This window comes from Rhizobium sp. 9140 (assembly GCF_900067135.1).
Lineage (GTDB): Bacteria > Pseudomonadota > Alphaproteobacteria > Rhizobiales > Rhizobiaceae > Ferranicluibacter.
Genome location: NZ_FJUR01000001.1, coordinates 1596604 through 1652835, shown reverse-complemented (window position 1 = coordinate 1652835; position 56232 = coordinate 1596604). Strand labels below are relative to the sequence as shown.

Sequence of the window (56232 nt, the reverse complement as noted above, 5' to 3'; positions counted from 1 at the left end):
TTTCGCGTCGGACACCAGCGGGATCGCGCCATGCTTGGCCGCGTCGTAGCCGGTGAGGTTGATGGAGACGAGCTTGCGGTTCGCCTTGCCGAAGATGGCCCAGCTTCCCGTCGTGAAATCCTGAAAGCGCGTTCCGACACCCAGAATGAGGTCGGCCTTTGCCGCGATCGCGTTGCCGCAATCCGTGCCTGTTACCCCCGGCGAACCGAAGTTCAGCGTCTCCTCCCAGTCGATCGCCCCCTTGCCCGCCTGCGTTTCGACGACGGGGATGTTGTGCTTTCGGGCAAAGGCCAAAAGGTCTGCGTCGGCACCCGAATAGAGCACGCCGCCGCCGGCGACGATGACGGGGGTCTGCGCAGCCTTCAGCGCCGCAACGACATCCTCAACCTCCCGCATGTCGGGCTCCGGGCGCCGGATGCGCCATGTCTTCGTGTCGAAGAAGGACAGGGGATAGTCGTAGGCCTCCGCCTGAACATCCTGGCAGAAGGCCAGCGTGACGGGACCGCAGGTGGCGGGGTCCGTCATCACCTGAAGGGCGCGCGGCAGTGCGGTCAGAAGATGCTCGGGCCGGGTAATCCGGTCAAAATAGCGGCTGACCGGGCGGAAGCAATCCGTGACGCTCATCGTGCCGTCGTCGAAATCCTCGATCTGCTGGAGGACCGGATCCGGCCGGCGATTTGCGAAGACGTCGCCTGGAATGAAGAGGACCGGCAGGCGGTTCACATGGGCGAGCGCTGCGGCCGTGACGAGATTGGTCGAGCCGGGACCGATGGAGGACGTTACCGCCATGGCTTTCCGGCGGCGCTTCGTCTTGGCATAGGCGATGGCCGCATGCGCCATCGTCTGCTCGTTCTGTCCGCGCCATGTCGGCAGCTTCGCACCGATGCCATGCAAGGCCTCGCCAATGCCGGCGACGTTGCCATGGCCGAAGATCGCCCAGACGCCTTCGATGAAGCGGTCTCCCTCTTCGGTCATCTGCACGGAAAGCCAGCGGAACATGGCTTGCGCCGCGGTCAGTCGAACGGTGTCGGTCATGTCAAAGTCCTCCCTGCGACGAAACCGCCGCATCATTGTCCTGCGCCGCCGCCCGCGCCGTGTCCCAGAGGACGCAAAGGCGGCGGTAGCGGGCCTGCATATCTGCAACGGCATCCGCATCCGTGGTCGCACCGACAAGCCAGTCTCGGGCCGCCTGGGCGAAGATCGTTCGTCCCACCGCAAAGCCCTTCACCAGCGGGAAGCTGGCGGCGACATTGAAGCTGGCCGCCAATTCGTCCTCCGGCGCATCAAGCCCAAGGACCACGATGCCGCGTGTGTTCGGATCGTTGTCGGTGATGGCGGTGCAGGCCTTCTCCCAGGCAACGCGGCTCGCCATCGGCTCCAGCTTCCACCAGTCGGGATAGACGCCGATCTCGTAGAAGCGGCGGATCAGCGTGGCGTTGGTGTCATCATTCACAGGGCTGACTTTCGACGGAATGATCTCCAGCAAAAACTCCAGCCGGTTGCGCCGCGCGGCCGCAAAAAGTCGCCTGACCGTTTCCTCCTGCGCATCCCTCAGGTCGGTCGCATCATCGGGATGGCAGAAGCACAGGACCTTCACGACATTGTCGAGCGGCCATTCATCCAGGCCGCCGAAGTCGGGACCGATCTCCGGCTCGAGCGTCAGCGGACGCGATCCCGGCCACTCCACCGGACGGCCGATCCAGAGGCCGGTGCCGGAAGCCGCGTGCAGAGCGCGCTTGCCGAGGCGATTGTCGCAGAGAATGCCGTATCCCGGCTGACCGTTCTGCACGCCGAGCGCGGCTTGGAGGCAGAGCGCCTTGAAGTGGCCGATCTTCTCGGGCGTGGCTCCCGGCATGGCTTCCAGCTGCATGCGGTGATCGAAGGCGAAGACACGCATGATCGACCAGTCCTGGTGCCGGTTCGTCGCCCAGTGGATCTGCTCGAGCTCAGGATCCTGACGCAGCGCCTTGGTCTTCACCCCTCGATCGAGGAAGAACGTAAGCTCCGCCAGCGAGGGATAGGCCGGCGTGCAGCCGTGGCGGCTGACGGCAAAGGCGCCGCAGGCATTGGCATATTGAAGGGCACGCGGCCAAGCGGCATCCTCGAGCCAGCCCTTGATGAGGCCGGACATGAACCCGTCGCCCGCACCCAGCACGTTGAAGACCTCGATGGGATAGCCGGGCCCGGTTTCTCCGTCGTTAAGATCGTCGGGAATATTGCCCGTGAAGGCGACGGCTCCTGCCGCACCGCGTTTGCAGACGAGCGTCGCGCGCGAGACGGCGCGCACCGCACGCAACGCCGCGATGGTGTCCGTGGAGCCGCCCGCGATGTGGAATTCCTCTTCCGTCCCCACGATGAGGTCGAAGAGATGAAGCGTCGATTGCAGCTTGGATGTGACGGCCGCACTTTCGACGAACCGGCTTTCGCCGTCGCCATGGCCGGCAAGGCCCCAGAGATTGGGACGGTAGTCGATATCGAGCGCGGTCCGGGCTCCGTGCTTGCGGGCAAGCTCCAGCGCCTTCAGAACGGCCTTTTCGGTGTCGGGGTGGCTCAGATGCGTGCCGGTGGCAACGACGGAGCGTGAACGGGCAATGAGCTCTTCGTCAATGTCGTCCTCGCTCAAGGCCATGTCGGCGCAGTTCTCGCGATAGAAGATCAGCGGGAATGTCTCCTCGTCACGGATGCCGAGAAGCACGAGCGCCGTCAGCCGCTCGGGATCGGTTTTCACGCCGGTGACATCGACGCCTTCGCGCGCCAGTTCCTCGCGGATGAAGCGCCCCATATGCTCGTTGCCCACCCGCGTGATCAGGGCGGACCGGAGGCCGAGTCGGGCTGTTCCCGCAGCCATATTGGTCGGCGAGCCGCCGATATATTTGCGGAAGGAGCCCATATCCTCCAGACGTCCGCCGATCTGAGCACCGTAGAGATCGACGGATGATCGACCGATCGTGATGACATCCAGTGACTTGTTCATTTCATCCTCCGGCATGGGCCGCGGTTCCAGGGATCGACCGTGCCTGCACCTGCGCGCAGACACGGCCGCTCGTTGCGTCAGAGATGGGCCGAGACGTAGGCGATGCTCTCGCGGACGGCCGCTTCCGGATCGGTCAACGCGTGGACCTCTTCGGCAAAGGGCTCGAAGCTGAAGGGGCCATCGAAGCCGGCGGCGATCAGCGCCTTGATCTGCGCCACGTTCTCCAGACGGTCTGCATCATCCACCAGCACGCGGTGCGCATCGAGCATGTCGTCCACCGCAACCGCCGGATCGACCACGCCCGAGATGTGGACAAGGCCCGTGCGGCTCGGGAAAAACTCGGTTTCCCCCGCAAGGTGATGATGGAAGGTGTCGTGGACCAGTCTGTAGACATCGCTGCCGTCAGCCGCATCGATGGCGCTGAGGGCTTCCGCCTTCGTTCTCAAGGAGGAGATCGGGAATCCCAGGGGCTCGACGAGGCCTGTCAGACCGCGCTCCTGAAGGATCGGCTTCATGGCTGAGAGAGCTGCCACGAGATCATCGAAAGATACCTTTGTCCCGTCATTCAGCGGGCACATGACCAGCGCCTTGGCGCCGCTCGCCGCAGCGTAATCCGCCAGAGCCACAGCCTTTGCCGGGAGATCTCCCGACCAGACGTTGAAGGGATAAAGCGCGTTGATCGAAACGATCTCGACGCCGGCCTTCTCCGCCGCCGCCTTGACGTCTGCGGGGTCCATCGTGTGGACGACATCCGGGGTGTCGTTGCGGATTTCGACCTCCGTCAGCCCGAGACGGCGGGCGGTTGAAAAGAAATCCTCGAGAGACAGGTTCGGGGCCGTGATGTGGTTGATGGCAAAACGCATGGGAGACCTCAGTTATACAGCGCCGGACGGGCGGGAAGGTTGATGGCGATCGCGGCACCTTCGGCATCCTGCGCGCTGACGCAGGCATCCGATGTGATTGCGGCGACATAGCCGTCCCATGAACTGGGGCCGGAGGCGGTGCCCCTGGCCGCGGCATGGATGAAATCCTGCAGTTCGACGTCGTAGCTGGCGATGAAACGGTCCTTCCAGTCGGTCAGGATCTCGCTCTGCTGGCGCGCACCGAGACGCATGGGAATGGCCATGGGGTCGGGCAAGTTGGCGATACCGTCCTCGCCGACGACCTGGCACTGGATGTCGTAGCCGTAGTGGCAGTTCACGAAGATCTCGACGTCGATGATCGTGCCCTTGGCGGTTTCCAGAATGACGATCTGGGGATCGCGCAGCTTGGCATGGCTGCGGGCGGAGGCCCGCGGAAAGAGAACGCGGGCGGAGACGTAGTCGTCGTCGAGCAGCCAGCGCAGCACGTCGATCTCGTGGATCATCGTGTCGTGGATCGCCATCGGGGTGACGTATTGCTCGGGCACGGCGGGGTTGCGGTGCGCGGCATGCACCATGATCGGCGCGCCGATCTGGCTGTCGACCACCTTCTTCAGGGCGACGTAGCCCGCATCGTAGCGGCGCATGAAGCCGACCTGCACGAGGCGTTTCCCATGAGCGACCTCCGCATCGACGATGCGCTTGCCGCCATCCGCCGTCGTGGCCAACGGCTTCTCGCAGAAACACGGCTTGCCGGCAGCGATTGCTGCGAGGACATATTGTTCGTGCGTCGCGCCCCAGGAGGTCACGAGAACGGCATCGACATCCGGCGAGGCGATCAGCGCCTCGCCCGTGTCGAAAATGGCGGCATCCGGTGCGATGTCTGCCTTGACCGCTTCGGCCGAGGCCCGGTTGACGTCGCTCAGAGCGACGATCCTTGCGCCGCCAAGGACGTGGTTGATGCGGCGCGCATGATCGCGCCCGATGGCACCCGTGCCGATAACACCAATTCTAACAGTCATTTCAGGCCTCATTCCAGTATTTGGCGACGTAGCGCCGGGTTTCGTTGAGCATGAAGCGCGCGCTCTCATCGACACGGTCTTCCCAGGCGAACACGCAGTTCGAGAGAACACCGTCGAATTTCATGTCTGCGAGCGTTGCGAAGAACGTGTCGAAATCGATCTCGCCCTGGCCGAAGTTGGTGTGCTGATGGACGCGCACCTTGGAACCCGGAGGGTTGACGATGTAGCGAAGCTCCGACGACTTGTTGTGGTCGTAGGTGTCGGCCAGCCGGACATGCACCAGATGCCCCTCCGTCGCACGAAGATTGGCAACCATGTCGGGACCGTAGAAGAACGTGTGCGGCGCGATGAACGACGCTTTGACGGACGGCGAGTTGATCGTCTTGATGATATCGACGGCCGGTGCGATCTGTTCGATCCAGTCTTCCGGGTGCGCTTCCAGAGACAGGACAAGGCCTTCCTTCTCGAGGAGAGGCACGAGAATATCCATGGCGCGGAAGAACTGGGCCTCGCAGGTCTCGGGACGATGAAGGCCCGAGCGATCGTTTAGGCTGCGGTCCGGCGATCCGCCACGCCCGAACTCCGAGACGAGCATCGGACCATCCATCTCGACCGCAATCTCGATGACGCGCTTCCAGTTGTCGATCGCGTTGTCCCACTCGTCCTGGTAAGGGCTCGCCCAGCGATACATCGGCTGGAGTGTCGCAAGGCCGACACCGTGATCCTTGAGCGCCTTCTTGAAGCTGGCGACGCGCTCCGGATAGACCTTGGGCCTCGTCCACCAGGAGAGAAAATCCGGACGCGGCGACAGTTCCACGTAGTCGTAGCCGAGATCGGCAACTTTCCGGCAGGTGTCCTCCAACGACAGGTGCCGGAACATGTGTGGGTCGAGGGTGTGTTTCATGAGGGATTATCTCCTTCTCGCTGGTCTTTTCTGCGCATGCGTCAAGGCTCTCGGACCTCGTGTCGATTCTGCATCGATGACGCCGTTCTGCGGATGGAATGGACGTTCAGGGCTGGATGGTCATCTCGCGTCCAGATGGTCAGGCCTTTTTCACGCGCTTTCGCTGGCGATAGACGTCGGCCACGACGGCGGCGACGATGATGATGCCCTTGAGCATTTCCTGATAATAGGCATCGAGCCGCAGGAACGTGAACCCGGAGATGATGACCCCGAAGATGACCATGCCGATCATGGTGCCGAGGATGGAGCCGCGACCGCCCGAAAGGGAGACACCGCCGATGACGGCCATGGCAATCGCATCGAGCTCATAGCTCGTGCCCATGCCGGCCTGGGCGGTCAGGCCGCGCGAGGCGACGACGATGCCGGCGAGTGCCGAGAGGAGACCCGCGACCGCATAGACCTTGACCGTGTGGCGCTCGACATCGATGCCCGAGACGCGCGCCGCCTGCTTGTTCGCGCCGATGGCATAGGTGAACTTGCCATAACGGGTGTAGCGCAGGACCACATGCATGATGGCGGCGACGATGAGGAAAATCAGGACCGGTGCGAGTCCCTTGCCGATCGCCGCAAAGCTGTCTGTGGGAAAGCTGATCGGCTGACCTTTGGTGTACCACTTCGCAAAGCCGCGTGCGGTGACCATCATACCGAGCGTCGCGATGAACGGCGGGATGCGCGAGTAAGCGATGAGAAGCCCGTTGATCGCGCCGCAGACGACGCCGACCAGAAGCCCGGCAATAACGGGCACGATGACCGGAAGATCCGTCAGGCCGGGATAGAGCGCACGCTCGAAGGTGCCGACCTGGGCCAGACTCATGGAGATCATCGCCGTTGCCCCGACGATCGAACCGGAGCTGAGGTCGATGCCGTCCGAGATGATGACCTGCGTGACACCGATCGCGATGATGCCGATGACCGAGACCTGCAGGATCATGATCGAGAGCCGCTGCGTATTGCCGAGGAAGCTCTGCCCCTGCAGCATCCAGCCGAGAATTTCGAACGTCAGCGAGATCCCGACGAGCACGAGAAGGATCGTCAGTTCCGGGGGAACGCGACGCCGCGTCTGCTGCAATTTGGGAACCGGTTGCGTGATGGTGTTCATGTTCGCTGTCTCCTCCCGCGATGCGCGACTAGCGCGCAGCGAGGTCCATGATCTTGACTTGAGTGGCGTCGGCGCGGTCGAGGACGCCGGACACGCGACCTTCATGCATGACGACGATGCGGTCGCTCATCCCCAGCACCTCCGGCAGTTCCGACGAGATCATCAGCACCGCGACGCCCTCCGCCGCGAGACCGGTGATGAGCCGATGGATTTCCGACTTGGCGCCGACGTCGATGCCACGGGTGGGTTCGTCGAGGATAAGAATGCGCGGCTTGGTCAGGAGCCAGCGGGCGATCAGCAGCTTCTGCTGGTTGCCGCCCGAGAGGTTCTCGACGGTCTCGTAAAGGTTCGGGGTCTTCACCCTCAATTGCCGCGCCATGTCCTCGGAAAGCTTGGTCACGGTGGACTGATCGACAAAACCGCCCTTGACGTGCGACCGCGTGATCAGCGCCGACTGGATATTTTCCAGGCAATTGAGGCTCAGGAAGCAGCCCGTCTCCTTGCGATCCTCGGTGAGGAAGGCAAAGCCCTGCGCCATGGCAGCGCTCGGGCTTCCGATGGTCACCGCCGTGCCGTTGACCAGGATCTCGCCGGATGTGGCAGGCGTGACCCCGAAGATCGCTTCGGCGACGTTCGACCGTTTCGACCCCACAAGCCCCGCAAGCCCCAGGATCTCCCCGCGCCGGAGCGAGAACGATATGTCGTGGAAGACGCCGGGAATCGTAAGATTGCGGACCTCGAGGATGACCTCGCCGATCGGGCACTCGATCTTCGGGAACATGTCGGTGATATCGCGCCCGACCATCATGCGGATGATGTCGTCGCGGTTGACGTCCTTCGACAGATGAGAGCCGACATATTTGCCGTCGCGGAATACGGTGAACTCGTCGGCGATCTCGAACAGCTCGTTCATCTTGTGCGTGATGTAGACGATGCCGATCCCGCGTTCGCGCAGGTCGCGGATGATCGAGAACAGGCCTTCGACCTCGCGATCCGTCAAAGCCGATGTCGGCTCGTCCATGATGAGGATGGAGCTGTCATAGCTCACGGCACGGGCGATCTCGACCATCTGCTTCTGGGCGACGGTCAGCTCCGACACCTGCGCGCGCGGATCGAGCTTGATGCGCAGACGGTCGAAAAGATCGGCCGTCATCTCCGCCATCCGACCATGATCGATGAGACCGAACCGGTTTTTCGGCTCACGCCGGATCCAGATGTTTTCGGCGACCGTCATCCAGTTCATCAGGGCCAGCTCCTGATGGATCATCGCGATGCCCTGCTCAAGCGCATCGAGCGGCGACTTTAACGTGACGAGCTCCCCCCGAAGGCGGATTTCGCCGGCATCCGGCTGATAGATTCCGGCGATGATTTTCATCAATGTCGATTTGCCGGCCCCGTTTTCCCCCATCAGGGCGTGAACGGTGCCGCGGCGAACGCGCAGCTGGACGTTATCGAGCGCGACGACACCCGGAAACTCCTTGCGGATACCCTCGATAGAGAGAAGTCCGTGGCGTTCGGTCTCTTCGATGACGTGCTTGATCGCTTCGGCAGTGCGGGGACTGACCATAAGGAAACCCTCCAGGATAGGATCGGGGAAGGCGTCGCCGCCTCCCCCTCTGTCGCAAAGAGGATCAGTTCTTCGCCTGATAGTCCTTGAGGTTTGCAGGCGTCACGAGCTCGAAGGGGACGTAGCCCTTCTTCTCCACGGTCTCGCCGCGTGCGATCTTCAGCGCGGCATCCACGGCACCACGGCCCTGACCGGCCGCGTTCTGGAAGACCGAGACATCGAGCTCGCCGGCCGCGATGGAGGCCAAAGCATCCTGGGTCGCATCGATCCCGGCGACGATGACATCGTCCATGGCGCGCCCGGACGACTTCAGGGCCTGGATCGCACCGATGGCCATCTCGTCGTTGTTGGCGATCACGGCATCAAACTGGACGCCGGCCGAAAGCCAGTTGGTCATGAGGTCGGAGCCCTGCGTGCGCGACCAGTTGGCGGTCTGCTCCTCGACGATCTTGATGAAGCTGCAATCCGGTGTCGCAAGCACGTCCTTGATGTCCTGCGTGCGCATGCGCGCCGCCTGGTTCGACAGTTCGCCCATCATCACGACGGCTTTCGCCTCGGTCTTGCCGGCAGCCTTCAACATGCGGCAGACTTCCTTCGTCTGCAGCGTGCCGGATTCCTTTTCGTCGGAGGCGACGAAGGCCTGCTTTTCGGGAAGGTCATCGACGTTGACGGGCTGGCGGTTGACATAGACGAGCGGGATGCCGGCGGCAGCCGCAGCCTGCGACAGTGCGACGGTCGCATCGGTGTCGACCGGGTTGACGATGATCGCATCGACGCCGGAGGCCACAAAGTTCTGCACCTGGCTCAGCTGCTTGCCGACATCGTTCTGCGCGTCCTCGATCTGCAGCGTGACGTCCTTCAGATCCTTCGAGTAGTCCGTCATGCCGTTGCGAAGAACGGTCAGGAAGTTGTCGTCGAAAAGCGCCATCGAGACGCCGATGGTCTCGGCCGAGGCCGTTGTCGCGAGCATCGATGCCAGCGCTGTCGCCAAGAGATATTTCTTCATTGGGTTCTCCTCCACTTTATCCGTGTTGCCGCCGTTGCGCGGCTGTTTATGGGCATGCGTGTCCGACGCCGCTGGCGAAGCAGTGGCGGGAAACAAGGATCTTGTTGCGTAAGCGGTGAGCTCCTACCTCGTCACCGCAGGGGGACAATTCCGCAGTCGGCCCGGCGGGTCAACACGTCATGAGAGGGTCAAGCCGTCATTCCTGATAGAAACGTTCCCTGCAACCTGACATTTTTCTATCATTCGCTCATAGACTTTCAGGAACCCAGAGAAGTGCTGGAAAGAAGCGCTGCCCGGGGCTTTCGGCCATGCCGTGCTCGATCGTATGCACCATCGTTGCAATCAGGTCGGCACACAGTTCGACCAGTGGCGTCTGAAAAACGCCCGAGATCCGGCGCTCGAGCAGCGCCTGGCGGGACTCCGGGGTGAGTTCGTTGACGAGGCAGGCGATCTCCTCCGAGCGCTTGCTCTCCTTCAGCGCCTCGATGGCGCCCTCCATGCCGCCGCCCATGCAGTAGACGCCGACGAGATCGGGATGGTGCGACAGCGTATCCATCAGAAGTTCATAGGTCAGCCGCCGGGTTTCGAGATTGATATGCGCATCGAGAACCTGAAACTGCGGCGCGAACTCGCGCATGTAAGCGCGAAAGCCCATCTCACGGAGCGAATGTCCGTGAAACCGGTGGCCGCCGAGAAACAGGACCACCTTTCCCGGTGCGGGCGAGAGTTTGGAGATCATCCAGGCCGCACTTCGTCCGACCTTCATATTGTTGGTGCCGAGATAGGCCTCGCGCACGCCTTGAGCCAGATCGGTCAAGAGGGCAAACGTCGGGATGCCCTTGGCCTTCAGTGTCGAGACTGCCGCCGTCACGTCATAGTGATCAGGCCCCGTCACCGCGATGGCCGAAACCTTGCCGGCCATGCCGTGCATCAGTTCCGACAGTTCGCTCGGCTCGCCCGAAACAGCATAAGTGATCGTCAGGCTGACATGACGATCCTTCACGGCCGCCGCAGCCGCATTCAACTGTTCGGCAAAAGCCTGATAGAATGCCTGTCGCTCCTTCCGCAGAATAATACCGAACCTGTAGGACGGAAGATCGGCCATCATGCGCTGACGGATGATCTTGGCGCCGTGAAAACCCAGCTTCTCTGCCGCTTCATACACCTTTCGCGAGGTCTCCTCGCGAACGGGAAGACGACCGTTCAAAACCCGATCGACAGTGGCAACACTCAATCCCGCCGCCTGTGCGACATCGGCGATGGTAGGACGCTTCATGGAGATACCCGTATCTATAGATATCACCAGAATGACAGCTTTACGGCAGCAATCCAATCATTGTTGATAGGCCATCGCGAGTGCAGTGAGCTTTTCCTTGCCCGGGCGGCCAAAGCCATTGGTCTTGTAGAAGTTCAACGTGTTCCTGACGTGCTGAACTGCTGCCATGCTAAACCCTTTGTGAAGGGTGATCAGGATTTCGAATCCATCTCTGTCAGACAGTCCTGTGAGACAATGCGTCCCATTCGATTCCCAGCTAAGCATAAGCGCTTGAAAACGTGGATTTCCGGTCTGAAAAAGAGTTGCTGGCTGGGGCGCCAGGATTCGAACCTGGGAATGCCGGTACCAAAAACCGGTGCCTTACCGCTTGGCGACGCCCCATTGCCGGCCCGGGTGCGGTGATGTCCGGGTGCTGGGCTGATAGCAAAGCGTGAGGGCGGGGACAACGGGTAAGTTTGGCTGGGCGTAAGTTTGTCGGAAGAGCCGGTTTGTGTGGGTACGTTTGCCTGAAGCGGGGCGCGGGCTTTCGGATTTGGGAAAGACGCTTTAGGCTCCCGTCATACGCGGTCGCAAGGAGAGACGTATGGCGGGATATCGGGCTCGGATGCCGGCGCGGCCGACGGGAATCGGCGACGATGCGGGGGTGGAGCACACTGTCGTCAATGCCGGCATCGAGCCCATGCGCTTCATCGAGATCGAACTCAAGTGAGCGGCGCACCCCTCGAGAGCGAGGAAGAGCCGCATTTCGAGCGCGCTTTCGAGCCTGCGCACGGGCAGGCCATAACCGTTGCCGATGGCGTACGGCGGATCACGGTGAACAACCCCGGGCCGTTCACCTTTCACGGCACGAACAGCTATATCGTGGGCGAGCGCACGCTGGCGGTGATCGATCCCGGTCCGCTGGACGATGCGCATCTGGCCGCCCTCCTGCGGGCGATCGACGGGCGGCCGGTCAGCCATATCCTCGTCAGCCATACCCATCGCGATCATGCGCCGCTCGCCCGGGTTCTGCAGGCAAAGGTGGGCGGGGTGATCGCGGCGGAAGGCCCGCATCGGCCATCCCGGACACTTCACGACGGCGAGGTCAATCCGTTTTCGGAAAGCGCCGACATGGATTTCGTGCCGGATCTGGCCCTTGCCGACGGCGCGGCCGTCGAGGGCGACGGCTGGGCACTGACGGCGCTCGCCACACCGGGCCATACGGCGAACCATCTCTCCTTTGCGCTGAATGGCACCGGCATCGTCTTTTCCGCCGATCATGTGATGGCCTGGGCGACGAGCATCGTCGCGCCGCCGGATGGCGCGATGCGCGACTACATGGCCTCGCTCGACAAGATGCTGGCGCGCGACGACCGGCTCTATCTGCCCGGCCACGGCGGTCCGGTGAGCGAGCCCGCGAAATTCCTGCGCGGCCTGCGCGCGCACAGGCGCATGCGCGAGCGCGGCGTGCTGGAGCGCATCCGCCGCGGCGACTCCGGGATTTCCGAGATCGTGCAGGCGCTCTATGCTTCCACCGATCCCCGGCTGCATGGGGCGGCGGCGCTGTCCGTGCTGGCGCATCTGGAGGATCTGGTAGAGCGCGGCCTCGTGGTCACCGACGGCCCGCCCGCGCTGACGGGGCACTATCGGCTGGCGGGGGATGCGCTGTAGCGCGCCGTTTCGCCAGCCATGCGGCGTCCATAACCGTGCCTGATACCGGGTATCAGTCCCCCGCGATCCCCAGCAGCTCCGCGTCGAGCGCGTGGAGGAAGCGTTCGGCCGTGGCGGCGTCGAGGCCGAGGTCGTGGCGGCCGAGGCGGGAGGCGACGCGGATATCGACGAAGGTGGTTTCGGATTCCTCGCGAAGACGGATGACGAGATCGAAGCGGAAGCCGGCGATGCGGCTGCGGCTTTCGCCCTGCAGGAGGATGTCGCCGGCTTTTCGGCCGGGCGGGAGGGGGCCTGCATCCTGCTTCGGTCGCGAGAGCGGAATGGGAACCGGTCCCGGATCCCGCGCGGCGGGGGTATCGCGGCCGCCTTTTCCCGTCGGCGTTTTGCCCGCGACCTTGCCATTGGCCTTACTTGTGGCCTTATCGGGCGCATCGCGCAGGGCGTTTGCCGGGGGCTCCGCCCGGAGAGCGAGATCCTCGAAGTCCGGCTCGGCATTTTCCAGGCCCTCTTCCGCGACGATGGCGATGCCCGACTGGTCGGCCACTATGCGCACGCCGGTCAGCACCCGGTCGAGCGCCCCGTCGTAACGACGCCCCGTGAGGGCGGGATAGGCGCGCGCCTGGGCCTGCCGGTCGGCAACGACGGGGGCTGCCGGGGTTAGCCAGCCCGTCTCGATCGGACGGTCGCGGATGAAGGGCGGCGGCGTTGCGAGGTCGGTGGAGACATCGGTGATCGCTGGCTTGCCCACGACCTGCGAGAGAACGAGCCCTGCGGCGGCCAGCGGAAGAGATGCATAGAGCAAGGCCATGGTGGAGGCGATGCCGCCAACCGCCGCCACCTGCCACAGGCGGACAAAGCCGATGACGGAGAGGAGGACGGCCACCAGCGCCAGCCCGGCGCTGACGAGGGCGAGCGTCACGAAGAGCGTGCTGGAGAGCGAGCCGAAGCGATGGGCCGCGAGCGACAGCACAAAGAGGACGAAGGCCAGCCGCGCGGCGTGGCGCGCCCAGCGGGCGGCGTAGGATATCGGGCGCTCATAGGTGATCATTGTCGGCCGAACCTCTGTCTCTGCCTTTGTTCGGCCGATGCGCCGTCACCCCGTCCCTTGAGCCTGTCAGGAAACCCGGCGGCGGAGAGGCGGCTTTTCAAACAGTCTCTTACACCAAGTCTCGCCGATAAAAACCTGCTGGAAACCGTCGCATGGGCACCATGCCATCGCCGGAAACCCGATGGCAACTGTACAGCGCGGCTGCTCTCATCGAGACCCGTCATCCCCCATCCAAGGCTAATTCCACCCGTGACGCAACAGAGGACGCTATGGTTGGGCAAGCCACTGACATTTCCCGCTCGCGACATCCGGAACCTTTCCGGGCATGCGGCGTTGGTCAGCGCTTCACGATCTTCCGCAACCGGGAGACGCGGTGCCACGGAATTGCCATTCTTATTAACAAGATGATCGATGAACTCGGGCCTGCAAGACAACGGCTGGGCCATATTCCACCGGATCTGGCCGGTTGCGAAGGGATGACGACGATGCGTTCTCACGATATCGAAACCCACGCCGCTCCGGCCACGCTGGAGGGCAGCGAGTTCGAATTCACCATGGAAATGCTGGAACTGGAACTGTCACTCGACGGTACGGCACCGGATGGCGACGACTTTTCCGACAGGGTGCGCGCCGCCGCGACCGACCTCAGGGGGGCATTCCTGTTCGATCTCCCCGCCTCCGGGCTCATCGAGAACTGCGAGCGGATCGCGGTGCTGCGGATCCCGCGTGACAGCGGCCCGGGCAGCGAGACAATCTTTGCCTGTCTGGAAAACGATGGCTCCTCGATCCGGATCGAGAAGCCGAACGAGCGCACCATGGGGCTTGCCAACTTCGCGCAGGCCTTCGTGGATGTGTTCCAGCGAATGTAGGCAGCAGCCCTAGCCCGCCAGCGCCCGGCGTTCGGGCATGGGTTTTTCCACTGCGCCGCCGAAGATGCGGTAGGTATTCCGGCTGCTTCGCTTTGCATCATAAAGCGCGATGTCCGCATTGCAGCAGAGCTGCGAGAAAGACAAAACGCGGGCCTCCGTCCCGTCTCCGTCCGTCATCAGGGCGAGCCCGATGCTCGCGCCGACCCGGATGGGTATGCCGTTGATATCGATCGGCCTGTTGAACTGCAGCAGGATGTGGCGTGCGAAGGCTTCGAGCCCGGCTGCATCCGGCACGGGCGTGCAGATGGCAAATTCGTCGCCGCCCAGACGCGCGAGCAGGCTTTCCGGGCCGACGGCATTCGAAAGGCGGACGGCGATGTCGCGCAGTAGGTGGTCGCCCGCGAAGTGCCCGAGCGTATCGTTGACGCCTTTGAAGCCGTCGAGATCGATATAGAGCACGCCAATGCGGCTACCGGCCTCCAGCGTGTCCGCCTCCGCCCTTTCGGACTGGGCAGTGTCGGGCGGGGCAGAGTCGGGCGGGGCAGTGCGGGCTTCGGTCGTGCGGGCCATCGCCGCGTCGCCCATGGCGGCGGCGAACCGCGTATCGCCGAGGCCGAAAAACCGGGCACGATTGAGAAGGCCCGTCAACGGATCGGTTTCCGCCCGGACGCGCAGCCGCTCGGTCAGCTCGCGCCGTTCGGCAAGCTGGCCTTCCAGCCGGGCAATGGCGTCGAAGAGATCGTTGAGTTCGCGCGTATCCGCCTCGAAGCCCGGCCGCCCGACCGGTCTCTCCTCGGCGAGGCCGACGATCATCTCATGGGCCGTCAGCAGCGGGCGAAGCACGGAGAGGAACAGGCGGCGCATGACGACGACCAGCAGAACGAGGAGCAGAACGGTTGCCGCCGCCATGCCGATGAGCCGGATGAAGGCGATATCGCGGCTGCGGACGATATCGGTCACCATCTGGTGGATGGTCGCCTTGCGCAGGCCTTCAAGCGGAACGAGCGTCGGAACGTAAAGGCCGGTCAGCCCCGCCGGGGCAATGCTGTAGTGCCCGCCGGCGCGTCCCTCCAGCGTCAGCTTTTCGATAAGGCGGACGCCGCGCCCGATGAAGAGCCGGCGCACCTCGCCCATCAGCGCACGCAGGCCCGCATCCGACACGTCGAGACGCACGCCGAGCATCTGCATCAGCTGGTCGATACGGCCCTGCGTGCGGTCGACCCTGCCGGCAGCAGTGGGCGAAAGCGGAAGCGCGCGGGATATGCTGGGCACGATATGGCTTGCCAGCCGGCCCGCCTGATCACGCAGATTGGTCACGACGAGAGCTGTGAACACGCTGCCAGCCAAAGCAGGGTTCTTCTTTTCCAGCGTTTCCGCCGCCAGCTCGACGGTCGGCTGGATCTCGTCCGCGATCCCGAACATGGCAGAGATCGCCTCGGTCATCATATCGAGCGTGCGCTCCGCGTACGGCATCTGCGCAATGCCGTCGATGCGGTCGCGGGCAAGACCCAGTGCTTCGCGCAGGCTGCGGACGATGCCCGGCGCAAGCGGCAGGTTCCGCGTCCGGTCCACCACCGATAACGCTGTGTCGGTTGCACGTCGGGCTTCCTTCAAGCGGATTACCGCCGAGGGATCGGCGCCGACCTCGACCGACATGAGAACATTGGACGGCCCACGCTCGGCCGACAGCGCGCGCGACGCGATCAGCAGTGCTTCATATTCCTGGACGGAAACCAAACTTCTTTCCGCATCGACATAGGCCGTGACCGATGGCGCGACGATCCAGACCGCCATGCCGATGAGGGCTGCGCCGACGACGAGGGAGGTGTTGCGCCACTTGCAGTAAAGCGATCGAGCGCCGCGCTTTCCCTGGTTCATCCGTTCCGTCCTTGAGCTCTGCCTCCTCAACTCCTTACTGATGAACCTTTAAGCGGTCATGAATGGCGCGCGTGCGCACGCCAAAAATGGGGTTGCACTCCAGAGATCAGTCCCCCGAAATCTTGCCGTTGATGGCGGCCTGCGCGGCGGCGAGACGGGCGATGGGAACGCGAAACGGTGAGCAGGAAACGTAGTCCAGGCCCGTTTCCTCGCAAAAACGGATGGAGGCCGGGTCGCCGCCATGCTCGCCGCAGATTCCGAGCTTCAGACCGTTCTTCGTGCGCCGGCCGCGCTCGGCCGCGATCTGGATGAGTTCGCCGACACCGTCATAATCGATCGACACGAAGGGGTCGCGGTCGATGATGCCCTTCATGCGGTAGGTGTTGAGGAACTGCGCGGCATCGTCACGCGATATACCGAAGGTTGTTTGCGTCAGGTCGTTGGTGCCGAAGGAAAAGAAGTCGGCGGACTCGGCGATGACATGGGCGCGAAGGGCCGCGCGCGGCAGCTCGATCATGGTTCCCACGAGATAATCGATGCCGACACCGGCCTCATCGAGGATATCGGCGGCGACCGCATCGATGCGGGCCTTGACGTAGTCGAGTTCGGCCTTCAGCCCCACCAGCGGTACCATGATTTCCGGCACCACGGGCGCCCCCGTTTCCCGCGCCGCCAGCACCGCCGCCTCGAAGATCGCCCGGGCCTGCATTTCCACGATTTCGGGATAGGAAATGGCCAGCCGGCAGCCGCGATGGCCGAGCATGGGGTTGAACTCGTGCAGCGCATCCACCCGCTGGCGCAGTTCGAGCGGTTTCATGCCGAGCGCCACCGCGACATCGGCGATTTCCTCGTCGGTCTTCGGCAGGAACTCGTGCAGCGGCGGATCGAGCAGGCGGATCGTCACGGGCAGGCCGTGCATGATGGAGAACAGCTCGGTGAAATCGGCCCGCTGCATCGGCAGGAGTTTTGCCAGCGATGCGCGCCGCCCGGCCTCGTCGGCGGCCAGAATCATCTCGCGCATGACATTGATGCGCTCGCCCTCGAAGAACATATGCTCGGTGCGGCAGAGGCCGATGCCCTCCGCACCGAAGGAGCGCGCGGCGCGGGCGTCGGCCGGCGTATCGGCATTGGTGCGCACGGTCATGCGCCGGCTGGCATCCGCCCATTCCATGATGCGGCCGAAATCGCCGGAGAGTTCCGGCTGGACCATAGAGACGCGGCCTTTGAGCACCTGGCCCGAGGAGCCGTCGATGGTGATGACGTCGCCGCGCGCAAAGGTGGCGCCGGCGGCGACGAGCTTTTCATTGCGCAGATCGACGCGAATGCTGCCGGCACCGGAGACGCAAGGGATGCCCATGCCGCGCGCGACCACGGCGGCGTGGCTGGTCATCCCGCCGCGCGTCGTCAGGATGCCTTCGGCCGCATGCATGCCGTGAATGTCCTCCGGGCTGGTCTCGACCCTGACCAGAATGACGGCGCGGCCCTCTTTCTTTGCCTGCACGGCCTCTTCCGAGGTGAAGACGATCTCGCCGGTTGCAGCCCCCGGCGAAGCGGGCAGGCCGGCGCCGATGATGTCGCGGCGGGCGGACGGATCGATGGTCGGGTGCAGCAGCTGGTCGAGCGCGGCGGGATCGATGCGGGTCACCGCCTCCTCGCGCGAGATCAGCCGTTCGTCGGCCATGTCGACCGCGACCTTCATCGCCGCGCGCGCCGTGCGCTTGCCGGAGCGGGTCTGCAGCATCCACAGCTTGCCCTGCTCGATGGTGAACTCGATGTCCTGCATGTCGCGGTAATGCGCTTCCAGCCGGTCGCAGATGGCACAGAGATCCGCAAACGCGTCCGGCATCACCTTTTCGAGCGAGGGCCGGTCGGAGCCGGAGGCGATGCGGGCGATTTCGGTGATGTTCTGCGGCGTGCGGATGCCGGCGACGACGTCTTCGCCCTGCGCATTGACCAGGAATTCGCCATAGAGGGCCTTTTCGCCGGTCGAGGGATTGCGCGTGAAGGCGACGCCGGTGGCGGAATCATTGCCGAGATTGCCGAACACCATGGTCTGGACGTTGACCGCCGTGCCCCAGTCGGCGGGAATATTGTGCAGCAGGCGATAGGTCACGGCGCGCGGGTTCATCCAGCTTGCGAAAACCGCGCCGATGGCACCCCAGAGTTGCACCGCGGGATCCTGCGGGAAGCCCTCGCCCGTCTCCTCCTCGATGACATCCTTGTAGCGGCCCACGAGGCGGCGCCATTCATCGACCGTGAAATCAGTCTCCTGCTCCTTGCCGATCCGGCCCTTTTCGTCCTCCAGCAGCTCGGCGAAGACCTCGTGGTCGAGGCCCATGACGACGTCGCCATACATCTGGATGAAGCGACGATAGCTGTCCCAGGCAAAACGCGCATCGCCGCTGTCGCGCGCCAACGCCTCCACCGTGTCGTCGTTCAGGCCGAGATTGAGCACCGTATCCATCATGCCGGGCATAGAGGCGCGCGCGCCGGAGCGAACGGACAGCAGCAGGGGCCGTTCCGCATCGCCGAAGCGGCGACCGGCCATGTCCTCGACGATGGAAATGCCGGCGAGCACCTCGGCCTTGAGGCTGTCGGGAATGGCGCGGCCGTTTTCGGAATAGAGCGCGCAGGCGCGTGTCACGATGGTAAGACCCGGCGGCACCGGCAGACCCAGGCTGCACATCTCTGCGAGATTGGCGCCCTTGCCACCCAGAAGGTCGTGATCCAGCGCCCGCCCCTCGGCCTTTCCTCCGCCAAAGGTGTAAACCCACTTCTTCATGTCCGTCTCCACCCTGAGGCTAAAGCCGTCCTCGTGCCGCATTCCCGCAACTCCAGTCGGTCCGCCTCGTCTCCCTCTTCACGCTACAACATCAGCCCCCGATTAGGAATGCTGCACATGCGGGATTATTGCTGCATTGCAGCAAAATTATTGCGGGGGTACACGTGGGTGGACGCACTGCTAACCGGTCTGTGCATTTTTGATATTTTCGCTGTTTTCTGGTATGGATCCGCTTATGAGACACCGCGTTGCAGACAAGATCGTACCTGCGGATTTCCCCGAGCTTGCAACCCTCGTCTGGAACAGGGATCCTTCGCGTCCGATCGATGCAGACGAAGTCTTTGCCCTTTACGAACGAAACTGGCGGTTCGTCGATCAGGATCGTCTGTCGGAGACGGAAGCTCGGTTGATCCGGGAACTGACCGATACATTCGGTCATGGCCGCATGCTGGTCTGATGCGCTATATCCGAAACGAACGTCAGCTAGCCCCGTGTCATGCCGGCCAGAATATTTATTCGGACCTGTACTCGGCCGGAAGGTGCCGCTCCAGTTCCATTGCATCGTAGAGCACGCGACCGATACCGATGATGCCTGCGCCCTCGGGGCGATAGAGCAGCAAGTGTCTGGGACGGCGAACGATGCCGTTTTCCAGACGTGCCTGATCGCGACAGTGGCGAAGATGATAGCTGCTGACACCATGGCCCAACTCGGGACGCTTGACGCTCCCCGGGCGGTCGGGATCGACGGCCACGTTCCGCAGGGCCGTTAGAATCAGGCGCTCATATCGCAACCGCGCAGGGGTCCCGAAATGATCGTGGGTCCAAGCGAGAATATCGACAATATCGGCTTCTGCTGTCGCTGAGAGGCGGAACACGCCGACAGACCGTCAAGACCGGGTCGTTTCGGCCAAACGTCCAAGACTGCCAATGGCATCGTCGAGAGCCTCGTCCGGAATGTCCGTGAACCGTCCCTCATCGAGATCACCGAACCCTGTTTTTGCTGCTTCGCGCAAGGCGTCGAGCTTGACGACATCCAGACGTTCGTTGCGTTCGACGAGGCGAAGCCCCTCACGCAGCACGTCGCTCTCGTTCTCGTAGCGCCCCGATGTCACGAGGCGATCGATGACGGTCGCGTGGTGTTCGGTCAAGACGACATTGCGCGTGGGCATGGCAATCTCCTGCAGAAAGCGGTGGCCGCAAGAATAGCAAGGACATTCGGGATTGCCAACGTGTTCTCCACCCGACCCTACACCGCCTCCCGCAGCTGTTCCGCCGTCTGCAGATCCACCGACACCAGCTGGCTGACCCCCTGCTCCGCCATGGTGACGCCGAAGAGGCGGTTCATGCGGGCCATGGTGATGGGATTGTGGGTGATGATGACGAAGCGGGTTTCGGTGGAAGCGGCCATTTCGTCCATGAGGTTGCAGTAGCGCTCGACATTGTGGTCGTCCAGCGGCGCGTCCACCTCGTCCAGCACGCAGATGGGTGCGGGATTGGTGAGAAAGACCGCGAAGATCAGGGCCATGGCGGTCAGAGCCTGCTCGCCGCCGGAGAGCAGCGTCATGGTCTGCGGCTTTTTGCCCGGCGGGCGTGCGACGATTTCGAGACCCGCATCCAGCGGGTCGTCGCTTTCGATCAGTTGAAGCTCGGCGGTGCCGCCGCCGAAGAGGTGGGTGAACAGGCGCTGGAACTGGGCGTTGACGATGTCGAACGCCGCCAGAAGGCGCTCGCGGCCCTCGCGGTTGAGGTTCTGGATGGCGCTGCGCAGCTTGCGGATCGCGTCGATCACATCCTCGCGCTCCTTGAGAAGCGCGGCGAGCCGGTCCGCGAGTTCCGTCTGCTCCTCTTCGGCGCGCAGGTTGACGGCGCCCAGCCGCTCGCGCTCGATCTTCAGGCGTTCAAGATCCCGTTCCACGGTGCGCGGGTCGCCCGGCAGGGCATCGACCGCGCGGCCGGTGAGGCGCAGTACATCCTGGGGGCCGACGGACAGAGCCTGGCGGATCGCCCCCTCCACCTCGACGCGCTTTTCACGCGCCGACATCAGCCGCTCCTCGGCACGGCCGCGCTTCTCGCGGGTTTCCGCCAGTTCGGAAAGAGCGGTTGCGGCGAGGCGATCCGCGTCGCGCTGGCGGGTTTCGGCCTCCACCAGCCGGTCGGCCGCCGCACGACGGGCCGCCTCCATCTCCGAAAGGGCGCTCATCAGCGCGCGGCGCTTTTCGTCGAATTCATCGGGCGCGTCCAGAATGGCCTCGATCTCGTCGCGGGCTTCCGCTTCGCGGTCGCGCAGGGTGCCGATATGGTCTTCGGCGCTGGCCGCCCGGCTCGCCCAGGTCTGGCGCTCGGCGTCGATCGTCCGCAGGCGGCGCTCGCGCGTCTCGGACTCGCGGGTGAGACCGTCGGAAAGCGCACGGGCCTCGGCGAGAGCCGCCCGGTCGGCCGTAACGGCCGTGCCCTGGGCGGCGAGGCGCTGGTCGAGATCGGCCATATCGGGGGCATCTTCCAGCGCCGCGACGGCATCCTCCAATGCTGATGCCGCCTCCTCGTGGCTCTCGTCGATGCGGGCGGCGGTCTCAGTCAGCACCGCGCTGCGGCGGGCGAGATCGCCGCGGGCGCGTTCGGCCGAAGCCAGCGCATCGCGGGTCTCCGACAGGCGGCGGACGGCCTGACGCTCGGCCTCGCGCGTCAACCGCACCGCGTCGTCACCGGCGCGGATGGCGTCCGTCGCCGCCTTCAGGCTGCGTTCGCAATGCGCCAGAGCGTCACTAGCCTCCGCGATCTCGGCATCGAGTTCGCGAAGGCGGTTGCGGTTCTCCAGCCGCAGGGTGGCCGCGCTCGGCGCATCGGCACCGGTGACGTGACCATCCCAGCGCCAGAGCGCGCCCGACCGGGTCACGAGCCGCTGTCCGGGGTTCAGCACGGGGAGCAGCCGCGCCGCCTCGGCATCGTCCGCGACGATGCCCACCTGCGACAGGCTGCGCGTCAGCGTCTGCGGCGCCGCGACATGATCGATTAGCGGGGCGACGCCCTCTGGCAGGAGGGGGTCGGCATTCCCCGGGCCGGGGTCGCGCCAGTGCACGGGGGCCGACGGGTCGAGCGGCGATTCGAGGTCGTCGCCAAGGGCAGCGCCCAGCAGCGGCTCGAAGCCGCGCTCGACCGCGATGGCATCGACCACGGGGCTCGCGCCGCCGGCAAGCGTTGCGGCTTCCAGCAGGCGGCGGATGGTGCGCGCCTCGGTTTCCGCCGCGCTCAGCCGCGCGCGCGCGGCCTCCAGCGGTCCGCGCGCCGCCGCCTCGCGCGCCCGCGCCTCGGCCAGCGCGTCCTCGGCATCGGCCACCGCCTGTGCCCGCTCCTCGATGTCGGCTTCCGCCGCCTCCACGGCATCGCGGTGTATCTCGGGGTCTTCGAGCGCCGCAATCTCGCGGTCGAGCCTGTCGATCTCGCCTGCCTGCTCGGACATCTGGCGGGACAGGCGCATGCGGCGGTCGCCGAGATCGCGGATGGTGCGCTCCAGCTGGCTGCGGGACGCCTGCGTCTCGGCGCGCTCGGCCGTCAGCGTCGCCAGTGCGCGCTCGCTTACGGCCAGCACGTCCTGCGCGTCGGCAAGGCGCTCGCGCGCCTCCTCCGCCCGCTCGCCGGCGTCCCCGGCGTCTTCCCGCAGCGCCTCGGCCTCTTCTTCCAGCCGCGCCATGGCGCCGGCATTGTCCAGCGCCAGCCGCTCCTCGCGGGCGATGTCCTCACCGAGCTGCGTCAGGCGGCGCTGCAACTCGTCGCGCCGGCGCAGCGTGCGGCTCATATCCTCGTCGAGCTGGGTGCGGGCGATCTGAAGCCGCTGGAGGCCGGCGGCGGTGCGGGCCTCCTCCTCGCGCAGTTCCGGCAGCTTCAGGCTCGCGATCGCCTGGTTCTTCGCGGCCTCCATCTGGGCCTGCGCCTTTTCGGCCACCAGCGAGGTCGCCTGGTTCAGCAGGCTGTCGGCCTCCGCCTCCGCCTGCTTGGCCTGCACCCAGCGGATGTGGAACAGCATGGCCTCATGGGCGCGGATCTCGGCCGAAAGCATCTTGAAGCGATTGGCCTGCCGCGACTGGCGCTTGAGGCTTTCGATGCGGCTTTCGAGCTCGGCCGTGACCTCGTCCAGCCGTTCGAGGTTGGTTTCGGCCCCGCGCAGGCGCAGCTCGGCCTCGTGGCGGCGGGAATGCAGACCGGAGATACCGGCCGCTTCTTCGAGCAGTTGCCGCCGGGCCTGCGGCTTGGCGGCGATGAGCTCGCCGATGCGGCCCTGCCCCACCATGGAGGGCGAGCGGGCGCCGGTCGAGGCATCCGCAAACAGCAGTTGCACGTCCTTGGCCCGGGCCTCACGCCCGTTGATGTGGTAGACCGAGCCGTTTTCGCGCTCGATGCGGCGCGTGACCTGAATTTCGTCGCTGTCGTTGAAGGCGGCCGGCGCGGTGCGATCGGTATTGTCGAGATAGAGGCCGACCTCGGCCGTGTTGCGCGCCGGGCGCTTGCCGGAGCCCGAAAAGATCACGTCGTCCATGCCGGACGCGCGCATGTTCTTGTAGGAATTCTCGCCCATCACCCAGCGGAGGGCTTCGACAAGGTTCGACTTGCCGCAGCCATTCGGCCCGACGACGCCGGTCAGGCCGCGCTCGATGACGAACTCGGACGGCTCGACGAAGGATTTAAAGCCGACGACGCGCAGCTTGGTGAATTTCATGACGGCGTGCCCGTCTTGAACGGGAAGGAGGGCATGACCGGCGAGAACGGCACGGTTTCCCGTGCCGCAATCCGTCGCGACTTAAAGCAGAGGGTCGATAAGGGCCGACATGGTGTCAACCGACATGTCTCCGGAATAGCGCTTGCCGTTGATGAAGAAGGTCGGCGTCGAAGCCACCTTGTACTCTTTCATACCCTTCTGCATCACGGCGTTCACATCGTCCAGCAGCTTCTGGTTCGTCAGGCAGGCCTCGAAGCTCTCCTGTGAGAAACCGGCGAGCTTGGACATCTGGAGCAGCGCGTCGCGGCCGTTCTGGGCGGCGGCCCACTGTTCCTGCTGCTTGAAGAGCATGGAGACCATGGGGAAATACTGGCCTTCCGGGGCGCAGCGCGCCAGCATGAAGGCGGCAGCGGCACGCGGATCGAACGGGAACTCGCGCAGAACGAAGCGAACCTTGCCCGACTCCACATATTTCGCCTTGATGGCGTCGAACGTGTTGTTGTGGAAATTGGCGCAATGCGGGCACGTCATCGACATGTATTCGACCACGGTGACGGGCGCATCGGCCTTGCCAATGGCCATTTCCGGCAGCGCGCCGGGCTCCATCAGCTTGGAGATTTCGACCTCGCCATCCGCCTGGGGCAGCTCGGGCGCGGCCGGAGACGCTGCGGGCGCGGCCGCCTGTGCCGTCTGTGTCGGGGCCATCTGGGACTGGGCGGGAACCGGCGTCGTCGCGGGCGTGGCGGCGGTGGACGATGTCGTCATCGTATCCGCGGGCTTCATCTCCGTCTTGGTCGCGGTGTCGACCGTTTCGACAGGAGCCGCCGCATTCGCCGTCTCCTTCTTCTCGTCGCTGCAGGCGACGAGCGCGAGCGCCAGCGTGGCGATGGCCACACCGCTCGAAAGGCGTTTCAGCAAAGTCATTTCAGAAAGGGACATGGTTCACCTGTTCAAGCGGAGACGGGACCTTTGCGATATCGCGCCCGCCGGGACCGGACAAGAGGCCCCCACACCCCATCGTTCAAAGAATTGTGAGGCATTTGTGGCATCGGGGAACAGTCACCCGATATTCCGGCCTGCTGTTGATCGCAACGGCTCGCTGCTGGTAGACTGCAACAGGTCCCATATGAGCGTCGAAGACGAGAGGACAGGCACCCATGTCAGCCATCATGATCAGAAATCTCCCGGAGGAGACCCATCAGGCACTGGAAGCGCGCGCGCGTCGAAACGGACGGACCACCGAGGCGGAAATTCGCGCTATTTTGCAAGTAGCCGCCGCGAGCGAGGAGCCGCTGGGTATCGGCGCCTATCTTAAGGCCATCGGGCAATCGATCGGCGGCATCGACATCGACGACGGGCGGGACCGACAAGCCTACGAACCGCCTTCATTCACATGATCATCCTCGATACGAATGTCGTTTCTGAACCTCTTCGCAAGATGCCGAGTGAACGCGTTCTCTCATGGCTTGACGCTCAGCCGGCGGCGAGATTGTACCTGACGACGATCACGGTGGCCGAGATATTTGCCGGCATGGCGATTATGCCTGCCGGTCGGCGGAAGGACACGCTGCGAACGTCGCTGGAACACCTCGTGACGACCATCTTCCGAGACAGAATCCTTTCCTTCGACATGCAGGCAGCACGGGAATTTGCCATTATCTCGCAGAAAGCACGAGAAAGCGGGACGGCCATCGGATTGGCTGATGCACAAATTGCCGCCATCGCCGTCGCGACCGGATTTTCGGTGGCGACACGAGACGTCACACCGTTCGCAGCAAGCGGCCTCAATGTGATCAATCCGTGGACGGTCTGATCACCGTTTCTGCCCCAGCACCGCCGTCCCCAGCCGCGTCAGCGCCGCCTTCAGGCCTTCGTCCTCGATTTCGGCCGTCAGGGCTTCCAGATGCCGGGCCGGCTGGCCGGTCAGGGGGCGTGGGCGGCGGCGGGTGCGGTTTACGGGCGTGACGGGTTTCTGGACGATGCGGACGCGGTCGATGGCGGGGAAGCCGAAGAAGCCGTTGATGCGCTGGACGAGTTCGCCTTCGGCATGGGCGAGGAACAGCGCGCGGGCGCCGTCGCAGGCGATGGTGAGCACGCCCGGCTGGTGGCGGCTCTCGCCGGCCATTTCGGAGACGCGGCGCGGCCAGGCGATCTTTTCCGGGCGGGTGCAATCGGCAAAGGCCTCGCCGGCGATCTCGTCCCAGGAGCCGAGCAGCAGCGTGCTGATGCCGGCGCGTTTGGCCAGAACTGGATCGAGCAGGCCGTTCGCCACCTCGCTGATCTGCCTGACGCCTTTCGGGGTATAAGCGCCCTTCGGTGTATAAGGCCTGGAAGGCGCCATGCGGTTGCTCCCCTGAGTGGTGCGTGGGTGATGAATGGTGTCGCGGCTCTTACCCGCCGCCGCCGTTTCGGCTATGACGCACGAAACGATACCGGCTGTCGCAAGGCTGCTTGCGACGATCTATACGGGAAGTCGGGCTCAAGGACCATGATGCAACGTTCCAAGTCCACGGTCGAGACGCTGGCCTCACCCACCCTAACATCGTCCGCCCTAACATCGCCCATACCGGATTCCTCGCCGGAGCCCGCGTCTCCCGCCGCCTCGCTGCTCGACTGGTACGACCGCAGTCACCGCGTGCTGCCATGGCGCATCACGCCGCCGATGGCGAAAGCCGGCAAGCGGCCAGACCCCTACCATATCTGGCTGTCGGAAGTGATGCTGCAGCAGACGACCGTGCAGGCGGTAAAGGCCTATTTTGCCAAGTTCCTGACCCTGTGGCCGACGGTCGCCGATCTCGCGGCGGCCGATACCGAAGAGGTGATGAAGGCCTGGGCCGGGCTCGGCTATTACGCCCGCGCCCGGAACCTGAAGAAATGCGCCGAAGCGGTGGCGAGCCAGCATGGCGGGCGCTTTCCCGATACGGAAGAGGGACTGAAGGCGCTGCCGGGCATCGGCGACTATACCGCCGCCGCCATCGCCGCCATCGCCTTCAACCGGCAGAGCGCGGTGCTCGACGGCAATGTCGAGCGGGTGATATCACGGCTCTACCGGGTGGAGACGCCCGTGCCGGCGGCGCGGCCCGAGATGCGCCGGCTGGTCGCCGCGATGACGCCTGCCGATCGGCCGGGCGATTTCGCGCAAGCCATGATGGATCTCGGCTCGACCATCTGCACGCCGCGCCGACCGGTCTGCGCGCTCTGTCCGATCAATGCCGATTGCCGTGCCTTCAAGGTCGGCGACCCCGAGCGCTTTCCGGTCAAGCTGGCGAAGAAGGCAAAGCCGGTACGATACGGCACCGCCTATGTCGCGACCGATGCTGCAGGTGCGGTCTATCTCAGCAAACGGGGCGACAAGGGGTTGCTCGGCGGCATGACCGAGGTGCCGGGTACGGACTGGACGACCGATCCTTCGGACACCCACGTGCCGCCTTTCGCGGGCAAGTCCACGACCCTCTGGCACGACTGCGGCGGCATCGTGCATGTGTTCACCCATTTCGAGCTGCGCCTTGCCGTTCGCCATGCCGAGGTCGAACGGGACGCCATTATAGCGAACGGCTGGTGGGAGCCGCGCGAGACCCTCGCCGCTCAGGCGCTGCCCACCGTGATGAGGAAAGCGATCGAAAAGGCGCTACCCGGCTGTTTTGCAAAGACGTCATAAATCTCGTGACGTCATGCGATAGGAACCGTCCGGAGACGCTACGCCTCAGGGACCGATACAACGAGGACACACCATGACCGACGTGACGACACCCATCCGCCATATCGTTTTCGACATCGGCAAGGTGCTGATCCACTACGATCCGCATATCCCGTTCAGCCGGCTCATTCCCGACGAGGCCGAGCGCAATGCGTTCTTCGCGACGGTTTGCACCCATGAATGGAACCTCGAGCAGGACCGCGGCCGCAGCTGGGCGGAGGCGGAAGACCTGCTCATCGCGCAGCATCCCGAGCAGGAGGCGAACATCCGCGCCTTCCGCACCCACTGGGGCGAGATGGTGCCGCATGCCTATGAGGAGAGCGTCGTTCTTCTCGAAGGTCTCGTGGCGAAGGGCTACGACGTGACGATGCTGACCAATTTCGCCGAGGACACCTTTGCCGAGGCGCGGGCGCGCTTTGCCTTCCTCAACCTGCCGCGCGGCGTTACCGTGTCCGGCGAGAAGCGGCAGATCAAGCCGGACCTCGAAATCTACGAGACGCATCAGGCGGCGTTCGACCTTGAACCCGCAGCCACGCTGTTCATCGACGACAGCCTTGCCAATGTCGAGGGCGCGCGTGCGGCCGGCTGGCAGGCAGTACAGTTCATCGACGGCCGGACGCTGAAGGCGGATCTGATAAAGCTCGGGCTGCCTGTCTGAGGGCGGGCTGTCTGAAGCCGCCCTCTTTGCGCCCGATTTTCATATCACTGAAAAGCCACATTCGGTTCAGCCGGCATTCACACCGCTCCTCGCATGATGGGCGTGTCATCTTGAACGATCATTCTGCGAGGACGCATTCATGGCGAATTATTACGGCACCAACAGGAACGACATCCTGACCCAGAACAGTCTGTCCGAGGTGTCGATCTACGGTTACGGCGGCAATGACACGATCAACCTCAACCGCACCGACAGCCTTGGCGGCTTCAATTATGTGGATGCGGGTTCGGGCAACGACCGGGTGGTGAACTATTACGAGGGCGGCAACGACATCTTCCTCGGCACCGGCAACGACCTCTACATCGCCGACATCCGCGCCGAAGACGGCAAGGCCTATGACGTCGTCTCCGGCGGCGACGGCAACGATATCTTTCAGGTCAATTCGGAAGCCAGCATCTACAAGGGCGACAGCGGCAACGATACGTTCCTCTCCGTCGGCTACAACAACAGCTTCAACGGCGGCACGGGCATCGACACGATCAGCTACGAGCTGCAGGACTCTTACGCCTCGCAACGCGGCAAGGGCGTCGATATCGATCTCGGCAAGGGTACGGCGACCATCGACAGCGACCAGGTCGAGGATCTCGCCAGCATCGAGAACGTCACCGGCACGAATTCCGCCGACGATATCACCGGCTCCTTCGGCCGCAACGTGCTGAAGGGTCTCGGCGGCGCGGACGATCTCTACGGCCTCGGCGGCAATGACGGGCTCTATGGCGGCGCCGGCAACGACCTGCTCTATGGTGGCTCTGGTAACGACGACCTCACCGGCGGTATCGGCAGGGACTATCTGAACGGCGGCTCGGGGGCCGACATCTTCTACTTCGATACGCTCAGCGACAGCCGGGTCGGCAGCGGCCGCGACGTGATCGCCGATTTCACGCCGGGGGAAGGCGACCTGATCGACCTCTCCAACATCGACGCCAGCACGCGCGCTAGTGGCAACCAGGCATTCGACTATATCGGCAATGACGGATTCAGCCGCCATGCCGGCGAACTGCGCTTTTCGAACGGAATCCTGTCGGGCGACGTCAATGGCGACGGCCGCGCCGATTTCGAGGTGAGCGTGTCCGGCGTCACCAAGATGTATGCCGACGACTTCATTCTCTGACGGTCTTTTACAGATCCTGCAAAACAGCAACGCCCGGCCGCTTTTTCAAGCGGCCGGGCGTTCCAGATTCCTCCGGGACTGAAGGTACGAAACCGGAGGAAGACGACTGTCGGCGGGCTTTCCCGTCGATAGATCGCAGTCCCGCTTCGTTTTGAGGCACAAGCTCCGGCAACACCCGGAACCCCCGCCCGCATCGCGGTCTGCCGGTGGTTGATCACGCGGCGGTATCGCAGGCTTGAGACTAGCGGTGGAGAGGTTAAATTCTCTTAAACATTGCGGATGGATTTTTGGCGGGTGGGTGACATCTGGACACAACAGGTCACCACCACCCTCGGCGTGGAAGCGCCTCCCCTTTTCACCCCATCGCTGCCCCTCACCCTAACCCTCTCCCCGCGCGCCGGGAGAGGGGACTTGCCCTGCTCGTTGTTTCGAAATCGGGTAGAAGCGGTGCCACACGTCCCTTCGCCCCGCCCGCGGGGAGAAGGTGCCGGCAGGCGGATGAGGGGCCGACGCAGGCGTTAACTCTCTGATTTACAACATTATCCCATCCGCGCCATATCCGCCCGGATAACGGTCCGCAGATCGTCGATCGGCCGCAGCAAGCCACCGTCGTCGTAGTGCCAGAAGGTCCAGCCGTTGCAGGCGTCGAGGCCCTGGACCTTGGCACCGAGGCGGTGGATGGAGCCGGCTTCGCCGCCGGAGGCCAGCGTGCCGTCGGCGCGCACGATGGCGCTGTGGCGGCGGCGGGCGTCGGTGAGGATCGAGCCGGGCTTGATGAGGCCGCTCTCCACCAGCACGTTGAAGGCGACGCGGGGTTCGGCGCGCTTGCCGGTCATGACCGACAATGTGGCGCCGCCCAGCGGCTCGACCGCCTCGATGCGGGCACGGGCCGCGTCGATATAGGTCTGCTCGCGCTCGACGCCGACATAATGCCGGCCGAGGCGCTTGGCGACGGCGCCTGTGGTGCCCGAACCGAAGAACGGATCCAGCACGACATCGCCCGGCCGGGTGGAGGCCATCATGACGCGGGCGAGCAGCGCTTCCGGTTTCTGGGTCGGGTGGACCTTGTCGCCGTTCCCGTCCTTCAGGCGCTCGCCGCCGGAGCAGATCGGGAACACCCAGTCGGAGCGCATCTGCACGTCGTCGTTCGCCGCCTTCAGGGCGTCGTAGTTGAAGGTATAGCCCTTGCCCTTGGCACTCGGGCTCGCCCAGATCAGCGTTTCATGCGCGTTCTGGAACCGGCGCCCCTTGAAGTTCGGCATCGGGTTGGTCTTGCGCCAGACGATGTCGTTGAGGATCCAGAAGTTCAGATCCTGCAGGATCGCGCCGACGCGGAAGATGTTGTGGTAGGAGCCGATGACCCACAGCGTGCCGTTGGGCTTCAGCACACGGCGGCAGGCCAGCAGCCAGGCGCGGGTGAAGGCATCGTAAGCCTCGAAGGAAGCGAACTGGTCCCACGCGTCATCGACGGCATCGACCAGCGACTGATCCGGCCGGTGCAGCGCACCGCCGAGCTGCAGGTTGTAGGGCGGATCGGCGAAGACGACATCCACCGAATTGTCGGGCAGCTTTTCAAGGGCGGAGACGCAATCGCCCTTGATGATGGTGTCGAGCCACCCACCAGCAGCGGCGGGGGAGATTTCAGCAGACAAAACGACGGAAGACTTCAGGGACACCATGACTACTCGCTGATACGCTGACTCTGGGACACAAATTCTGCTGCTATGGTTACCGAGTTTGGTTACCAAAGGCTGAAGAGGCGGAAAACTTGCGCGAAAAACCGACGGATGGAACAGGATCATTTTTTGAGGTAAGCTGAATCTCATGAGAACGCGCCTAGATCGACGACATGTTATCGAGCGCCTCCGCGACGACGCCGAGGCGGTGCGCTCCTGTGGTGCCACGTCGCTATACGTCTACGGCTCCGTTGCCCGGGACGAAGCTGGCGCATTGAGCGATATCGACCTTTTCATCGACTACGATCCTGCCAGCCGCTTCAATGCGTTCGATCTCATCGGCATAAAACTGATGCTGGAGGAGCGTTTGGAATTACCCGTCGATATTACGACGCGGGATGGTCTTCATCCTCGGTTGAAAGCAGATATCGAGGCTTCTGCTTTCAGGGTTTTCTAGTGGTTCGTGACTTCAGACACGCTCTCCATGACATGAATGCTGCCATCCTCGGTATTCAAGCGGCGGCTGCCGGTAAGACACTGGAGGATTACAGTTCGGACTGGATGCTCAGGCATGCGCTGCAAAGGGCCATCGAGATCATATCCGAGGCGAGCCGATCTCTCCCTGAGGATGTGCGGGCAACCCAGCCCGAGATCCCATGGCCGCGCGTGAGGACGATTGGAAACGTTATCCGTCACGAATATCACGGGCTTTCGGACACAATTTTGTGGGGTGTCATCATTGACGAGATTCCACCTCTGAAACGCGCCGTTTCGGCTCTTCTGGAGCAGCACTCGGCAGAATAACGGCCAGCGAAGCGGCTCTTCTTCCCCTCGTTTCCATCGTTAACGCATTGTCCCCCGCCGCCGCCTCGTGTAAAGCGCGGGCATTCCCACGTATCAGAGATTTCCCCCATGTCCGGTATCGACCTCATCATTTTCGATTGCGACGGCGTGCTCGTCGATAGCGAGATCATCGCCTCCGAAGTCGAGGCGGCGCTGCTGACGGAAGCGGGCTATCCGATTTCGACGGAGGAGATGGCGGAGCGCTATGCGGGCATGACCTGGCAGAACACGCTGCTGGCCGTGGAGCGCGAGGCGACGATCCCGCTGTCGGCGAGCCTCATCTCGCGCCACAGCGAAATCCTCGAACAGCGGCTGAAGGACGACGTCGAGATCATCGAGGGGGTCAAGGCGGCGCTGTCGCAGATCCGGCTGAAAAAGTGCGTCTGCTCGAACTCCACCTCCGAGCGGCTGGCGATGATGCTCGGCAAGGTCGGCCTGAAGGACCTGTTCGGCCGCAACATCTTTTCCGCACGCGACCTTGGCGAGGACAGGGTGAAGCCGAAGCCGGACATCTTCCTGCATGGCGCGGCCCAGATGGGCGTCGATCCGTCGCGGGTGATCGTGGTGGAGGATTCGGTGCACGGCGTCCACGGCGCCCGCTCGGCCGGCATGCGCGTCATCGGCTTTACCGGCGCATCGCACAGCTACCCCTCGCATGCCGACGCGCTGACCGAAGCCGGCGCCGAAACCGTCATCTCCCGCATGACCGCCCTGCCCGCCACCATCGAGGCGCTGGCGGAATGGTCGGAGGTGCTGGGGGCCTGATCGGGCGTCTGCCGAAAGCGGCGGCACAGGCGAACGGGCGAATGCAAGGGAGCGCGGCCTTTATGAGGACCGCGCTCTTCTACGTTTGCCTACTTCCGCTTCTTCGGCGCAGCCGGGCCTGTGTCGAAGCCGACATAGACCTTGGCGAAGTCGCCGGCGCCGCCGTTGATGGGGGCGGATTTGGTGAAGATGAACTGCTGGGCGCCCGTGCCGGCCTGGACGGTGACGGGCAGCTGGGTCACCTCAGAGAACAGCGTGTTGTTCTCATCGGTCGCGGTGACGCGAATGGGCAGGTTGATCGTGCCGGGGCCGCCGGCCGGACCGGAGGTGACGCGGCCCTGCACCACGACATTGACCGTCAGGGTCGTATCGCTCTGCACGCACTGGCGCGTCGAGTCGGCGAGCGAGGCCTGGTAGATGATCTGCGTGGGATCGTCCTTCGCGCCCTTGGCATAGGTGCGGTAGACCGACGTCGCATCGCGCATGACGATCTGCGGGCATTTCGCCTGGATGACGGCGGGCGTGGCGGAGGCCGCGCCGGCGCCGGCATCGATCGCGCCGCCCGTGTCCGGCGTATTGCAGCCGGCAAGCGCCATGAGACCCGCAAATGCCGCCATGCGGCTGACTGTATGACCCACCATTCGATCCGACCCCTGTCGCTCTTTTCGCGCTCTCATGGCGCGTGTCCGTCGTTGCCTGCCGTGCCGGTCGCTCTTGCCGAAAGGCAGGCTTTCCAGTGTTGCGGCGATGGTCTATAGCAGCGGCGCGCCGGAAAATCGATTGGACTCGCACGCGTTCCCGTCGATTTTTGTAAGTGCCGCCTGAATACGCGCCGCTTACGCAAGGGCTTGCGTTGTGGCTTCCGGCCGATCGCCGCGCGGCCGTGAAACGTGCACGAAACGAGGATGACGAACGTGAAGTATGTTTCGACCCGGGGCGAGGCCCCTGCGCTCGGTTTCAGCGATGCCCTGATGGCGGGCCTTGCGCGCGATGGCGGGCTCTATGTGCCGGAGACGTGGCCGACGCTGTCGAAGCGCGAGATCCGGGACCTGCGCGGCCTCTCCTATCAGGAGGTCGCGTTTCGGATTCTCCGGCTGTTCATCGATGGCGAGATCGACGATGCGACGCTGCGCGGCATGATCGACGAGGCCTATGCGACGTTTCGGCATCCGGCCGTGGTGCCGATCGTGCAGACGGGGCCGAATGCCTTCGTGATGGAGCTTTTCCACGGCTCCACGCTTGCGTTCAAGGACGTGGCGATGCAGCTGCTGGCGCGGCTGATGGACCATGTGCTGGCCACCCGCGATACCCGCGCCACCATCGTCGGCGCCACCTCGGGCGACACGGGCGGTGCCGCGATCGACGCCTTTGCCGGGCGCGACCGTACCGATATCTTCATCCTGTTTCCGCACGGCAAGGTCTCGCCGGTGCAGCAGCACCAGATGACCACGTCGAAGGCGTCGAACGTGCATGCCATCGCCATTCGCGGCAATTTCGACGATTGCCAGACGCTGGTGAAGGACATGTTCAACGACGGGCCTTTCCGCGACCGCGTTCATCTCTCGGGCGTGAACTCGATCAACTGGGCGCGCATCATGTCCCAGATCGTCTATTATTTCACGACGGCGGTGGCGCTCGGCGGGCCGGACCGGAAGGTGGCCTTCACGGTGCCGACCGGCAATTTCGGCGACATCTTTGCCGGCTACGTCGCGATGAAGATGGGGCTGCCGGTGGCGCGCCTCGTGGTCGCCACCAACGAGAACGACATTCTCGCCCGCACGCTGAAGACCGGGCGCTACGAGATGCGCGACGTACGCGCGACGACCTCGCCCTCAATGGACATCCAGATCTCCTCCAACTTCGAACGCCTGCTGTTCGAGGCCTTCGACCGGGATGCGGGCAAGGTGCGCGCGGCCATGGGCGGGCTGAAGCAGTCGGGCGCTTTCGAGATCGAGAAAAAGGCGCTGAAGATGATCCGCGGCCTCTTCCGCGCCGGACGCGCGACGGAAAAGCAAGTGGCGGAAACCATCCGCACGACGCTGGAGGAAACTGGCTATCTCCTCGATCCGCACAGCGCCATCGGCGCCTTCGTCGCCGCCAAGCATATGAAACCCAACGCACCTATGGTGACGCTGGCCACCGCGCACCCCGCAAAATTTCCCGCCGCAGTAAAATCGGCGAGCGGTATTGACCCGGCGCTTCCGACGTGGCTTGCTGACCTGATGGACAGGGAGGAGCGCTTCGACATTCTGGATCCCGAGCTGAAAGCCGTCGAGGCCTATATCGGCGAGCACGCCCGTATCCGGAACTAGTGCGCAGAAAGACCGATGATGAAAGTTGAGTGCACCCGGCTCGCCTCCGGGCTGACGGTCGTTACCGAAACCATGCCGCATCTGGAAAGTGTCGCGCTTGGCACGTGGATCAAGTCCGGCTCCCGCGACGAGACCACGCAAGAGCATGGCATCGCGCATCTGCTCGAGCACATGGCCTTCAAGGGAACGGCCTCGCGGTCGGCCCGTGACATTGCCGAACAGATCGAGAATGTCGGCGGCGAGGTGAACGCCGCGACATCCACCGAGACCACTTCCTATTACGCCCGCGTGCTGAAGGACGACACGGCGCTGGCCATCGACATCCTCGCCGACATCCTGACCGAGTCGTCCTTCGACGAGGAAGAGCTGGAGCGCGAGAAGAACGTTATCCTTCAGGAAATCGGCGCGGCGAACGATATGCCCGACGACGTGGTCTTCGACCGTTTCGCCGAAACCGCCTTTGCCGACCAGATCGTCGGCCGGCCGATCCTCGGCACGCCGGAAACGGTCATGTCGTTTTCGGCCGACCAGATCCGCACCTATCTCGGGCGCAATTACACCACCGACCGCATGTTCGTCGTGGGCGCCGGCGCTGTCGATCACGATGCTTTCGTGACGCAGGTGCAGGAACGCTTCGCCAGCCTGCCGCAGCAGCCGGCGGAAGCGCCGCTGCTCGAAAAGGCCCGCTATACCGGCGGCGACACCCGTGAGGACCGCGACCTGATGGATGCGCAGGTCCTGCTCGGTTTCGAGGGCAAGGCGTATCACGCCCGCGATTTCTATTGCTCGCAGATCCTCGCCAATATTCTGGGCGGTGGCATGTCCTCGCGGCTCTTTCAGGAAGTGCGCGAGCATCGTGGCCTCTGCTATTCGGTCTACGCGTTCCATTGGGGCTTTTCCGATACCGGCATCTTCGGCGTCCACGCCGCGACCGGTGGCGAGAACCTTGTCGAACTGATGCCCGTCATCATCGAGGAGCTGCGCAAGGCGGCGGATCATATCGACCAACAGGAAATCGACCGCGCCCGCGCGCAGATCCGCGCGCAGCTGTTGATGGGGCAGGAAAGCCCCGCCGCACGCGCCGGCCAGATCGCCCGGCAGATGATGCTTTACGGCCGTCCCATCCCCAACGAAGAGCTGATGGACCGGCTGTCCGGTATCACCGTGGAGCGGCTGACCGATCTTGCCGGACGGCTGTTCTTCGAAACCGTGCCGACGCTGTCGGCTATCGGCCCCGTCGACAAGCTGGCACCCATGGCGGATATTATGGGCGGGCTCACCCGTGCGACGTCCCTGCCGCGGGCGGCAAACGGCTGAACCCCCGGTCCGGCCTGGCGCCGGCGCCGTAACCTATTCGGGATCCCGGCCCTATTCACGACCCGGCGGAGGCTTTCATGACACGATCGGTGTTTCGGTTTCTGTCACGGCAGCCGGACCCGGTCAGGATCGAGAGCGACACGCATCTTTTGCGTTTGCCGCGCGGCGCCGACTATCGTCAATGGTTCGCGCTGCGCCGGGAAAGCCGGCCCTTTCTCGAGCCGTGGGAGCCGACCTGGCGGGCGGAAGAGATGACGGAAAGCGCCTTTCGCGCGCGCGCCATCCGAAGCGAGCAGGAATTCCACTCCGGCCAGGCCATTCCCCTTTTCGTTTTCGCGCGCGACACTGAGACGCTGCTAGGCGGCCTCACCATCGGCTATATCAGGCGGGGGGCCGCGCAATGCTGCATGATCGGCTACTGGATGGGCGAGCGCTTCGCCGGCCAAGGCCACATGTCGGCGGCGGTCAGGCTCTCCATCCCCTACATCTTTTCGACCCTTCAGTTGCACCGTATCGAGGCAGCCTGTATTCCGGAAAACGACAGGAGCATCAGGCTCCTTGAAAAGGTCGGCTTTCATCGTGAAGGCTATCTGCGTGAGTATCTCAAGATCAATGGGCAGTGGCGCGACCACCTGATCTTCTCCCTTCTTTCGCGTGATATCGCGCCCAACAGGACTGCTAGCGAGTGACCCACCCCTTCCGTACGACGCTTTTGCCGTCGATCCGCAGGCTGCCCGGGCTGATGCTGGCACTGGTTCTTGCGATGATGTGGCTCGGCGCGGGTCTTGCCCATGCCATCGAGCCCGTGAAGATCTCGCGCGAGGATACCGCGCTCGACCTGACCGCGACGACCGAGATCTATACCGGCCGGGGCGAGGCCTTTCAGGTTTCCACCGCGCCCGGCACCGACGGCATCGTGCGGCGCATCGAGGTGCGCTCCAGTGCCGACAATCATCAGGGCGATTGGGCCGTCTTCGCGCTTGCCAACGTGTCGGAAGAGCAGCTGGAGCGCGTGATCGTCGCGCCGCATTTCCGGCTGGTCAATTCCAAGATCTTCTGGCCCGACCTCGGCTCGCAGCGCATCCTCTCCATTACGCCGTCCGAAGGCTTCGCGCTCGACCGGCAGCCGAGCGAAGAAGCGGACGTCTTCCGCATTACGCTCAATCCGGGCTCGGTCATCACCTTCGTCGCCGAGCTTGCGACGCCCGACCTGCCGCAGATGTACCTCTGGGAGCCGGACGCCTACAAGGACACGGTCAACGCCTTCACGCTCTATCGCGGCATCGTGCTCGGCATTGCCGGCCTGCTGGCGGTGTTCCTGACCATCCTTTTCGTCGTCAAGGGCACCTCCATGCTGCCGGCGACGGCCGCGCTCGCCTGGGCGGTGCTCGCCTATATCTGCGTCGATTTCGGCTTCCTGTCCAAGCTGATCGCCATCACCGCGGGAGACGAGCGAATATGGCGGGCGGGAACGGAGGTGTTTCTCGCCGCCGGCCTCGTCATCTTCCTCTTCACCTATCTCAACCTCAATCGCTGGCACCAGCACCTGTCCTATGCGACGCTCGCCTGGATCCTCGGCCTCGGCCTGCTCTTCGGCGTGGCGATCTACGACCCGGCGATTGCGGCCGGCATCGCGCGCATTTCCTTTGCGCTGACGGGAACCGTCGGTATCATTCTCATCGCCTATCTCGGGCTCAACCGCTACGACCGCGCGATCCTGCTCGTTCCCGCCTGGCTGCTGACGCTCGTCTGGCTGTTCGGAGCCTGGCTGACGGTGACGGGGCGGCTTTCCAACGATATCGTCCAGCCAGCGCTTGGCGGCGGGCTCGTGCTGATCGTGCTGCTGATCGGCTTCACGGTCATGCAGCATGCCTTTGCCGGCGGTGCCTACAGCCAGGGCCTGTTCTCCGACCTCGAACGCCAGTCGCTGGCGCTGACCGGCTCGGGCGATACCGTGTGGGACTGGGACGTGGCGCGCGACCGGGTGGTGACCATCCCCGACGTGTCGCAGCAGCTGGGCCTGACGCCGGGCGCGATGCACGGGCCTGCGCGCAACTGGCTGCCGCGGCTGCACCCCGACGATCGCGATCGCTTCCGCGCGACGCTCGACATCCTGCTCGAACACCGTCGCGGCCGGCTCAACCATGATTTCCGCATTCGCGCCGAAGACGGGCATTATCACTGGCTGTCGATCCGCGCGCGGCCGGTGCTGGGCTCGAACGGCGAGATCATCCGCTGCGTCGGCACGCTGGTGGATATCACCGAGCAGCGCAATTCGCTCGACCGGCTGCTGCACGACGCGCTCCACGACAACCTGACCGGCCTGCCGAACCGTCAGATCTTCCTCGACCGGCTGCAATCGATCCTGGCGCTGGCGCCGGGTGCGAACGGCGTGCGCCCGACCGTGATCGCCATCGACATCGACCGCTACAAGCAGAACGTCAACGACGTGCTGGGGATCGCGGCCGGCGACAACATCCTGATCGCTCTGACGCGGCGGCTGCGGCGGCTGTTGAAGCCTCAGGATACGCTGGCGCGGCTCAGCGGCGACCAGTTCGGCCTGATCCTGATCTCGGAGCGCGACCCCGCCAAGGTGGCGGATTTCGCCGAGGCCGTCAGCCGCGCGATCATGGTTCCGATCAGCTTCGGCAATCGCGAGATCAGCCTCACCGCCTCCGTCGGCCTCGTCTCCTGGGTGGACCAGAGCCAGAGCGCGGCCGGCTTGCTGGACGACGCGGAGCTTGCCATGTTCCGCGCCAAGAAGGCCGGCGGCAACCGTGTGGAGCCCTATCGCCCGGCCTTCCGCACCTCCGGCACGGACCGCCTTCAACTCGAAACCGACCTTCGCCGCGCCATCGAGCGCAACGAGCTCAGCCTCGTCTACCAGCCGATCGTGCGGCTGAACGATGCGGAAATCGCCGGCTTCGAAGCGCTGATGCGCTGGGACCACCCAAAGCGCGGCAGCATACCGCCCTCCGAGTTCATTCCCATCGCCGAGAGTTCCGAGGTCATCAACCAGCTCGGCCTTTTTGCCTTCGAGCGGGCGACGAGCGATCTCGGCGAGTGGCAGATCCAAACCGGTCAGCTGCCGATTTTCGTATCTGTCAATCTGTCGAGCGGCCAGTTGCTCAACAACGATCTCCACGACGATATCCGCGCCATCCTCCACAAGAATCGCTGCAACCCGTCGCAGGTGATGGTGGAACTGACCGAGTCGCTGATGATGGAGAACCCGGAACAGGCGCGGCTCGTGCTCCAGAAGCTGCGCGACAGCGGGCTGAAGCTGGCGCTGGACGACTTCGGCACCGGCCACTCCTCGCTCGCCTACCTCACGCGCTTCCCCTTCGACACGATCAAGATGGACAAGGCGCTGGTGAAGGACGAAAGCGACAAACGCACCATCCTGCTCCGCTCGGTCATCAACATGGCCCGCGAACTTGAGATGCAGGTGGTGGCGGAAGGTATCGAGTCCGAGGAGGACGCGATGCAGCTCGGGCAGATGGGCTGCCACTACGGCCAGAGCTTCCTGTTCGGACCGCCGATTTCATCGGATCTGATCCAGCGGTTGTTGAAGGAGCGGTTTCCGTTGATGAAGCGGGCTTGAGGCGCGCGGGAAGCCCCTCATCCCGCTGCCGCGACCTTCTCCCCGCGGGCGGGGAGAAGGGGCCACAGGCAATCCCCTGCCCCTGCCACATGATCGCAGCGGCGTCCCCTCTCCCCGCCAGGCGGGGAGAGGGTTAGGGTGAGGGGCTGCCCTACCACAACGCTGCACGATCACCCCGAAACGAAAAACGCCCCTCCTTTTCCAGGGAAGGGCGCTTCAGACTCCGGACCTGAAAGCTTCAGGCCGCAGCGGGCGTCTGCACTGGCTGCGCCGCCATATTGACGTTCCCCTGCCCGGCCTTGTGGATCAGCCGGTTGAGGAACTCCAGCTTCTGGACCACGGGGATCGACAGCACGAAGGGGTAGCTGTCGGTCTGGCCCATGGAACGCTGGATGCTGTTCAGCGCAACGCTGAGCGGCACCCAGGCATCGACCAGGGTCTGCGAATCCTGGGCGTTATAGGGATCGAAATCGACTTCGGCGGCCATCTCCTGGTGGCGGCGGGGATCGGTGGAGAGGCCGAAGGCGCGGGCGGTTTCCAGCGTATCGACGATGTGGAAGAAATGCGCCCAGCATTCGGCGAAATCTTCCGAGGGGTGGCAGCTGGCATAGGTCGAGATGAAGCGGTTCTGCCAGTCGGCCGGCGGGCCTTGCTCGTAGTTGCGCTGCAGGGCTGCCGCATAATCCTCGCGCTCGTCGCCAAAGAGGGCGCGGGCTTCGGCCAGCGTCTCTTCGTCGCGGCAGAGCTGGGCGAAGTAGAAATGGCCGATCTCGTGGCGGAAATGGCCGAGCAGGGTGCGATAGGGCTCGCCCATGGAGACGCGGATGCTTTCGCGGGTCGCATCGTCGGCTTCGGCAGCGCGCAGGCTGATCAGGCCGTCCTCGTGGCCGGTCATCGCCGCCTGAATGACGTTGCCATTGGAATCGACCTCGTCGGCGAGGAAATCGAAGACCAGACCGCCCTGCGGATCTACATCGCGACCCGGGCGCGGGAGATTCCAGCGCAGGATCGAGTAGAACAGATGGCGTTGCGCTTGGCTGATCTTCTGCCAGCGCTGGACGCCTTCCGCATTGTCGGTCACAGGCACAATGTGGTTGTAGCTGCACGCCACACAATAGGTGTTCTGGCTACCTGCGGGGACGAGCCAGTTGCAGATGTCATTCATCGCATTGGCGCAGAAGCGCACGGCCGTATCCGTCTTGCCGATCACGGTCCACTGATCGCCGCCGGCCGGGGCCAGCGCCTTCATGCTCAGGGACTCCGTTTCGAAACCGAGGCGCGATCCGCAATTCACGCAGGTTCGGTTGTCGAAATGTACGGAATTTCCGCAATTGCTGCACGTAAAGAGCTTCATGGTCGTTCGTCCCTGGCCATCCCCGTGGACGGCATCTGTTTGTTGTGGCTCGGCAGCCCCGGCATTCTTCAGAACGCACTGTTTTCGCTACCCTACATACTATGCCGCCGAAAGCGACACGCGCCTTCGACAGGTCGCCATCACGGACGACCAAACGAGGAAATGCCCGCCGGCACGAGGCACAGCGGGCATTCGGCGCACGTCGCCATCCAGTTGAACCCGTCAGGACGGCAACGGTTGCGCACCTGATCGCCACGGACAGAGCCGTAGCAAAACTTTGTTACAGGCGATCGACGGCACCCTTGACGGTGTCCTTGGCTTTGCCGGATGCCTGCTGGACTTCGCCCTTGACTTCCTGCGCCTTGCCTTCGGCCTGCAGACGCTCGTTGTCGGTCATCTTGCCGACGCCCTGCTTGACGTTGCCTGCTGCTTCGTTGGCGAGACCGGATACCTTGTCGGAAATGCTACCCATGTGCGTAACTCCCTGTCACTGAGGCGGCTGCTTTATTGCTGTGCCGCTTGCCTTGAAAACGGGGTGTCAGACAAAATGTTCCGCGATTTGTTCATAAGGAAATGAGAAAACGCAGCGCCTCGCCGAAGGCGCGCGGGGCCTTCTCTCACGCGTGCCGGTTACGCGTGGCCGGCCGTCATCGAGAGCATGGCGGGGGCGACGCCCATTGCGGCCAGGGTCCGGTCGTACTTGTCGCCGAGGTCGCGATCGAAGATCAGGTCCTCGTTGGCCGCGCAGGTCAGCCAGCCATTGTTGGCGATCTCGGCCTCCAGCTGGCCGGCACCCCAGCCGGCATAGCCGAGCATCATCATCGCGCGGGACGGCCCCGCGCCACGGAAGATGGCGCGAACGATGTCGAGCGTGGCGGTCAGGCAGATATCGTCGCTGACAGGGATGCTCGATTCGCTCAGGTAATCGTCGGAGTGGAGCACGAAGCCGCGGCCGGTCTCGACCGGTCCACCGGTCTGGATCTGGAACGCCCGCGTCCGCTCCGGCAGCCGGATCGCCTGAAGGCGATCGACGATTTCGAGGTGGAGAAGAACGTCGGGAAAGGTGAGCTGCTGCGGGCGGTTCAGAATGAAGCCCATCGCACCGTCGTCGGAATGCGCGCAGACGAAGATGACCGTACGGGCGAAATTGCTATCGACCATGCCGGGCATGGCAATCAGGAACTGCCCGTCCAGCATGCCCCGTTCACGGTTTTTCTGGAATGTCGCCATCATGGTGCTTTGCCCTTGTTCCGGTTGAGGTCTGTCCCGCCTTTTCGATGCCTGCCATTTTATGGTTTCCGGATGCGGGTAACCTTGGGGATGACGGTTCGGCCATCACACGTGTCGAAGCCGATGCTCCGCCGATCGTTCCATCGACCCGGGTCGATCGTTGCATCGCGCATTCAAGAAAAATCGCGCATTCAAGAAAAGTTGCACGACATTCCGAGCCGCCGCATCCTGCCGATCTTCTCCGACCCTGCCAAAACCGCTATGGCTTTGCTCATGATCGAACGCCTCACACCGCAGAGTTTGACGTTTTCGGCACGCGTGGCAACCCTGGCCACCGTGTTTTTTTTCGCGTGTGCGGCAGCAGGCAACACGGCCTTTGCCGCCCGCAGCGCCTGGGTGGAGACCGTCGGCGGCGGGATCCGACTGGTCACCGGCGCGCCTCAGGCCGATGGAAGCTTGCCGGCCATGCTGGAAATCCGGCTGGAGCCGGGCTGGCGGACCTACTGGACGGACCCGGGCTCAAGCGGCATTCCGCCGGAGGTGACGGTCACGGCGAAGGGACCGGGCGCCGGGAACCTCGTCTATTCCGGCCTGAGGCTGCCGGTGCCCAAGCGGTTTGCGGAGGGCGATCTCGACTATACCGGCTACGACCGGCCCGTATCCTTCCCGCTCCTGCTCCGGAGCGATGCCAGCAAGGATCTGACGCTGGAAGCCTCCGTCTTCCTCGGCATCTGCAAGAGCATCTGCATCCCCGTGCAGGCGGAACTCGACCTTGAGCTTCCGGTCGGCGCACCCGACAATGCGCTGGATACCGCGCGCGTGCGGGCCGCCTTCGCCGCTTTGCCCGTTGCTCCGACAGCGGATTTCAACGTGACGAAGGCCACCTTCGACGCGGAGACGCATGAGATCACGCTCGCGCTGAAACTGCCGGCCGATGCGACCCTGTCGGATATCTTCCTTGCGGCACCCACAGGCTATGTCTTTCATCCCGCAGGCAGCCGGCACCCCGCAGGCAGCCCGATTGCGGCGGATGGCCTGACGCACGTGCGCATCGTTGCGAAACTCCCGCCGAAAGCCGTCGGCGTGCCGGCCGACGGCGCGATCCGCGCGACGATCGGGGTGAGGATCGGAACGGAGGCCCGAGCTATCGAAACGCCGCTTGTCTTCAAGCCCTGAGAATCTATATCCTTGGTCTGCGCCCGTCCGGCGCACGGATTTTCCACGGAGCGCCACGTGTGCTCCGCGCCGTCATCAGAGCCTGATTTCTGAAGCCCATTCCATAAAGCAAGGACCTTCCCTTTGACCATTTCGATCGGCGACAAGATTCCATCCGCGACCTTCAAGGAAAAGACCGTGGACGGCCCTGTGGAAGTGACCACGGACGCTCTTTTTTCCGGCAAGCGCGTCGTGATCTTCGGCGTCCCCGGCGCCTTCACGCCCACCTGCTCGCTCAACCACCTGCCCGGCTACCTTGAAAACCGCGACGCCATTCTCGCGCGCGGCATCGACGACATCGCCGTGGTCGCCGTCAACGACATCCACGTCATGGGCGCCTGGGCCACGGCCTCGGGCGGCATGGACAAGATCCACTTCCTCTCCGATTGGGACGCGAGCTTCACCAAGGCGCTCGGACTGGATATCGACCTCTCGGCCGGCACGCTCGGCGTGCGCTCCAAGCGTTACTCTATGCTGGTGGACGACGGCGTGGTGAAGACGCTGAATATCGAGGAAAGCCCGGGACAGGCGACGGTGTCGTCGGCAGCGACGATGCTGGAGCAGATCTGAGGGCCGGAGCAGATCTGAGGACTGTGTCCTTCCCTGCGGCAGCCCCTCATCCGGCTGCCGCCACCTTCGCCCCGTCAAAACGGGGAGAAGGTGCCGGCAGCCGGATGAGGGGCTAGCGCCGCCCCGAAATTGGCTACACCTCACCCGAGCTTCACCGCCCGCTTCGTCTTGAACGGCTCCATGCCCTTGCGCGCCAACTCGTCCGCGCGTTCGTTTTCCGGGTGGCCGGCGTGGCCCTTGACCCAGTGCCAGGTGACCTTGTGGGTGCGGTTGGCTGCGTCGAGCGCCTGCCAGAGTTCGCCGTTCTTCACCGGCTTGCGGTCGGCGGTCTTCCAGCCGTTCTTCTTCCAGCCGTGGATCCATTTCATGATGCCGTCCATGACGTATTTGCTGTCGGTGTGCAGATCGACCTCGCATGGCTCCTTCAGAGAGGTGAGCGCGGTGATGGCGGCGAGCAGTTCCATGCGGTTGTTGGTGGTTTCGGCCTCGCCGCCGCAGAGGTCCTTTTCGGTCTCGCCATAGCGCAGCACGGCGCCCCAGCCGCCGGGACCCGGATTTCCCGAGCAGGCGCCGTCGGTGAAGATGTCGATGTGTTTCATGCGTCGGGTTCCGAAATCGTCAGGCCATATTCGAGCGCCGTGTTCACCGAGCGGTGGAACTGCAGCTTGCGGAGATATTCGAGCGGGTCCTTCTTCACCACCAGCGCGCCGGCCGGCGTCGTCAGCCAGTCGTAGAGCCTCGTGAGGAAGAAGCGCAGCGCCGAGCCACGGGCGAGAAGCGGCAGCGCGGCGATTTCGCCCGCTGTCAGCGGGCGCACCGACTGGTAGCCGGACAGCAGCGCCATGCCCTTCGTCATATTGAAGGCGCCGTCCTTCTCGAAGCACCAGGCGTTGAGGCAGATCGAGACGTCGTAGGCGAGCAGATCGTTGCATGCGAAGTAGAAATCGATCAGGCCGGAGAGGTTCTCGCCGAGAAAGAAGACGTTATCGGGGAAGAGATCCGCATGGATGACGCCGGAGGGGAGATCGGTCGGCCATTCGGCTTCGAGATGGTCGAGTTCGGCAGCGATCTCCTCGCCAAGCCCCGGCTGTACCTCGTCGGCGCGGTCCTTTGCTTTTTCCCACAGGGGACGCCAGCCGGAGACGGACAGGGCGTTTTCTCGCGACAGAGCAAACCCCTCGCCCGCGACATGCATGTCGGCCAGCGCCCGGCCGACCTCACGGCAATGTGCGGCTTCCGGCTTGCGTAGCCACATGCCTTCAAGAAAGGTGATCATCGCGGCGGGGCGACCGGACAGCGTGCCGAGCAGCGCGCCATCCTTGCGGGCGAGCGGCAGCGGGCAGTTGAGGCCGCGATCGGCCAGATGCTGCATCAGGCCGAGGAAGAACGGGAGGTCGCCGGGATCGACGCGCTTTTCATAGAGCGTGAGGATGAAGGCGCCCGTGGTGGTGTGGAGCAGGAAGTTGCTGTTCTCCACACCTTCGGCGATGCCCTTGTAGGAGGTGAGATCGCCCACGTCATAGGCTGCCAGGAACGTCTTGAGGTCGTCCTCGGAGATATCGGTATAGACGGCCATGTGAGCCCTGCGGATGGTTGGTTGAAGGAAAGCCCTCTCTGCCCTGCCGGGCATCTCCCCCACAAGGGGGGAGAGGACGTGTGGTGACGTGCACCACCCTGAGACGGCAGATGCAGAGGTCGGGGGCCGCTCTTGGTCAGTCGCCGTTGACGAAGGCCATGTCGGCCTGGGTCAGAGGCACGTGGCGCAGTTCGCGGTTGACGAGGAAGTTTTCGGTTTCCTCCACCGTATCCGCCAGTTCCACCGTTGCATCATAACGCGCGCGAAACGCCTCGATGATCTCGTTGACGATCACCTCCGGTGCCGAGGCCCCGGCCGACAGGCCGACGGTGCGGATCTCGCCGAGCGTGTCCCATTCGATATCGCTGGCGCGCTGGACGAGGATCGACTGGCTGGCGCCGGAGCGGAACGCGACTTCGACCAGACGCTTGGAATTGGAGGAATTGGGCGCACCGACGATGAGGAACAGATCGCAGCCGGGGGCCGCCTGCTTCACGGCTTCCTGCCGGTTGGTGGTGGCGTAGCAGATGCTGTCGGCAGCGGGCGCCGTGAGGTTGGGGAAGCGCTCGTGCAGGCGCTTGATGACGCCGGCGGTATCGTCCACCGACAGCGTCGTCTGGGTGACGAAGCCGAGATTGTCGGGATCGGGCGGCGTGTAGGTATCGACGTCATCGATGGTTTCGACCAGCGACACGCTGCCTTCCGGCAACTGGCCCATGGTGCCGATGACTTCGGGGTGGCCGGCATGGCCGATGAGCACGACGTGGCGGCCCATGCGGTTGTGGCGCATGGCCTGCTTGTGGACCTTGGACACCAGCGGGCAGGTCGCATCGAGATAGAAGAGATTGCGCTGGTCGGCATCGGCCGGCACGGATTTCGGTACGCCATGGGCCGAGAAGACGACCGGCTGCTTGCGATGCTCCGGGGGAATCTCGTCGAGTTCCTCCACGAAGATCGCGCCCTTGGCCTCCAGTCCTTCCACGACGTAGCGATTGTGCACGATCTCGTGGCGGACATAGACAGGGGCACCGAATTCCTTCAGAGCGAGCACCACGATCTGGATCGCGCGATCCACCCCGGCGCAGAAACCGCGCGGGCCGCAGAGCCTAATCGTGAGCGCCGATTTCTGCGAAACGGGTTTTTCAGCGGAACGAAATTCCATGGGATCAGAACGCCAAGACTGTGAACAGGAGTGCGAGCATCGCCGGGCCGCCCTGCACCAGAAGAATGCGCGCACTGACCGACCATGCGCCATATATAGCGGCGATGACAACGCACACAAGAAAGAACAGCTGTAGCTGCACGGCAAATGCGGGCGGAGAGGCCAGAAGCGACCAGCCGAGACCGGCGGCGAGAAAGCCGTTGTAGAGGCCCTGATTGGCGGCGAGCACCCGCGTCGCCTCGGCCTGCGGCGCCGTCATACGGAAGATGCGGCGACCCGCCGGCTTCGTCCAGAGAAACATTTCCAGGACGAGAAAACCGACATGCAGGAGGGCCGTGAGGCCTGTGAAGATCTGGGCGAGCAGCGTCATTCCGGCGTCCGGTGGTGAGGTGCGGCCTGCCCGGCGCGCGCCTCGGCGCGCCTGCGGACGACGAACAGGCCGCTGACGGCAATGAGCGCTGCGGCAAGGCCGTACCAGGTGAGCGCATATTGGAGATGGTTGTTCGGCAGATCGAACTGGGTGACGCCGCCGACCGGCAGCGTATCTGAATTGGGCGTCGCATCGGCATCGATGAAGAAGGGCAGCGTGCGCGCCGGTGACAGGCCGGAGGCCGTTGTCATCGCGGTCCAGTCCTTCCAGTAGAAGATGTTTTTGGTAATGTCGTTCTCCGGCACCACCCAGGAGGGTTTGGCATCGAGCCGGGCGCGGGCGAGGCCCGACAGGGTGACAGGGCCTTCGGGCTGGCTTCCCGGCCGAGTGGCGGGGTCCTTGCGCTCGTAAGGCACGAAGCCGCGATTGATGAGGACTGCGCGGCCGTCGGTCAGCGTCAGCGGGGTATAGACGTAGAAGCCGGTCTGGCCGTTATAGGTCGCGAAGAAATGGCGCTCGCCCCCATTCTCGAAGACGCCGGAGACGCGGACCGTGCGGTACTCGATATCCTCGCCGGCGGCCACCATCGCGGCGATGGCGTCGACATCCACCGGCGGGGCGGTGCGGCGCTCGGCGATGGCCGCGAGCAGGCCCTCCTTCCAGTGCAGCCGCTGCATCTGCCATGTGCCGAGCGACACGAGAGCCGCAAACAGCGCGAGCAGGAGGACGGCCGAAAACAGGCGCGCGACGGGTCCGCCCCGGCGGGGTGTCGTGCCGGCAGCTGAGGCAGGCTCAGCCACGGTCGATTTCGCCGGGCCGGGCATTGTTGCGATATTGCAGGTCGATCAGCACGCCTTTCAGCATGCGCGTGAGCGCGAGCGACAGAACGATGGCGAGCGGAATCCAGAGCAGGAAATGCAGCCACAGCGGCGGACTGTAGTTGACCTCGGCCCAGAGCGCGGCCCCCACGGTGATGAAGCCGATGATGAGGATGACGAAGACCACGGGGCCATCGCCCGCGTCGGCGAAATCGTAATCGAGCCCGCAGGCGGCGCAGCTTGGGCGCAAGGCGAGATAGCCCTGAAACAGCTTGCCCTCGCCGCAGCGGGGGCAGCGGCCGCGCAGGCCCGCCTTGATGGGATCGACCGGCGGATAATGCGCGCTGTCTTCGGTCATGATTGTCCCTCGATCATCCGTGTTCGGCGGCACGCGCAGGGTCGTCCCGTCCGTGACGGACTTTGTATCGGCAATGCGGGGCTTCGTCCAATCGAACATCTGCGACAAAGGCGACAGGCGCGTCGGATGCCGCTCTGCGGTCGATGATGTCCATCGTTCAGGGAGCCTTTACCCCAAGCGCCCTACAGTGACGTCATCCATCCAGCAGGAGTGTCGGCAGGTCGTGAAGCGGTTGATCAAGAGGGGTGCCATTGCCGGCGGGCTGGCGGTTTCGCGCGGCCTGTCGGCGGCGGGGCTGATGCGGCAAGCTCGCGGGCGCGGGGCGATCTTTACGCTGCATCATGTGCGGCCGTTCGTCGCCGCGATGTTTTCGCCGAATGCACATCTGGAGATCACGCCGCAATCCCTTGATGCGGCCATCGTCCGGCTGAAGCGGGATGGTTACAAATTCATCGCGCTGGCCGACCTGCCGGCGCATCTTGCGGGCGACGACCGGACCCCGGTTGCCGTCTTCACGCTCGACGATGCCTATCGCGACAATCTCGACCATGCCGCCCCGGTCTTTGCCCATCACGGCGTGCCGTTCACCGTGTTTGCAGCGGAGGGTTTCGTGACGCGAACGCGGAGCCTCTGGTGGGAGACGCTGGCGGAGCTGCTGCGGGCCAAGCCGCGGCTGACCTTCGATTTCGGCGCCGGGCCGGAGCGCCTGCACCTCCAGACACCGCAGCAGATGCAGGCGGCGTTCGCGCGCTTTGCCGATTTCGTGCATGCGGTGGACGAGGCGACGGCGGTTGCCGACATCGACCGGCTGGCCCGCGCCGAAGGGCTCGATCCGCTGTCGCTCACCGACCGGCTGACGCTGGATGGGGCTGGGCTTGGCGTGCTCTCCCGCCTGCCGGGAGCCGCGATCGGAGCGCACACTTTGACCCACAGGGCGTTGGCGCGGCTGTCGGATGCGGATGCGCAAGACGAGATCGTGCGGTCCGTCGATGCCGTCGCCGCGATCACCGGCGTTCGTCCGACAACGTTTGCCTATCCCTATGGCGATGCGCGGGCCGTATCGCCCCGCGACATGCGGCTTGCCGGCGGCCAGGGCCTCGTCGCGGTAACGACCCGGCCGGGTACGCTTGACGGCGATGCCGACCCGACCGCCCTGCCCCGGATCTCGCTCAACGGGCATTTCCAGAGGCCGGGCCATGTCTCGGCGCTGGCCTCCGGCATACCATTCCGCCTGATGCGGGGCGCGTGATCGTCAGGGATACATGCGCACCTTGGACCAGTCGCCCGCCGTCTCTGGCCGGCGGAACTCGATACGGTCGTGCAGGCGGAAGGCGCCGTCCTTCCAGAACTCGATCGACACCGGGCGGATGCGGAAGCCGGACCAGTATGCCGGGCGCTCGATCTCGCCGATAGGGTGGCGGGCGGTGAACTCGGCGACGGCCTTTTCCAGCGCGAAACGGCTTTCGAGCGGGCGGGACTGCTTGGAGGCCCAGGCGCCGATGCGGCTGCCGCGGGCGCGCGACTGGTAATAGGCGTCGGCCTCCGCATCGCTGACGATCTCGACCGTGCCGCGCAGGCGGACCTGACGGCGCAGGCTCTTCCAGTGGAAGCACATCGCAGCCTTGCGGGTCGCCAGGATCTCGCGGCCCTTCTGGCTTTCGAAATTGGTGTAGAACACGAAACCGTCGGCGTCGAAGTCCTTCAGCAGCACCATGCGGACATTGGGCAGGCCGTCCGGATCGACGGTGGCGAGCGCCACGGCGTTGGGGTCGTTGATCTCGGTTTCCTGCGCCTCCTTCAGCCAGGCGCCGAACAGCGTAAATGGTTCGTTTTCCTCGGTGAAGTCACCAGTTGTTAACCGGGTTTCCGTCATATTCTGTTTCCAATGCAGGCTGCCGATGCTGACCTCACATGTAGGCCGCGGACATGCCGTTTCGAGCGACACCGTAGCCATTTCCAGTCCGACAGGGTGACCGTGAAAGACATAGCAAAACGCGTCTGCGACACCAAGCTCTTCTCGCGCCTTGCGGGCGCGATGACGCTCGGGCTCTGCGTGGCCGGGCTCTCCGGCTGCATGGGCAACGGGATGGGCAACGGGATCGGCCTCGGCGACGCCGCCGGCGTCGACAATGTCCGCACGGGCTCCATCCCCGCTCCACCGAGCCCGGCAATGGTCGATGCGGCCGCCGTGCAAACCGCTGTGTCCACCGCCGATGTGCGCGAGGTCGCCGGCAACCCCATTCCCTGGGCCAATGCGCAATCCGGCAGCGCCGGCGTCATCTCCAGCATCGAGGAGCAGACCGTCGGAGGCGTGGTGTGCCGCCGCTTCACGACGACGCGCCATTCCTATCAGGGCATCGCCAAGTTCGACGGCAATACCTGCCGGACGGGCGACGGCAACTGGACGCTGACCAGCTTTGCCCGGCGCAGCTGACCCTTTCGCAAACGCTTTTTTAACCCTCTGCGCACATATGCGCCCGGGTTCTGCCGCAATAAACCTGTCCTTAAGGCGCTTCTTTTCATCATCCCCGCCGGCAATGGCGACCCGGCCCATGCTGGACGAGCCGGCCCATGCTGGACGAGGATGAACGATGAAGATGTCGATGCAGGACCCCTATGCCGTCCTCGGTGTGCGCCGCAATGCCGGCCCCGACGAGATCAAGGCCGCATGGCGCGCTGTGGCGAAGGCCGTGCATCCCGACCAGAACCGTGAAGATCCGAACGCCACGGCCCGATTTGCCGAGGCCGGCCGCGCCTACGAGGTCCTGAAGGACCCGCAGATGCGCAACCGCTACGACCAGGCCCGCCGCAATGCGGACCTGCGCCGTATGGAGGAGATGAAGCGCCGCGCCAACCCCTCGGCACCCGAACAGGCCGTCGGCCCGGAAACGGCTGAAGAGGCGGTGTCTCGCATCTTCGGAACAGAGAATGGCAAGCCGGAGGCGGCGCAGGCCGCCTCATCGAAGCCTGCGCCACGCCCTGCTCCGTCGCCGAAAAACGATGCGCCGCCGGCAGACGCGAAGGTTGCGGACGAAGCTGCGCCCGAACATGCCGCCGAGGCTGCACCGGCCGGCGCACCCTTCGGCCCCGGCATTCTTGCCCGCGCCGCCGCACCGGCGGCCGAGATCGTCTCCAGCCTGTTCCGCCGGATATTGCCGACGTCGCCCGCGACGGGCGAGAGGGCTGAGGACAGGTTACATGAAAAGCACGGGGAAAGGCACGCGGAAAAACCGGCTGCCGACCGCGTGCCGGATCTCGTCTGCGAGGCCGTCGCGACCGTCGAGGACCTGTTCAAGCGCCGGCGCGTCACGGCGACGCTGCCCGACGGGCAGGTGCTGAAAGTGGCGCTGCCGGCCGGCACGACCGATGGCAGCCTGATTCGCCTGCGGGAACAGGGTTACCGACAGGGTTCCGCGCGTGGCGATGCGCTCGTCAGCATCCGTGTCGCGCGGCACGAGCAGTTTCGCGTCGATGGAACGGACCTGCGCACCACCCTGTCGTTATCGCTGCACGATGCCGTGCTCGGCTGCACCACGACGGTTGGAACCGTCACCGGGCATGTGCCGCTCGTCGTGCCCCCATGGTCTGGCCCGGACAGGCCGCTGCGCATCCCGGACCAGGGCCTGCCGACGGCCGATGGCCAGCGTGGCGCCCTGATCATCGAACTCAGCCTGACCCTTAGCACGCGTCCCGACCAGAAGCTGATGGACCTCATGCGCAGCCAGCGCGACGGGCTGGTGCTCTGATCCGGTTTTCTTCAGGCTTTTTCGTACGCTTCGTGACGAACATGCGACATTCATAGTGGACACTGACCGTTTGTTACCGGTCCTAACAGTTCCTGATCCTCCCCAAGCTTGAACGCCTTGTGAGCCTATGCCATAGCGAGGCCTCGTGAACCGGACCGCCTCTCGCTGACGAGCGGGTGCGGACGCGTTCCGGGTATTATATTTTCGACCAAGATTTCGGCTGGCGCCTGGCCGGTCCGATCCAAAAGGCATTCGGGGACAGACACGATGGCGCAGACATCCGGTTTGATGAGTGGAAAGCGCGGCGTGATCATGGGCGTCGCCAATAACAGGTCGATCGCCTGGGGCATTGCCAAGGCGATCCATGCGCAGGGTGCCGAGATCGCCTTCACCTATCAGGGCGATGCCCTGAAGAAGCGCGTGGAGCCGCTGGCGGCCGAACTGGGCGGCATTCTCGCCGGCCATTGCGACGTGTCCGACGAAGCCAGCATTGATGCCGTCTTCGACCATATCGAAAAGACCTGGGGCAAGATCGACTTCGTCGTCCACGCCATCGGATTCTCCGACAAGGACGAACTGACCGGCCGCTACGTCGATACGTCGCCCGACAACTTCGCCAAGACCATGCAGATTTCGGTCTACTCCTTCACCTCGGTCGCGCGCCGCGCGGAAAAGCTGATGACGGATGGCGGATCGCTGCTGACCATGACCTATTACGGCGCCGAAAAGGTGATGCCGAACTACAACGTCATGGGCGTTGCCAAGGCGGCGCTGGAAGCCAGCGTGAAATATCTCGCGGTCGATCTCGGCCCCAAGAACATCCGCGTCAACGCCATTTCCGCCGGCCCGATCAAGACGCTGGCCGCCTCCGGCATCGGCGACTTCCGCTACATCCTCAAGTGGAACGAATACAACGCGCCGCTGCGCCGCACCGTGACGATCGACGAGGTCGGCGATGTCGGCCTCTACATGCTGTCGGACCTCTCGCGCTCGGTGACCGGTGAAGTGCACCATGCCGACAGCGGCTACCATGTCGTCGGCATGAAGGCCGTCGACGCGCCGGATATCGCCGTCGTCAAGGACTGACGTTGCTTCTTCGATCGCGCATCGCCACGCGGCCGGCCTGATCCGGTCTCTCCGGAGATGCGCGTCGCGCCCTCCCCCACAGTCAGGCAAATTCCCATGTTGATCTACATGATCCGTCACGGCCAGACCGATTGGAATGCGGAAATCCGCCTCCAGGGCCAGAAGGACATTCCGCTCAACGATACGGGCCGCGAACAGGCGCGGGGCAACGGCCGGGCGCTGGCCGGCATCCTCGGCACGCAAGCCACCGCGTTCGACTATGTGGCAAGCCCGCTCGGGCGGACGCGCGAGACGATGGAGTTGCTGCGCGGCGCGATGGGGCTTGCGCCCGAGGCCTACCGGACCGACGACCGTCTGAGAGAGGTTTCCTTCGGCGACTGGGAAGGGTTCACGCTGGAAGAGCTGGAGGCGAGCGTGCCGGAGCGGGTTGCCGAGCGCGAGGCCTCCAAGTGGGACTTCATTCCCCCCGGCGACGACGCGGAAAGCTACGAGATCCTCTCCTGGCGCATCGCATCCTGGATGAAGGACGTCACGGTTCCCACCGTCTGCGTCAGCCATGGCGGCGTCATTCGCAGCGTCTTCAAGCTGCTGGGCGCCATGGCGCCCGAAGAGGCCTCGATGGGGGCCATTCCGCAGGACCGGATATTGAAGATCGAGAACGGAACGGTCGGCTGGGTCTGAAGAGACCCTCCTACTGAACGACTTCGAGGTCGTTGATGACGCGCTTGCCATCCACTTCCGTGTAGAACACGACGACCTTGACGCCGGCCTTCAGGCCTTCAAAATTGAACTCTTCCGGTGCCTGATAACTCTTTCCGTCATCCAGCGAGAGGCTGAGCCGATCGGTGTCGATGCCCGTGATCGTGGCTTCGATATCGGCGCTATCGGCAAAGGCCGCGAGCGGCGAGAAGAAACTGGCGGTCGCCATCAATGTCGCAACGACGAAACGCATCCCAAGTCTCCCTCTTGACCGTTTGATTCACTGTTCGAATATGATGCAGTTTTTGGGCGCCGATTGTGGCAAAAATTCACCAAGCTTGTGACAATCCGGTGAGCATGTGACGGCGAACCCAATTAGCGGAAACATGGTTAGCAAAGTCTTGACGTCGCTCGGGGCCGCTTTGCAACCCGCCTGCGTGCACGGGCCTGACCTTAATGATTATAAGACGTTCTTAATGTTATCACACTACCCTTGAGCGAGTTGATATTTCGGCGCATTCACAGGGATATGTCACATGGCGGGAATTGGGGACGCTGTTCGCGCCAGGACGTCGATCTTCGTGCGCTTCGCCCGTTCCTCCATCATCCCATCGCTCATGGCGACGCTGATCCTGCTCACCGTCGGGCATTTCTATCAGGCACAGAACAGCACGAACTTTCGGGAAGCGCTGCGAAGAGACGTTCAGAGCACGCTGCGCCTTGCCAAGGCGCAGATCCAGGCGAACATCGACAGCCATACCGTCGCCCTTTCCGGCCTTGCGAACGATATCACCCTCGACGGGAACATCTCCTCCTCCCGGTTCGCCGCGCTCGCCACGAAAATCATGGAGCGCAATCCCGGCATCCGCCGGATCAGCCTCGCGCCCCACGGTGTCATTTCCCGGGTCATGCCATCCATGGAGCACGCCCGGATGGCGGGCATGCGCCTCGACAGGTTCTACTCCCAACGCACCGCATCGCAGCGCGCGCAGGCCCATGGCCGCGCCGCCATCGGAAGCCTGCTCGTGCTTCCCGATGGCTCCACCGGTTTCGACGTCTACACGCCGGTTTTCTACAGCACCGGCGGCGTGCCTGCTCTCTGGGGCTTCGTCGAGGCGGTGATCGACGAACGCGCCGTCTACCTGGGCGCCAATCTGACGACCGGAGCCGGACGCGCCGCGGTGGCCGCCGGCAGGAACACGCCGGTCACGCTCGGCATTCGCGACATTTCCGATCCCGCCAATATCGGCGATGCCTTCTTCGGCACGAATGCGACGTTTCAGGCCGGCGCGGTGCTGCAGGATGTGTTCCTGCCCGGAGGCGCATGGCAGCTTGCCGGCGTGCCCGTCGGCGGCTTCGACCAGCGGCCCGACAACCAGCAACAGATCGGGCTGACGATCATGGTCTGCGCCATGATCGTGATCGTGCCGATCGTCCTGACATTCGGGCTGATCGGCGAACGCCGGCGCGCCATCACCGCACTCGACCGCCGCAATCAGGAGTTCCTGGCCATGTCGCAGCGGCTCAATCTGGCGCTCGAATGTTCCAGCTTCGGGGTGTGGGAGATCGACCTGGAGACGCGGCTGCGCACCTGGGACGACCGGATGTACAGCCTTCACGGCCTTGCGCCGCGCAACGGCGCACCGGGACAGATATCCTGGAAGACGAACATCCATCCCGACGACCTGCCGCACGCGGAAGAGGTGCTGAACAATACGGTGATGTTTCTCGAGCCGTACCTGACGGACTACCGCGTCGTCCTGCCGACGGGCACGCGGCATATCCGCCACATCGGCTCGGTCAACATGGGAGCCGACCGCCGCAAGACGGTGACCGGCCTCAGCTGGGACATTACCGAGGACGTGCGCCTGACGAACGCGATGATGGAGGCCAAGGCCTTTGCCGAGGCGCAGACGGCGGAACTGGCCGCAGCCAAGGACCGGATCGAGCACAACGCGCTTCACGACCCGCTGACCGGGCTCGGCAACCGGCGCATGCTCGACGCCGCGCTCGCCGCCCTTCTGGATCGGGATGCCGAGCGTGCCACCGACGTGGCTCTGCTGCATCTCGACCTCGACCGTTTCAAGCAGATCAACGACACGCTCGGCCATGCCGCAGGTGATGCCATGCTGGTGCACGCCTCGCAGGTGCTGAAGACGGAGGCCGGGCCGGACGATCTGGTCGCGCGGATCGGTGGCGACGAATTCGTCGTTCTCGTGCCGAACCCCGTTCCCGGACAGCTGGAAGCGCTCTCCGACAGGATCATCACCCGGATGCGCCAGCCCGTTGATTACCTGGG

General features: G+C 64.2%; 54 protein-coding genes and 1 tRNA gene (2 of these 55 cut by a window edge). 24 read left to right on the top strand and 31 right to left on the bottom strand.

The window, feature by feature from the left end:
- The 10 genes from iolD to GA0004734_RS07620 all read right to left on the bottom strand — a co-directional run.
- Positions 1–1035: the 5' portion of a 3D-(3,5/4)-trihydroxycyclohexane-1,2-dione acylhydrolase (decyclizing) gene (gene iolD / locus GA0004734_RS07665; protein ID WP_092932615.1), read on the bottom strand. It extends 801 nt beyond the left edge of the window; 1035 of the gene's 1836 nt are visible here — the first part of the coding sequence; its start codon is at positions 1033–1035; its stop codon lies off the left edge, out of view.
- Position 1036: 1 nt separating this feature from the next.
- Positions 1037–2974: a bifunctional 5-dehydro-2-deoxygluconokinase/5-dehydro-2-deoxyphosphogluconate aldolase gene (iolC, locus tag GA0004734_RS07660; RefSeq protein WP_092936049.1), complete on the bottom strand. Its 1938-nt coding sequence runs from the start codon at positions 2972–2974 to the stop codon at positions 1037–1039.
- 77 nt (positions 2975–3051) lie between these two features.
- Positions 3052–3837 (bottom strand): TIM barrel protein, encoded by a 786-nt coding sequence (locus GA0004734_RS07655; RefSeq protein ID WP_092932613.1) that lies wholly within the window; start codon positions 3835–3837, stop codon positions 3052–3054.
- A gap of 8 nt (positions 3838–3845) precedes the next feature.
- Entirely contained in the window at positions 3846–4856 is a 1011-nt protein-coding gene (locus GA0004734_RS07650; RefSeq protein ID WP_092932611.1) for a Gfo/Idh/MocA family protein, read from the bottom strand.
- A 1-nt stretch (position 4857) separates the two neighbouring features.
- On the bottom strand, positions 4858–5760 hold the full coding sequence (locus GA0004734_RS07645; RefSeq protein ID WP_092932609.1) for a sugar phosphate isomerase/epimerase family protein: 903 nt from the start codon (positions 5758–5760) through the stop codon (positions 4858–4860).
- A gap of 139 nt (positions 5761–5899) precedes the next feature.
- Positions 5900–6919: an ABC transporter permease gene (locus tag GA0004734_RS07640; RefSeq protein WP_092932607.1), complete on the bottom strand. Its 1020-nt coding sequence runs from the start codon at positions 6917–6919 to the stop codon at positions 5900–5902.
- Positions 6920–6947: 28 nt separating this feature from the next.
- Positions 6948–8486, bottom strand: a complete 1539-nt coding sequence (locus GA0004734_RS07635; RefSeq protein ID WP_092932605.1) for a sugar ABC transporter ATP-binding protein — start codon at positions 8484–8486, stop codon at positions 6948–6950.
- Between the two features lie 64 nt (positions 8487–8550).
- Positions 8551–9492 (bottom strand): sugar ABC transporter substrate-binding protein, encoded by a 942-nt coding sequence (locus GA0004734_RS07630; RefSeq protein ID WP_092932603.1) that lies wholly within the window; start codon positions 9490–9492, stop codon positions 8551–8553.
- Between the two features lie 247 nt (positions 9493–9739).
- Positions 9740–10768, bottom strand: coding sequence for a LacI family DNA-binding transcriptional regulator (locus tag GA0004734_RS07625; protein WP_092932601.1), 1029 nt, complete (start codon positions 10766–10768; stop codon positions 9740–9742).
- 306 nt (positions 10769–11074) lie between these two features.
- A tRNA-Gln gene (locus GA0004734_RS07620) sits at positions 11075–11149 on the bottom strand.
- A gap of 202 nt (positions 11150–11351) precedes the next feature.
- Between GA0004734_RS07620 and GA0004734_RS26670 the strand changes: the two genes are divergently transcribed.
- Both GA0004734_RS26670 and GA0004734_RS07615 read left to right on the top strand, forming a co-directional pair.
- A complete protein-coding gene (locus tag GA0004734_RS26670; protein ID WP_280949475.1) occupies positions 11352–11477 on the top strand; it encodes a hypothetical protein in 126 nt (41 codons plus the stop codon).
- Positions 11474–12418: an MBL fold metallo-hydrolase gene (locus tag GA0004734_RS07615; RefSeq protein WP_092932597.1), complete on the top strand. Its 945-nt coding sequence runs from the start codon at positions 11474–11476 to the stop codon at positions 12416–12418. The genes GA0004734_RS26670 and GA0004734_RS07615 overlap by 4 nt, the downstream gene beginning before the upstream one ends.
- Before the next feature lie 52 nt (positions 12419–12470).
- Here the strand turns inward: GA0004734_RS07615 and GA0004734_RS07610 are convergent, their stop codons facing one another.
- Positions 12471–13466, bottom strand: a complete 996-nt coding sequence (locus tag GA0004734_RS07610) for a DUF1499 domain-containing protein (RefSeq protein ID WP_092932595.1) — start codon at positions 13464–13466, stop codon at positions 12471–12473.
- A 485-nt stretch (positions 13467–13951) separates the two neighbouring features.
- Between GA0004734_RS07610 and GA0004734_RS07605 the strand changes: the two genes are divergently transcribed.
- Positions 13952–14335 (top strand): hypothetical protein, encoded by a 384-nt coding sequence (locus tag GA0004734_RS07605; RefSeq protein ID WP_139056244.1) that lies wholly within the window; start codon positions 13952–13954, stop codon positions 14333–14335.
- A 9-nt stretch (positions 14336–14344) separates the two neighbouring features.
- Here the strand turns inward: GA0004734_RS07605 and GA0004734_RS07600 are convergent, their stop codons facing one another.
- A complete protein-coding gene (locus GA0004734_RS07600; RefSeq protein ID WP_092932591.1) occupies positions 14345–16213 on the bottom strand; it encodes a GGDEF domain-containing protein in 1869 nt (622 codons plus the stop codon).
- A gap of 106 nt (positions 16214–16319) precedes the next feature.
- Positions 16320–18995, bottom strand: a complete 2676-nt coding sequence (gene ppdK, locus GA0004734_RS07595; RefSeq protein ID WP_092932589.1) for a pyruvate, phosphate dikinase — start codon at positions 18993–18995, stop codon at positions 16320–16322.
- A 235-nt stretch (positions 18996–19230) separates the two neighbouring features.
- Here ppdK and GA0004734_RS07590 point away from each other — a divergent pair, with 235 nt between their 5' ends.
- Entirely contained in the window at positions 19231–19452 is a 222-nt protein-coding gene (locus tag GA0004734_RS07590; RefSeq protein ID WP_092936047.1) for a hypothetical protein, read from the top strand.
- A gap of 55 nt (positions 19453–19507) precedes the next feature.
- On the opposite strand, the gene GA0004734_RS07585 is transcribed toward GA0004734_RS07590, so the two are convergent.
- From GA0004734_RS07585 to GA0004734_RS07570, 4 genes are all read right to left on the bottom strand, one after another.
- A complete protein-coding gene (locus tag GA0004734_RS07585) occupies positions 19508–19870 on the bottom strand; it encodes a type II toxin-antitoxin system RelE/ParE family toxin (protein WP_092932587.1) in 363 nt (120 codons plus the stop codon).
- A 12-nt stretch (positions 19871–19882) separates the two neighbouring features.
- A complete protein-coding gene (locus tag GA0004734_RS07580) occupies positions 19883–20164 on the bottom strand; it encodes a type II toxin-antitoxin system ParD family antitoxin (RefSeq protein ID WP_092932585.1) in 282 nt (93 codons plus the stop codon).
- A 77-nt stretch (positions 20165–20241) separates the two neighbouring features.
- A complete protein-coding gene (locus tag GA0004734_RS07575) occupies positions 20242–23706 on the bottom strand; it encodes a chromosome segregation SMC family protein (protein ID WP_092932583.1) in 3465 nt (1154 codons plus the stop codon).
- Positions 23707–23787: 81 nt separating this feature from the next.
- A complete protein-coding gene (locus GA0004734_RS07570; RefSeq protein ID WP_092932581.1) occupies positions 23788–24645 on the bottom strand; it encodes a DsbA family protein in 858 nt (285 codons plus the stop codon).
- A 218-nt stretch (positions 24646–24863) separates the two neighbouring features.
- Between GA0004734_RS07570 and GA0004734_RS07565 the strand changes: the two genes are divergently transcribed.
- Positions 24864–25103: a FitA-like ribbon-helix-helix domain-containing protein gene (locus GA0004734_RS07565; RefSeq protein ID WP_092932579.1), complete on the top strand. Its 240-nt coding sequence runs from the start codon at positions 24864–24866 to the stop codon at positions 25101–25103.
- Positions 25100–25519: a type II toxin-antitoxin system VapC family toxin gene (locus GA0004734_RS07560; protein ID WP_092932577.1), complete on the top strand. Its 420-nt coding sequence runs from the start codon at positions 25100–25102 to the stop codon at positions 25517–25519. The genes GA0004734_RS07565 and GA0004734_RS07560 overlap by 4 nt, the downstream gene beginning before the upstream one ends.
- Here the strand turns inward: GA0004734_RS07560 and GA0004734_RS07555 are convergent, their stop codons facing one another.
- Positions 25520–26047, bottom strand: coding sequence for a DUF721 domain-containing protein (locus GA0004734_RS07555; RefSeq protein WP_092932575.1), 528 nt, complete (start codon positions 26045–26047; stop codon positions 25520–25522).
- Positions 26048–26194: 147 nt separating this feature from the next.
- Between GA0004734_RS07555 and mutY the strand changes: the two genes are divergently transcribed.
- The 3 genes from mutY to GA0004734_RS07540 all read left to right on the top strand — a co-directional run bounded on the left by mutY (position 26195) and on the right by GA0004734_RS07540 (position 29232).
- A complete protein-coding gene (gene mutY / locus GA0004734_RS07550; protein WP_245292364.1) occupies positions 26195–27364 on the top strand; it encodes an A/G-specific adenine glycosylase in 1170 nt (389 codons plus the stop codon).
- Between the two features lie 73 nt (positions 27365–27437).
- Positions 27438–28061, top strand: coding sequence for an HAD family hydrolase (locus tag GA0004734_RS07545; RefSeq protein WP_092932573.1), 624 nt, complete (start codon positions 27438–27440; stop codon positions 28059–28061).
- Between the two features lie 139 nt (positions 28062–28200).
- The gene (locus GA0004734_RS07540) at positions 28201–29232 is read left to right on the top strand and encodes a calcium-binding protein (protein WP_092932571.1); all 1032 of its coding nucleotides are present in this window, start codon (positions 28201–28203) and stop codon (positions 29230–29232) included.
- A gap of 539 nt (positions 29233–29771) precedes the next feature.
- On the opposite strand, the gene GA0004734_RS07535 is transcribed toward GA0004734_RS07540, so the two are convergent.
- Positions 29772–30911, bottom strand: a complete 1140-nt coding sequence (locus tag GA0004734_RS07535; RefSeq protein ID WP_092932569.1) for a site-specific DNA-methyltransferase — start codon at positions 30909–30911, stop codon at positions 29772–29774.
- Between the two features lie 145 nt (positions 30912–31056).
- Here GA0004734_RS07535 and GA0004734_RS07530 point away from each other — a divergent pair, with 145 nt between their 5' ends.
- The 3 genes from GA0004734_RS07530 to GA0004734_RS07520 all read left to right on the top strand — a co-directional run bounded on the left by GA0004734_RS07530 (position 31057) and on the right by GA0004734_RS07520 (position 32516).
- Positions 31057–31365, top strand: a complete 309-nt coding sequence (locus GA0004734_RS07530) for a nucleotidyltransferase family protein (protein ID WP_092932567.1) — start codon at positions 31057–31059, stop codon at positions 31363–31365.
- Positions 31366–31397: 32 nt separating this feature from the next.
- A complete protein-coding gene (locus GA0004734_RS07525; protein WP_092936043.1) occupies positions 31398–31712 on the top strand; it encodes a HepT-like ribonuclease domain-containing protein in 315 nt (104 codons plus the stop codon).
- A 108-nt stretch (positions 31713–31820) separates the two neighbouring features.
- Positions 31821–32516 carry an HAD family hydrolase gene (locus tag GA0004734_RS07520; protein WP_092932565.1) on the top strand — a complete coding sequence of 232 codons (696 nt, stop codon included), beginning with the start codon at positions 31821–31823 and terminating at the stop codon, positions 32514–32516.
- A gap of 89 nt (positions 32517–32605) precedes the next feature.
- On the opposite strand, the gene GA0004734_RS07515 is transcribed toward GA0004734_RS07520, so the two are convergent.
- Positions 32606–33157: a hypothetical protein gene (locus GA0004734_RS07515; protein WP_092932563.1), complete on the bottom strand. Its 552-nt coding sequence runs from the start codon at positions 33155–33157 to the stop codon at positions 32606–32608.
- 264 nt (positions 33158–33421) lie between these two features.
- On the opposite strand from GA0004734_RS07515, the gene thrC reads away from it, so the two are divergent.
- The 4 genes from thrC to GA0004734_RS07495 all read left to right on the top strand — a co-directional run bounded on the left by thrC (position 33422) and on the right by GA0004734_RS07495 (position 39749).
- The gene (gene thrC, locus GA0004734_RS07510; protein ID WP_092932562.1) at positions 33422–34828 is read left to right on the top strand and encodes a threonine synthase; all 1407 of its coding nucleotides are present in this window, start codon (positions 33422–33424) and stop codon (positions 34826–34828) included.
- 15 nt (positions 34829–34843) lie between these two features.
- A complete protein-coding gene (locus GA0004734_RS07505; protein ID WP_092932560.1) occupies positions 34844–36145 on the top strand; it encodes a M16 family metallopeptidase in 1302 nt (433 codons plus the stop codon).
- A gap of 77 nt (positions 36146–36222) precedes the next feature.
- Positions 36223–36834, top strand: coding sequence for a GNAT family N-acetyltransferase (locus tag GA0004734_RS07500; protein WP_092932558.1), 612 nt, complete (start codon positions 36223–36225; stop codon positions 36832–36834).
- A gap of 53 nt (positions 36835–36887) precedes the next feature.
- Positions 36888–39749, top strand: a complete 2862-nt coding sequence (locus tag GA0004734_RS07495) for an EAL domain-containing protein (RefSeq protein WP_092932556.1) — start codon at positions 36888–36890, stop codon at positions 39747–39749.
- A gap of 238 nt (positions 39750–39987) precedes the next feature.
- Here GA0004734_RS07495 and GA0004734_RS07490 read toward each other — a convergent pair whose 3' ends face one another.
- The 3 genes from GA0004734_RS07490 to GA0004734_RS07480 form a co-directional block, all read right to left on the bottom strand.
- The gene (locus GA0004734_RS07490) at positions 39988–41103 is read right to left on the bottom strand and encodes a zinc-binding metallopeptidase family protein (RefSeq protein ID WP_092932554.1); all 1116 of its coding nucleotides are present in this window, start codon (positions 41101–41103) and stop codon (positions 39988–39990) included.
- Between the two features lie 280 nt (positions 41104–41383).
- Positions 41384–41575, bottom strand: a complete 192-nt coding sequence (locus tag GA0004734_RS07485) for a CsbD family protein (RefSeq protein WP_092932552.1) — start codon at positions 41573–41575, stop codon at positions 41384–41386.
- Positions 41576–41733: 158 nt separating this feature from the next.
- Positions 41734–42333, bottom strand: a complete 600-nt coding sequence (locus GA0004734_RS07480; protein ID WP_092936041.1) for a YqgE/AlgH family protein — start codon at positions 42331–42333, stop codon at positions 41734–41736.
- A 201-nt stretch (positions 42334–42534) separates the two neighbouring features.
- Between GA0004734_RS07480 and GA0004734_RS07475 the strand changes: the two genes are divergently transcribed.
- Both GA0004734_RS07475 and GA0004734_RS07470 read left to right on the top strand, forming a co-directional pair.
- Entirely contained in the window at positions 42535–43509 is a 975-nt protein-coding gene (locus GA0004734_RS07475; RefSeq protein WP_175386250.1) for a protein-disulfide reductase DsbD domain-containing protein, read from the top strand.
- A 123-nt stretch (positions 43510–43632) separates the two neighbouring features.
- Positions 43633–44118, top strand: a complete 486-nt coding sequence (locus tag GA0004734_RS07470; RefSeq protein ID WP_092932548.1) for a peroxiredoxin — start codon at positions 43633–43635, stop codon at positions 44116–44118.
- A 140-nt stretch (positions 44119–44258) separates the two neighbouring features.
- Here GA0004734_RS07470 and rnhA read toward each other — a convergent pair whose 3' ends face one another.
- The 6 genes from rnhA to GA0004734_RS07440 form a co-directional block, all read right to left on the bottom strand.
- Complete coding sequence (gene rnhA / locus GA0004734_RS07465) at positions 44259–44717, bottom strand: ribonuclease HI (RefSeq protein WP_062594637.1); 459 nt, start codon at positions 44715–44717, stop codon at positions 44259–44261.
- Positions 44714–45694: a homoserine kinase gene (locus GA0004734_RS07460; protein WP_092932546.1), complete on the bottom strand. Its 981-nt coding sequence runs from the start codon at positions 45692–45694 to the stop codon at positions 44714–44716. Before GA0004734_RS07460 ends, rnhA begins: the two co-directional genes overlap by 4 nt.
- 136 nt (positions 45695–45830) lie before the next feature.
- A complete protein-coding gene (gene ispH / locus GA0004734_RS07455; protein ID WP_092932544.1) occupies positions 45831–46856 on the bottom strand; it encodes a 4-hydroxy-3-methylbut-2-enyl diphosphate reductase in 1026 nt (341 codons plus the stop codon).
- A gap of 4 nt (positions 46857–46860) precedes the next feature.
- The gene (locus GA0004734_RS07450) at positions 46861–47226 is read right to left on the bottom strand and encodes a DUF1304 domain-containing protein (RefSeq protein ID WP_092932542.1); all 366 of its coding nucleotides are present in this window, start codon (positions 47224–47226) and stop codon (positions 46861–46863) included.
- A complete protein-coding gene (locus tag GA0004734_RS07445) occupies positions 47223–48050 on the bottom strand; it encodes an SURF1 family protein (RefSeq protein WP_092932540.1) in 828 nt (275 codons plus the stop codon). The genes GA0004734_RS07450 and GA0004734_RS07445 overlap by 4 nt, the downstream gene beginning before the upstream one ends.
- Entirely contained in the window at positions 48019–48402 is a 384-nt protein-coding gene (locus GA0004734_RS07440) for a DUF983 domain-containing protein (protein ID WP_092932538.1), read from the bottom strand. Before GA0004734_RS07440 ends, GA0004734_RS07445 begins: the two co-directional genes overlap by 32 nt.
- A gap of 223 nt (positions 48403–48625) precedes the next feature.
- Here GA0004734_RS07440 and GA0004734_RS07435 point away from each other — a divergent pair, with 223 nt between their 5' ends.
- The gene (locus GA0004734_RS07435; RefSeq protein ID WP_245292363.1) at positions 48626–49651 is read left to right on the top strand and encodes a polysaccharide deacetylase family protein; all 1026 of its coding nucleotides are present in this window, start codon (positions 48626–48628) and stop codon (positions 49649–49651) included.
- A 3-nt stretch (positions 49652–49654) separates the two neighbouring features.
- On the opposite strand, the gene pdxH is transcribed toward GA0004734_RS07435, so the two are convergent.
- Complete coding sequence (gene pdxH, locus GA0004734_RS07430) at positions 49655–50275, bottom strand: pyridoxamine 5'-phosphate oxidase (protein WP_092932536.1); 621 nt, start codon at positions 50273–50275, stop codon at positions 49655–49657.
- Positions 50276–50377: 102 nt separating this feature from the next.
- Here pdxH and GA0004734_RS07425 point away from each other — a divergent pair, with 102 nt between their 5' ends.
- The 4 genes from GA0004734_RS07425 to GA0004734_RS07410 all read left to right on the top strand — a co-directional run bounded on the left by GA0004734_RS07425 (position 50378) and on the right by GA0004734_RS07410 (position 53915).
- Positions 50378–50836: an RT0821/Lpp0805 family surface protein gene (locus GA0004734_RS07425; RefSeq protein ID WP_245292362.1), complete on the top strand. Its 459-nt coding sequence runs from the start codon at positions 50378–50380 to the stop codon at positions 50834–50836.
- Between the two features lie 157 nt (positions 50837–50993).
- Positions 50994–52148: a DnaJ C-terminal domain-containing protein gene (locus tag GA0004734_RS07420; protein WP_175386246.1), complete on the top strand. Its 1155-nt coding sequence runs from the start codon at positions 50994–50996 to the stop codon at positions 52146–52148.
- A gap of 267 nt (positions 52149–52415) precedes the next feature.
- Positions 52416–53234, top strand: coding sequence for an enoyl-ACP reductase FabI (gene fabI / locus GA0004734_RS07415; RefSeq protein WP_092932534.1), 819 nt, complete (start codon positions 52416–52418; stop codon positions 53232–53234).
- Between the two features lie 96 nt (positions 53235–53330).
- Entirely contained in the window at positions 53331–53915 is a 585-nt protein-coding gene (locus GA0004734_RS07410) for a histidine phosphatase family protein (protein WP_092932532.1), read from the top strand.
- A 10-nt stretch (positions 53916–53925) separates the two neighbouring features.
- Here the strand turns inward: GA0004734_RS07410 and GA0004734_RS07405 are convergent, their stop codons facing one another.
- A complete protein-coding gene (locus GA0004734_RS07405; RefSeq protein WP_092932530.1) occupies positions 53926–54186 on the bottom strand; it encodes a DUF1344 domain-containing protein in 261 nt (86 codons plus the stop codon).
- A gap of 283 nt (positions 54187–54469) precedes the next feature.
- On the opposite strand from GA0004734_RS07405, the gene GA0004734_RS07400 reads away from it, so the two are divergent.
- On the top strand, positions 54470–56232 hold the 5' portion of the coding sequence (locus GA0004734_RS07400; protein ID WP_092932528.1) for a bifunctional diguanylate cyclase/phosphodiesterase. The gene runs 940 nt beyond the window's last position; the window shows 1763 of its 2703 coding nt (coding positions 1–1763); it begins with the start codon at positions 54470–54472; its stop codon lies beyond the right edge, outside the window.

Excerpts from the sequence above, each read along its gene's own strand:
- GA0004734_RS07640 (WP_092932607.1), bottom strand. The coding sequence starts at position 6,919 with ATGAACACCATCACGCAACCGGTTCCCAAATTGCAGCAGACGCGGCGT.
- GA0004734_RS07530 (WP_092932567.1), top strand. The coding sequence starts at position 31,057 with ATGAGAACGCGCCTAGATCGACGACATGTTATCGAGCGCCTCCGCGAC.
- GA0004734_RS07410 (WP_092932532.1), top strand. The coding sequence starts at position 53,331 with ATGTTGATCTACATGATCCGTCACGGCCAGACCGATTGGAATGCGGAA.
- GA0004734_RS07570 (WP_092932581.1), bottom strand. The coding sequence starts at position 24,645 with ATGTCCCTTTCTGAAATGACTTTGCTGAAACGCCTTTCGAGCGGTGTG.
- GA0004734_RS07440 (WP_092932538.1), bottom strand. The coding sequence starts at position 48,402 with ATGACCGAAGACAGCGCGCATTATCCGCCGGTCGATCCCATCAAGGCG.
- rnhA (WP_062594637.1), bottom strand. The coding sequence starts at position 44,717 with ATGAAACACATCGACATCTTCACCGACGGCGCCTGCTCGGGAAATCCG.
- GA0004734_RS07535 (WP_092932569.1), bottom strand. The coding sequence starts at position 30,911 with ATGGTGTCCCTGAAGTCTTCCGTCGTTTTGTCTGCTGAAATCTCCCCC.
- GA0004734_RS07605 (WP_139056244.1), top strand. The coding sequence starts at position 13,952 with ATGCGTTCTCACGATATCGAAACCCACGCCGCTCCGGCCACGCTGGAG.
- GA0004734_RS07560 (WP_092932577.1), top strand. The coding sequence starts at position 25,100 with ATGATCATCCTCGATACGAATGTCGTTTCTGAACCTCTTCGCAAGATG.
- GA0004734_RS07575 (WP_092932583.1), bottom strand. The coding sequence starts at position 23,706 with ATGAAATTCACCAAGCTGCGCGTCGTCGGCTTTAAATCCTTCGTCGAG.
- GA0004734_RS07545 (WP_092932573.1), top strand. The coding sequence starts at position 27,438 with ATGACCGACGTGACGACACCCATCCGCCATATCGTTTTCGACATCGGC.
- GA0004734_RS07505 (WP_092932560.1), top strand. The coding sequence starts at position 34,844 with ATGATGAAAGTTGAGTGCACCCGGCTCGCCTCCGGGCTGACGGTCGTT.
- GA0004734_RS07405 (WP_092932530.1), bottom strand. The coding sequence starts at position 54,186 with ATGCGTTTCGTCGTTGCGACATTGATGGCGACCGCCAGTTTCTTCTCG.
- GA0004734_RS07490 (WP_092932554.1), bottom strand. The coding sequence starts at position 41,103 with ATGAAGCTCTTTACGTGCAGCAATTGCGGAAATTCCGTACATTTCGAC.
- GA0004734_RS07650 (WP_092932611.1), bottom strand. The coding sequence starts at position 4,856 with ATGACTGTTAGAATTGGTGTTATCGGCACGGGTGCCATCGGGCGCGAT.
- GA0004734_RS07565 (WP_092932579.1), top strand. The coding sequence starts at position 24,864 with ATGTCAGCCATCATGATCAGAAATCTCCCGGAGGAGACCCATCAGGCA.
- GA0004734_RS26670 (WP_280949475.1), top strand. The coding sequence starts at position 11,352 with ATGGCGGGATATCGGGCTCGGATGCCGGCGCGGCCGACGGGAATCGGC.
- iolC (WP_092936049.1), bottom strand. The coding sequence starts at position 2,974 with ATGAACAAGTCACTGGATGTCATCACGATCGGTCGATCATCCGTCGAT.
- GA0004734_RS07480 (WP_092936041.1), bottom strand. The coding sequence starts at position 42,333 with ATGGCGACATTCCAGAAAAACCGTGAACGGGGCATGCTGGACGGGCAG.
- GA0004734_RS07515 (WP_092932563.1), bottom strand. The coding sequence starts at position 33,157 with ATGGTGGGTCATACAGTCAGCCGCATGGCGGCATTTGCGGGTCTCATG.
- GA0004734_RS07485 (WP_092932552.1), bottom strand. The coding sequence starts at position 41,575 with ATGGGTAGCATTTCCGACAAGGTATCCGGTCTCGCCAACGAAGCAGCA.
- GA0004734_RS07495 (WP_092932556.1), top strand. The coding sequence starts at position 36,888 with ATGCTGGCACTGGTTCTTGCGATGATGTGGCTCGGCGCGGGTCTTGCC.
- thrC (WP_092932562.1), top strand. The coding sequence starts at position 33,422 with ATGACGAACGTGAAGTATGTTTCGACCCGGGGCGAGGCCCCTGCGCTC.
- GA0004734_RS07590 (WP_092936047.1), top strand. The coding sequence starts at position 19,231 with ATGAGACACCGCGTTGCAGACAAGATCGTACCTGCGGATTTCCCCGAG.
- GA0004734_RS07520 (WP_092932565.1), top strand. The coding sequence starts at position 31,821 with ATGTCCGGTATCGACCTCATCATTTTCGATTGCGACGGCGTGCTCGTC.
- GA0004734_RS07420 (WP_175386246.1), top strand. The coding sequence starts at position 50,994 with ATGAAGATGTCGATGCAGGACCCCTATGCCGTCCTCGGTGTGCGCCGC.
- GA0004734_RS07525 (WP_092936043.1), top strand. The coding sequence starts at position 31,398 with ATGAATGCTGCCATCCTCGGTATTCAAGCGGCGGCTGCCGGTAAGACA.
- ppdK (WP_092932589.1), bottom strand. The coding sequence starts at position 18,995 with ATGAAGAAGTGGGTTTACACCTTTGGCGGAGGAAAGGCCGAGGGGCGG.
- GA0004734_RS07460 (WP_092932546.1), bottom strand. The coding sequence starts at position 45,694 with ATGGCCGTCTATACCGATATCTCCGAGGACGACCTCAAGACGTTCCTG.
- GA0004734_RS07635 (WP_092932605.1), bottom strand. The coding sequence starts at position 8,486 with ATGGTCAGTCCCCGCACTGCCGAAGCGATCAAGCACGTCATCGAAGAG.
- mutY (WP_245292364.1), top strand. The coding sequence starts at position 26,195 with ATGATGCAACGTTCCAAGTCCACGGTCGAGACGCTGGCCTCACCCACC.
- GA0004734_RS07450 (WP_092932542.1), bottom strand. The coding sequence starts at position 47,226 with ATGACGCTGCTCGCCCAGATCTTCACAGGCCTCACGGCCCTCCTGCAT.
- ispH (WP_092932544.1), bottom strand. The coding sequence starts at position 46,856 with ATGGAATTTCGTTCCGCTGAAAAACCCGTTTCGCAGAAATCGGCGCTC.
- GA0004734_RS07600 (WP_092932591.1), bottom strand. The coding sequence starts at position 16,213 with ATGAACCAGGGAAAGCGCGGCGCTCGATCGCTTTACTGCAAGTGGCGC.
- GA0004734_RS07625 (WP_092932601.1), bottom strand. The coding sequence starts at position 10,768 with ATGAAGCGTCCTACCATCGCCGATGTCGCACAGGCGGCGGGATTGAGT.
- GA0004734_RS07655 (WP_092932613.1), bottom strand. The coding sequence starts at position 3,837 with ATGCGTTTTGCCATCAACCACATCACGGCCCCGAACCTGTCTCTCGAG.
- GA0004734_RS07645 (WP_092932609.1), bottom strand. The coding sequence starts at position 5,760 with ATGAAACACACCCTCGACCCACACATGTTCCGGCACCTGTCGTTGGAG.
- GA0004734_RS07630 (WP_092932603.1), bottom strand. The coding sequence starts at position 9,492 with ATGAAGAAATATCTCTTGGCGACAGCGCTGGCATCGATGCTCGCGACA.
- GA0004734_RS07555 (WP_092932575.1), bottom strand. The coding sequence starts at position 26,047 with ATGGCGCCTTCCAGGCCTTATACACCGAAGGGCGCTTATACCCCGAAA.
- GA0004734_RS07610 (WP_092932595.1), bottom strand. The coding sequence starts at position 13,466 with ATGATCACCTATGAGCGCCCGATATCCTACGCCGCCCGCTGGGCGCGC.
- GA0004734_RS07445 (WP_092932540.1), bottom strand. The coding sequence starts at position 48,050 with ATGCCCGGCCCGGCGAAATCGACCGTGGCTGAGCCTGCCTCAGCTGCC.
- pdxH (WP_092932536.1), bottom strand. The coding sequence starts at position 50,275 with ATGACGGAAACCCGGTTAACAACTGGTGACTTCACCGAGGAAAACGAA.
- fabI (WP_092932534.1), top strand. The coding sequence starts at position 52,416 with ATGGCGCAGACATCCGGTTTGATGAGTGGAAAGCGCGGCGTGATCATG.
- GA0004734_RS07500 (WP_092932558.1), top strand. The coding sequence starts at position 36,223 with ATGACACGATCGGTGTTTCGGTTTCTGTCACGGCAGCCGGACCCGGTC.
- GA0004734_RS07540 (WP_092932571.1), top strand. The coding sequence starts at position 28,201 with ATGGCGAATTATTACGGCACCAACAGGAACGACATCCTGACCCAGAAC.
- GA0004734_RS07580 (WP_092932585.1), bottom strand. The coding sequence starts at position 20,164 with ATGCCCACGCGCAATGTCGTCTTGACCGAACACCACGCGACCGTCATC.